The 54,549-nt window shown below is 42.5% G+C and carries 52 protein-coding genes and 1 CRISPR repeat array; of the genes, 42 read left to right on the top strand and 10 right to left on the bottom strand.

Going from position 1 to position 54,549, the window contains the following annotated elements; all coding sequences use genetic code 11:
- The first annotated feature begins 124 nt into the window (after positions 1–124).
- The 4 genes from DDE80_RS06760 to DDE80_RS06745 all read left to right on the top strand — a co-directional run bounded on the left by DDE80_RS06760 (position 125) and on the right by DDE80_RS06745 (position 5,448).
- Positions 125–1,264 (top strand): restriction endonuclease subunit S, encoded by a 1,140-nt coding sequence (locus tag DDE80_RS06760; protein ID WP_161952287.1) that lies wholly within the window; start codon positions 125–127, stop codon positions 1,262–1,264.
- A gap of 14 nt (positions 1,265–1,278) precedes the next feature.
- Positions 1,279–4,308: a type I restriction endonuclease subunit R gene (locus tag DDE80_RS06755; RefSeq protein ID WP_108306912.1), complete on the top strand. Its 3,030-nt coding sequence runs from the start codon at positions 1,279–1,281 to the stop codon at positions 4,306–4,308.
- A gap of 281 nt (positions 4,309–4,589) precedes the next feature.
- Positions 4,590–4,949, top strand: coding sequence for a hypothetical protein (locus tag DDE80_RS06750; protein WP_108306911.1), 360 nt, complete (start codon positions 4,590–4,592; stop codon positions 4,947–4,949).
- Positions 4,950–4,977: 28 nt separating this feature from the next.
- Positions 4,978–5,448 carry a glutathione peroxidase gene (locus DDE80_RS06745; RefSeq protein ID WP_108306910.1) on the top strand — a complete coding sequence of 157 codons (471 nt, stop codon included), beginning with the start codon at positions 4,978–4,980 and terminating at the stop codon, positions 5,446–5,448.
- A 46-nt stretch (positions 5,449–5,494) separates the two neighbouring features.
- On the opposite strand, the gene DDE80_RS06740 is transcribed toward DDE80_RS06745, so the two are convergent.
- On the bottom strand, positions 5,495–6,136 hold the full coding sequence (locus DDE80_RS06740; protein ID WP_108306909.1) for an HAD family hydrolase: 642 nt from the start codon (positions 6,134–6,136) through the stop codon (positions 5,495–5,497).
- Between the two features lie 66 nt (positions 6,137–6,202).
- Here DDE80_RS06740 and DDE80_RS06735 point away from each other — a divergent pair, with 66 nt between their 5' ends.
- The 6 genes from DDE80_RS06735 to DDE80_RS06705 all read left to right on the top strand — a co-directional run bounded on the left by DDE80_RS06735 (position 6,203) and on the right by DDE80_RS06705 (position 10,768).
- Complete coding sequence (locus tag DDE80_RS06735) at positions 6,203–6,502, top strand: DUF3784 domain-containing protein (protein WP_108306908.1); 300 nt, start codon at positions 6,203–6,205, stop codon at positions 6,500–6,502.
- Between the two features lie 16 nt (positions 6,503–6,518).
- Entirely contained in the window at positions 6,519–7,100 is a 582-nt protein-coding gene (gene lepB, locus DDE80_RS06730; protein ID WP_108306907.1) for a signal peptidase I, read from the top strand.
- Between the two features lie 84 nt (positions 7,101–7,184).
- On the top strand, positions 7,185–8,147 hold the full coding sequence (locus tag DDE80_RS06725) for a phosphotransferase enzyme family protein (protein WP_108306906.1): 963 nt from the start codon (positions 7,185–7,187) through the stop codon (positions 8,145–8,147).
- Positions 8,148–8,547: 400 nt separating this feature from the next.
- Positions 8,548–8,781 carry a thymidylate synthase gene (locus DDE80_RS06715; protein ID WP_108306904.1) on the top strand — a complete coding sequence of 78 codons (234 nt, stop codon included), beginning with the start codon at positions 8,548–8,550 and terminating at the stop codon, positions 8,779–8,781.
- Between the two features lie 147 nt (positions 8,782–8,928).
- A complete protein-coding gene (gene aspA, locus DDE80_RS06710) occupies positions 8,929–10,356 on the top strand; it encodes an aspartate ammonia-lyase (RefSeq protein WP_108306903.1) in 1,428 nt (475 codons plus the stop codon).
- 52 nt (positions 10,357–10,408) lie between these two features.
- A complete protein-coding gene (locus DDE80_RS06705) occupies positions 10,409–10,768 on the top strand; it encodes a hypothetical protein (RefSeq protein ID WP_108306902.1) in 360 nt (119 codons plus the stop codon).
- Between the two features lie 56 nt (positions 10,769–10,824).
- Here the strand turns inward: DDE80_RS06705 and DDE80_RS06700 are convergent, their stop codons facing one another.
- Together DDE80_RS06700 and DDE80_RS06695 are read right to left on the bottom strand one after the other, a co-directional pair.
- Positions 10,825–11,460: a DUF4158 domain-containing protein gene (locus DDE80_RS06700; RefSeq protein WP_108306901.1), complete on the bottom strand. Its 636-nt coding sequence runs from the start codon at positions 11,458–11,460 to the stop codon at positions 10,825–10,827.
- 23 nt (positions 11,461–11,483) lie between these two features.
- Positions 11,484–12,032 (bottom strand): recombinase family protein, encoded by a 549-nt coding sequence (locus tag DDE80_RS06695; protein WP_108306900.1) that lies wholly within the window; start codon positions 12,030–12,032, stop codon positions 11,484–11,486.
- A 329-nt stretch (positions 12,033–12,361) separates the two neighbouring features.
- On the opposite strand from DDE80_RS06695, the gene DDE80_RS06690 reads away from it, so the two are divergent.
- The 6 genes from DDE80_RS06690 to DDE80_RS06665 are packed head-to-tail and all read left to right on the top strand — an operon-like array spanning position 12,362 to position 16,826.
- On the top strand, positions 12,362–12,712 hold the full coding sequence (locus tag DDE80_RS06690; RefSeq protein ID WP_108306899.1) for a PadR family transcriptional regulator: 351 nt from the start codon (positions 12,362–12,364) through the stop codon (positions 12,710–12,712).
- The gene (locus tag DDE80_RS06685; RefSeq protein ID WP_108306898.1) at positions 12,699–13,469 is read left to right on the top strand and encodes a permease prefix domain 1-containing protein; all 771 of its coding nucleotides are present in this window, start codon (positions 12,699–12,701) and stop codon (positions 13,467–13,469) included. The genes DDE80_RS06690 and DDE80_RS06685 overlap by 14 nt, the downstream gene beginning before the upstream one ends.
- Before the next feature lie 13 nt (positions 13,470–13,482).
- A complete protein-coding gene (locus DDE80_RS06680) occupies positions 13,483–13,851 on the top strand; it encodes a GntR family transcriptional regulator (protein WP_108306897.1) in 369 nt (122 codons plus the stop codon).
- 15 nt (positions 13,852–13,866) lie between these two features.
- Positions 13,867–14,649: an ABC transporter permease gene (locus DDE80_RS06675; RefSeq protein ID WP_108306896.1), complete on the top strand. Its 783-nt coding sequence runs from the start codon at positions 13,867–13,869 to the stop codon at positions 14,647–14,649.
- A gap of 1 nt (position 14,650) precedes the next feature.
- On the top strand, positions 14,651–16,162 hold the full coding sequence (locus DDE80_RS06670) for a hypothetical protein (protein ID WP_108306895.1): 1,512 nt from the start codon (positions 14,651–14,653) through the stop codon (positions 16,160–16,162).
- A gap of 19 nt (positions 16,163–16,181) precedes the next feature.
- Positions 16,182–16,826: an ABC transporter ATP-binding protein gene (locus DDE80_RS06665; RefSeq protein ID WP_108306894.1), complete on the top strand. Its 645-nt coding sequence runs from the start codon at positions 16,182–16,184 to the stop codon at positions 16,824–16,826.
- 65 nt (positions 16,827–16,891) lie between these two features.
- On the opposite strand, the gene DDE80_RS06660 is transcribed toward DDE80_RS06665, so the two are convergent.
- From DDE80_RS06660 to DDE80_RS06650, 3 genes are all read right to left on the bottom strand, one after another.
- Positions 16,892–17,278: a hypothetical protein gene (locus tag DDE80_RS06660; RefSeq protein ID WP_235612293.1), complete on the bottom strand. Its 387-nt coding sequence runs from the start codon at positions 17,276–17,278 to the stop codon at positions 16,892–16,894.
- 105 nt (positions 17,279–17,383) lie between these two features.
- Positions 17,384–17,773 carry a TraB/TrbI/VirB10 family type IV secretion system protein gene (locus tag DDE80_RS06655; protein ID WP_108306893.1) on the bottom strand — a complete coding sequence of 130 codons (390 nt, stop codon included), beginning with the start codon at positions 17,771–17,773 and terminating at the stop codon, positions 17,384–17,386.
- A gap of 645 nt (positions 17,774–18,418) precedes the next feature.
- Positions 18,419–18,877: a chemotaxis protein CheX gene (locus tag DDE80_RS06650; RefSeq protein WP_108306892.1), complete on the bottom strand. Its 459-nt coding sequence runs from the start codon at positions 18,875–18,877 to the stop codon at positions 18,419–18,421.
- Between the two features lie 295 nt (positions 18,878–19,172).
- Between DDE80_RS06650 and DDE80_RS06645 the strand changes: the two genes are divergently transcribed.
- From DDE80_RS06645 to DDE80_RS06630, 4 genes are all read left to right on the top strand, one after another.
- A complete protein-coding gene (locus tag DDE80_RS06645; protein WP_161952286.1) occupies positions 19,173–19,694 on the top strand; it encodes a VanZ family protein in 522 nt (173 codons plus the stop codon).
- A gap of 125 nt (positions 19,695–19,819) precedes the next feature.
- Positions 19,820–23,443 carry a dynamin family protein gene (locus tag DDE80_RS06640; protein ID WP_235612292.1) on the top strand — a complete coding sequence of 1,208 codons (3,624 nt, stop codon included), beginning with the start codon at positions 19,820–19,822 and terminating at the stop codon, positions 23,441–23,443.
- A 111-nt stretch (positions 23,444–23,554) separates the two neighbouring features.
- The gene (locus DDE80_RS06635) at positions 23,555–25,096 is read left to right on the top strand and encodes a hypothetical protein (RefSeq protein WP_108306890.1); all 1,542 of its coding nucleotides are present in this window, start codon (positions 23,555–23,557) and stop codon (positions 25,094–25,096) included.
- 61 nt (positions 25,097–25,157) lie between these two features.
- Positions 25,158–25,358: a hypothetical protein gene (locus DDE80_RS06630; protein ID WP_108306889.1), complete on the top strand. Its 201-nt coding sequence runs from the start codon at positions 25,158–25,160 to the stop codon at positions 25,356–25,358.
- Positions 25,359–25,434: 76 nt separating this feature from the next.
- On the opposite strand, the gene DDE80_RS06625 is transcribed toward DDE80_RS06630, so the two are convergent.
- Positions 25,435–26,481, bottom strand: a complete 1,047-nt coding sequence (locus DDE80_RS06625) for a Cj0069 family protein (protein ID WP_108306888.1) — start codon at positions 26,479–26,481, stop codon at positions 25,435–25,437.
- Positions 26,482–26,667: 186 nt separating this feature from the next.
- On the opposite strand from DDE80_RS06625, the gene DDE80_RS06620 reads away from it, so the two are divergent.
- From DDE80_RS06620 to DDE80_RS06590, 6 genes are all read left to right on the top strand, one after another.
- Positions 26,668–27,888, top strand: a complete 1,221-nt coding sequence (locus DDE80_RS06620; protein WP_108306887.1) for a DNA polymerase IV — start codon at positions 26,668–26,670, stop codon at positions 27,886–27,888.
- Positions 27,889–27,893: 5 nt separating this feature from the next.
- Positions 27,894–28,829: a ribonuclease Z gene (gene rnz, locus DDE80_RS06615; protein WP_108306886.1), complete on the top strand. Its 936-nt coding sequence runs from the start codon at positions 27,894–27,896 to the stop codon at positions 28,827–28,829.
- Positions 28,830–28,853: 24 nt separating this feature from the next.
- On the top strand, positions 28,854–29,081 hold the full coding sequence (locus DDE80_RS06610; RefSeq protein ID WP_108306885.1) for an acyl-phosphate glycerol 3-phosphate acyltransferase: 228 nt from the start codon (positions 28,854–28,856) through the stop codon (positions 29,079–29,081).
- Complete coding sequence (locus tag DDE80_RS06605; RefSeq protein WP_108306884.1) at positions 29,082–30,737, top strand: Ig-like domain-containing domain; 1,656 nt, start codon at positions 29,082–29,084, stop codon at positions 30,735–30,737.
- Between the two features lie 582 nt (positions 30,738–31,319).
- Positions 31,320–31,721: an IS200/IS605 family transposase gene (tnpA, locus tag DDE80_RS06600; protein WP_108306883.1), complete on the top strand. Its 402-nt coding sequence runs from the start codon at positions 31,320–31,322 to the stop codon at positions 31,719–31,721.
- Positions 31,722–32,081: 360 nt separating this feature from the next.
- Positions 32,082–33,533, top strand: a complete 1,452-nt coding sequence (locus DDE80_RS06590; protein ID WP_108306882.1) for a transposase — start codon at positions 32,082–32,084, stop codon at positions 33,531–33,533.
- A 258-nt stretch (positions 33,534–33,791) separates the two neighbouring features.
- Here the strand turns inward: DDE80_RS06590 and proC are convergent, their stop codons facing one another.
- Entirely contained in the window at positions 33,792–34,598 is an 807-nt protein-coding gene (gene proC / locus DDE80_RS06585; protein ID WP_108306881.1) for a pyrroline-5-carboxylate reductase, read from the bottom strand.
- 101 nt (positions 34,599–34,699) lie between these two features.
- On the opposite strand from proC, the gene DDE80_RS06580 reads away from it, so the two are divergent.
- Together DDE80_RS06580 and DDE80_RS06575 are read left to right on the top strand one after the other, a co-directional pair.
- Positions 34,700–35,647: an MBL fold metallo-hydrolase gene (locus DDE80_RS06580; protein ID WP_108306880.1), complete on the top strand. Its 948-nt coding sequence runs from the start codon at positions 34,700–34,702 to the stop codon at positions 35,645–35,647.
- A complete protein-coding gene (locus DDE80_RS06575; RefSeq protein ID WP_108306879.1) occupies positions 35,648–36,376 on the top strand; it encodes an SDR family NAD(P)-dependent oxidoreductase in 729 nt (242 codons plus the stop codon).
- Positions 36,377–36,383: 7 nt separating this feature from the next.
- Here the strand turns inward: DDE80_RS06575 and DDE80_RS06570 are convergent, their stop codons facing one another.
- Complete coding sequence (locus tag DDE80_RS06570; RefSeq protein WP_108306878.1) at positions 36,384–36,851, bottom strand: hypothetical protein; 468 nt, start codon at positions 36,849–36,851, stop codon at positions 36,384–36,386.
- Positions 36,852–36,956: 105 nt separating this feature from the next.
- On the opposite strand from DDE80_RS06570, the gene DDE80_RS06565 reads away from it, so the two are divergent.
- The 7 genes from DDE80_RS06565 to DDE80_RS06535 all read left to right on the top strand — a co-directional run bounded on the left by DDE80_RS06565 (position 36,957) and on the right by DDE80_RS06535 (position 42,089).
- Positions 36,957–37,631 (top strand): N-acetylmuramoyl-L-alanine amidase, encoded by a 675-nt coding sequence (locus tag DDE80_RS06565; RefSeq protein ID WP_108306877.1) that lies wholly within the window; start codon positions 36,957–36,959, stop codon positions 37,629–37,631.
- A 130-nt stretch (positions 37,632–37,761) separates the two neighbouring features.
- Positions 37,762–39,063 (top strand): toxic anion resistance protein, encoded by a 1,302-nt coding sequence (locus DDE80_RS06560; protein ID WP_235612291.1) that lies wholly within the window; start codon positions 37,762–37,764, stop codon positions 39,061–39,063.
- Between the two features lie 57 nt (positions 39,064–39,120).
- Positions 39,121–40,020, top strand: coding sequence for an EamA family transporter RarD (gene rarD, locus DDE80_RS06555; RefSeq protein WP_108306876.1), 900 nt, complete (start codon positions 39,121–39,123; stop codon positions 40,018–40,020).
- Positions 40,021–40,106: 86 nt separating this feature from the next.
- Entirely contained in the window at positions 40,107–40,319 is a 213-nt protein-coding gene (locus DDE80_RS06550; RefSeq protein WP_108306875.1) for a helix-turn-helix domain-containing protein, read from the top strand.
- Between the two features lie 122 nt (positions 40,320–40,441).
- Positions 40,442–41,152 (top strand): cytochrome c biogenesis CcdA family protein, encoded by a 711-nt coding sequence (locus DDE80_RS06545; protein ID WP_108306874.1) that lies wholly within the window; start codon positions 40,442–40,444, stop codon positions 41,150–41,152.
- A 44-nt stretch (positions 41,153–41,196) separates the two neighbouring features.
- The gene (locus tag DDE80_RS06540; protein ID WP_108306873.1) at positions 41,197–41,568 is read left to right on the top strand and encodes a response regulator; all 372 of its coding nucleotides are present in this window, start codon (positions 41,197–41,199) and stop codon (positions 41,566–41,568) included.
- An 8-nt stretch (positions 41,569–41,576) separates the two neighbouring features.
- The gene (locus DDE80_RS06535; RefSeq protein WP_108306872.1) at positions 41,577–42,089 is read left to right on the top strand and encodes a CcdC family protein; all 513 of its coding nucleotides are present in this window, start codon (positions 41,577–41,579) and stop codon (positions 42,087–42,089) included.
- Positions 42,090–42,140: 51 nt separating this feature from the next.
- On the opposite strand, the gene DDE80_RS06530 is transcribed toward DDE80_RS06535, so the two are convergent.
- Positions 42,141–42,548 (bottom strand): DUF2621 domain-containing protein, encoded by a 408-nt coding sequence (locus DDE80_RS06530; protein WP_108306914.1) that lies wholly within the window; start codon positions 42,546–42,548, stop codon positions 42,141–42,143.
- Between the two features lie 488 nt (positions 42,549–43,036).
- Here DDE80_RS06530 and DDE80_RS06525 point away from each other — a divergent pair, with 488 nt between their 5' ends.
- The 7 genes from DDE80_RS06525 (at position 43,037) to DDE80_RS06495 (ending at position 54,248) form a co-directional block, all read left to right on the top strand.
- Positions 43,037–45,364 (top strand): CRISPR-associated helicase/endonuclease Cas3, encoded by a 2,328-nt coding sequence (locus DDE80_RS06525; protein ID WP_108306871.1) that lies wholly within the window; start codon positions 43,037–43,039, stop codon positions 45,362–45,364.
- 11 nt (positions 45,365–45,375) lie between these two features.
- The gene (gene cas5c / locus DDE80_RS06520; RefSeq protein WP_108306870.1) at positions 45,376–46,101 is read left to right on the top strand and encodes a type I-C CRISPR-associated protein Cas5c; all 726 of its coding nucleotides are present in this window, start codon (positions 45,376–45,378) and stop codon (positions 46,099–46,101) included.
- Positions 46,098–47,987, top strand: a complete 1,890-nt coding sequence (cas8c, locus tag DDE80_RS06515) for a type I-C CRISPR-associated protein Cas8c/Csd1 (protein WP_108306869.1) — start codon at positions 46,098–46,100, stop codon at positions 47,985–47,987. The genes cas5c and cas8c overlap by 4 nt, the downstream gene beginning before the upstream one ends.
- Positions 47,968–48,834, top strand: coding sequence for a type I-C CRISPR-associated protein Cas7/Csd2 (cas7c, locus tag DDE80_RS06510; RefSeq protein ID WP_108306868.1), 867 nt, complete (start codon positions 47,968–47,970; stop codon positions 48,832–48,834). The genes cas8c and cas7c overlap by 20 nt, the downstream gene beginning before the upstream one ends.
- Before the next feature lie 365 nt (positions 48,835–49,199).
- Positions 49,200–51,660: direct repeats of the CRISPR family, unit length 33 nt; unit sequence GTCGCTCCTTTCATTAGGAGCGTGGATTGAAAT.
- A gap of 167 nt (positions 51,661–51,827) precedes the next feature.
- On the top strand, positions 51,828–52,556 hold the full coding sequence (locus DDE80_RS06505; RefSeq protein ID WP_108306867.1) for a conserved phage C-terminal domain-containing protein: 729 nt from the start codon (positions 51,828–51,830) through the stop codon (positions 52,554–52,556).
- Positions 52,556–53,791, top strand: a complete 1,236-nt coding sequence (locus tag DDE80_RS06500; RefSeq protein WP_108306866.1) for a replicative DNA helicase — start codon at positions 52,556–52,558, stop codon at positions 53,789–53,791. The genes DDE80_RS06505 and DDE80_RS06500 overlap by 1 nt, the downstream gene beginning before the upstream one ends.
- On the top strand, positions 53,784–54,248 hold the full coding sequence (locus DDE80_RS06495) for a hypothetical protein (RefSeq protein WP_108306865.1): 465 nt from the start codon (positions 53,784–53,786) through the stop codon (positions 54,246–54,248). The genes DDE80_RS06500 and DDE80_RS06495 overlap by 8 nt, the downstream gene beginning before the upstream one ends.
- Positions 54,249–54,549 lie beyond the last annotated feature (301 nt).

Below are 54,549 nucleotides of genomic sequence, written 5' to 3'. Positions count from 1 at the left end.
TCCTTTGTATTGGATTTGGATGGTTTACTACCGCCCAACCAGTATAAAGGATTTTTTGTGCCTGGATTATATGACAGAAAATTCAGTTTAATATGATGCGTTGAATTATTTTAATGCGACGCTAGTGAAATTAGGTATATATATTAATAAATCAAATAATTATATTTCTAAAAATACTGCTACTATAAATAAATTTACAGTTATCCCATCAAAATCAATATTAATAGGTAAAATAGGTGAGGCATTAAAAAGGAATCACAGAAAGATTAATTTATCAGAATGTATGATAGATAATAATATGATGGCATTAGTCCCCAAAGAAAATGAATTATTCAGTTATTATCTTTTAACCACAATAGATATGTTTTGGTTTGATAATAATGGCACAATACCAAGTATAAATAGTAATAAATTAAGGAATTTTAAAATTCCTTATGTAAATAAAACACTTCAAAAAAACATTGTAGAAATATTGAATAAAAAAACTCGAAAAATCGATAAGCTAATATCATCAACCCAACAATCCATCGAGGAACTAAAAAAATACAAACAATCACTCATCACAGAAGCGGTGACAAAAGGCTTAGATCCGAATGTGGAAATGAAAGATAGTGGGATTGAGTGGATTGGAAAAATACCAAAACATTGGTCAATTAATCGTATTAAAAATAAATTTACTTTGAATAAAGGATTAACGATTACAAAAAGTGATTTAAAAGATAAAGGCATTCCTGTAATTAATTATGGTGAAATACATTCAAGGTATGGATTCAGATTTGATACCAAAATACATCCGGTAAAAAATGTAGATGAAGAATATTTAATCAAAAATGAGAACTCACTAATAAAGAAAGGTGATTTTATTTTTGCTGATACATCTGAAGATTTGGATGGCTCGGGGAACTTTACTTGTTACATAGGAGATACTCAGTGTTTTGCTGGTTCACATACGGTCATATTAAAACCAAGAAAAAATATAAACCATTTATATTTTTCATACTTGTTTGAATCACTAGCATTTAGAGCACAGATACAAGAAAAAGTACAAGGAATAAAAGTGTTTAGTATTACGCAAGGAATATTGAAGCCTTTAACATTAATTATTCCTACTGAACAAGAACAAGAACAAATCGTCTCCTACTTAGACGAACAAACATCTCGTATCGACAAGCTGAACGCTGATAAAACAAAAGTAATTGAAGAACTTGAAAGCTATAAAAAGTCTTTAATCTATGAATATGTAACAGGAAAAAAAGAAGTGTAAAGGGGGTAAGCTTTATGTTGGAGAAAAAGGAAATTCGCTTTGAGCAAGATATTGAAACTGTGCTAACAAGTGAAGGTGGTTGGCAGTCTGTTCGGTTTGCAGATACCAACTATAATCCTTCTATTGGAATGGATGCTAGTGTCTTAATTGATTTCATTCAAGAAACCCAACCACGTGCTTGGAAGCGGTATGTTTCTATTTATAACGAAGCTGCGGAAGACCGTTTTGTAAGGCGTTTTAATGAAGAAGTAACCACACATGGTTTACTACATGTGCTGCGCAAGGGAATTCGTGACCGTGGTGTTCATTTCCGTGTCATTTATTTCCGTCCCGTTTCTTCCATCAGTTACGATAACTTGAAATTATATGAAGCGAATCGCTTTCACTGCATTCGTCAATTTTATTATAGTGCAAACAATCGTAACTCGATTGACATGGTACTCGCTGTAAATGGGATACCACTTGTTGCCCTAGAGCTTAAAAACCAATATACAGGTCAAAATGTCCAACATGCAAAACTGCAATTTGAACAAAATCGTGACCCTAGAGAACTTGTTTTCCAGTTTAATACTCGTTTTCTCGTATATTTTGCAGTAGATCATTATGATGTCTTTATGACAACGAAATTAGCTAGAAACAAGACGTATTTTCTGCCATTTAATCAAGGCTCCCATGGTCCAGGAAATGTGGGTGGTGCAGGGAACCCAGCTAATCCTGAAGGTTATCCAACTGCCTATTTATGGGAAGAAGTGTTAAAGCGCAATCAACTCATGGATATTATCGAACGGTTTATGAATCTGGAAGTAAAGAAAAACATTCTTATTTTCCCACGTTACCATCAGCTAGATGTCGTGAAAAAGTTAGTTGCAGATACGAAAGAATATGGCTCTGGAAAAAATTATTTAATTCAACATTCAGCAGGGTCAGGAAAATCGAATAGTATCGCTTGGCTAGCTTATCATTTGGCTTCTTTACATAATCAAGAGAATGAGCCAATCTATAGCTCTATCATTATCGTGACAGACCGAACTGTTTTAGATAGGCAGTTACAAGATACATTACTCAGTTTTGAACATACGACTGGTCAAGTTGAAACAATCGGAGATAATAAAACGTCCCAACATTTAAAAGATGCTATAAATGATAGAAAGAAGATTATCATTACAACCTTGCAAAAATTTCCTGTCATTTACGATGAGATAGAAAGTGTGGCTGGACGAAATTTTGCCATCATTGTGGATGAAGCACATTCCTCTCAAACAGGATCAAGTGCACAAAAGTTAAAGCAAGCCTTAGCAGATAAAGAAGCATCTTTAAAGGAATACCAAGAAATCGAAGAAGCAATTGAAAACCAATCTTTAGATGATCAAGACAAATTAGTGCAAACACTACTTTCGCAAGGTCAGCATAACAATTTGAGCTTCTTTGCCTTTACAGCTACACCGAAAGAAAAAACAGTTGAAATGTTCGGTACAAAACAAAAAGATGGCAGCTATCGACCATTTCATATTTACTCCATGCGTCAAGCGATAGAAGAAGGGTTTATTTTAGATGTCTTAAACAACTATATGACCTATAAGGCTTCATATCGTATAGCAAAGGAAATAGAAGAAAATCCTGAATTACCAAAAACGGAAGCTGTGCGAGCGATTGCTAGATATCAGTCCTTCCATCCGTGGGTATTAAGGCAGAAAACAGAAATTATCATTGAACAGTTTAGAGAAGTAACGAAAAAGGCGATAAACGGACGAGCAAAAGCAATGATAGTCACATCATCCAGATTACATGCTGTCCGCTATATGAAGGAATTTAAGCAATATATTGAAGAAAAGAGTTATGAAGATTTAGATGTCCTCGTTGCTTTTTCAGGGACAGTTAATGATGATGGCGAAGAATATACGGAACCTAAACTAAATATCACAAAGTCTGGAGAACGAATTCAAGAAAATCAATTGAAAGAAACTTTCCATAGCGATGATTTTAATTTACTGATCGTTGCAGAGAAATATCAAACAGGCTTTGATGAACCATTACTTCACACGATGTTTGTCGATAAGAAATTACGTGGTGTGAAAGCAGTACAAACTTTATCACGCTTAAATCGAACCATGCCAGGTAAAAAAGATACATTTGTTTTAGACTTTGTCAATACAGAAGAAGAAATATTTGAAGCTTTCCAGCCTTTCTATGAAGCGACAACATTAAAAGAAGAGATTAATATTAACCTTATTTATGATACACAAAGTAAATTAAGAAAGTTTTATGTTTATAATGATGACGACATTAAACAAGTAATGAAAATCAATGAACAAGCAGGTAATAAACAAGACGAACGATTACTTGGCAGATTATCCAGCTTATTCAAACCAATACTGGGTCGTTATGAGGAACTAGAAGAAGATGTGCAATATGATTTTAGGGTGACATTACGTAATTTTAATAAGTGGTATAACTACATTGCACAAATTGACCGAACTTTTGATAAAGATTTACTAGAGGAAAGTATCTTTACAGGTTTCTTACTTAAGTTTATCCCCAAGGAAAAGCGTGAAAAGATAAGTATTGATGATAAAGTAAAATTAGAATATTACAAATTACAAGAAGACTTTCAGGGAGAAATATCGCTTATAGCAGAAGATGATGGAAGCGGTATGTTAGAACATCCAGGTACTGTAGATGCGACTGTTAAACCGACAGATGAACACGATACATTGGAGGAAATTATCCAAAGAATCAACGAACGTTTTCCAGAAGATTTTACGGAGGGTGACCGAGTCTTAGTAGAAACAATGCACCGTACCCTTAGAAAAAGTGCAGATGCAAAATTAGTAAATATGGCAAGGAATAATAGTGTAGAAATGTTTGAAAATAATTTGTTTAAAGAACAGTTTCAAGACTTTATTATTGAACAATATACCGAAAATCAATCTGCATATGGAAAATTATTTGATGCTGACCAATCATACTACAATACGATTTATTCATTTATTGCAAAAGATTTATACAAGTGGTTAAGGTCACAAACACCTGATAATTATGCTTAAATATCAAATTGTTAATTTAGAGTTAAAGTGGTCCATGTTTCATAAAAAGCGGGATGATTAGAGTGGAAGTTATTCAATTAAAGTGGGAAAGTCCTTTTCCTATCGAAGATTTAAGGGCACTAAACAACTATGAAACGGATTATGGCATCTATCAAATTTATGGAAATCACCTTGTCTACGGAGAAAATGTTCTTTTATAAGGTGATGAACAAGCGTAGGCAACCCGCCTACGCTTGTTGTGTGGTAGTATAAAAACAAACATCAGGGAGGAGGTGCGCAAAGTGGAAGAAGGCGTGCGTGACGGGCTTCTCGCCGTAGTAAGTTTTTGTGCTGTGCTACTTGCGGCGCAAACTTCATCCCTTAGTGAAGTGATCGGTGTAGCGCGTGATAATGTGTCCTATACCATTTTAAGTACAGTGGCGATTAATGGTTTATTATTATACGGTTATCAGCGCGGGCAAGTGTTGGCGAAATATACGCTCGTCGTATTATTTGGTATACATATGTTATCTGCTTTTGCGCTCGTTTCAGTTAGTATGTCGATGAATGTGAGTGGCAATGCTTTTGTCTTAATGACGAGTTTACTTTGTATGGCAATGACGCTCGGTTGGTACCGCACGGTGTTTTCGGAGCAGCGTTAGCGGGTAATGATAAGGAGGAGGTGATAAAATGAGTATTTATGATATTACTGTAACACGTGAAGATGGTACAGCACATACAATGGCAGACTATAAAGGCAAGGTGCTGCTTATTGTTAATACAGCAACAAAATGTGGGTTTACCCCGCAGTTTAAAGAGCTAGAAGCGCTGTATGAAACGTATCAAGATCAAGGGTTTGTAGTGCTAGGTTTTCCGTCTGATCAGTTTAAACAAGAGCTTGCGACAGGCAGTGAAGCGGCAGCCGCATGCCGTTTAGATTACGGCGTGACGTTTCCGATGCATGAGCTCGTGAAGGTCAATGGCAGCGACGCACACCCGCTGTTTCAGTATTTAACGGAACATACGAAAGGCTTTTTAGGCAGCAGTATTAAATGGAACTTTACGAAGTTTTTAGTCGGACGTGACGGCGAAATTATTGCGCGCTACGGCTCGAAGGATAAGCCGATGAGCTTTGAAGAAGATATTAAAAAAGCATTATAAACGCAAAAGTATCAGCCTGCTTCGCGCGGACTGATACTTTTTTCGTTTAGGCAATCGTTAATAATTCTTTCATCGAAGCGATGAGGTGTGTCGGTTTTTCGGCAGCGAGCTTTTCTGCGCCGTGACTACCCCAGCTAACACCACATGAGGCAACGCCAGCTGCGTGAGCCATTTGAATATCAAATGTCGCATCGCCAATCATTATCGTTTCGGCTTTTGTTAAGTTAAAGCGCTCGACTAATTGTAAAATGCCTTCAGGATGTGGCTTGTAGTGGCTCACATCGTCAGCGCCTGTAATCGCGGTAAAAAAGTGTGCGATATTTAGCGCTTGTAAGTTGCGCAGTAAAACGTGCGTGCTTTTACTAGAAACGACAAACAATGGCTTGCCGCTAGTATAAAGCGTTTGTAGAACGTTGACGACCTCAGGGAATAACGTCAGTGAACCTTGTTCAAACTGTTTATAATAGCTACGAAACGTCGTTAGTAGCGTCTCAAATGTAGTAGCATCGAGCGGCTCACTGGCCATTTCCATAAAGGAAATCTCGATGGGGATGCCCATATAGTGCGCAATTTGATCGTCGCTTGGTACGACTAAATCGAGCGCTTGGTATGCGGCTTGGGTAGCGAGCACGCTGCATTTTTTAGAATCGCCTAACGTGCCGTCAAAATCAAAAATATAGTTTTTCATAAAAATCACCTCGGGCTATAGTTTAACGCAATTTGTTTCATGTTACTATTAATAGGGGTGATTAAAATGATAGAACTACTAGTAGCCTTAGTATTTGTAGCGTTCGCCGTCGTATTACTGCGCGGTAAAGGTGCTTTTTTAATCGCAGGCTATAATACGATGAGCGAGGCCGAACGAGCGCAGTACGACGAAAAAAAGCTGACGCAATTTATGGGCAAATTTATGCTCGTGGTGGCGCTTTGTTGTGCGCTCCTTGCGCTACATATTGCATGGGTTACCTACGTCAGCATTGGGGTTATATTAGGGGGCACACTGTTTGTCGTAATTTACGTTAATACCGGTGAGCGCTTCAAGTCAATTGGTTGAAACGACAAGGTCTAGGATGCTACAATACGAATACAGTAAAAAAGATGGAGGCTATGCGCTCGTGGATCAACCGCTACCTGAAAAAAATCCGTTCTTTAGCTTAATCGCCACGGTTGTTATAACAGCGCTCATTGTACTACTCGTGAAGCAATTTGTGCTGACGCCTATTAATGTCAAAGGGATGTCGATGGAGCCTACGTATACGGACCGCGATGTCATTTTAGTCGACCGTATTTCGACAGGCTATGGCCGTTTTCAGCACGTGGTGTTTAAATCGCCTTACACCGCGGATGAATGGTATATTAAACGCCTTATCGGCTTGCCAGGCGACGTAATCGAAATGCGCGATGACGTGCTATATATTAATGGCCAGGCGTACGATGAACCGTATGTCAAACGTGCAGATAAACAGTTATATTTGCGTACGACCGAAGACTTTGCGCCTGTTACGGTGCCAGAAAACAAATATTTTGTGCTTGGGGATAATCGTATAAAAAGTAAAGATAGCCGGCACTTTGGCTTTATTGATAGCGATATTGTCGTCGGCAAATCACTCGCAACGATCTACCCATTATCACATTTACAATGGGCGCAATAAACGTTTACTTATAGAGAAGTAAACGTTTATTTTTCGTAGTGCGCGCGCTATAATAGGAAAAGAGACAAAAAGGAGCAATCGTTAATGAGAGATGACCCAATTATGGCGCCCTTTTACGAAGCGGCACGCCAGGCGCTTAGCGACTACCGGTTGCAGGCGCCTATTCGTTTACTCGAATATTCCGAAAATGCCACGTTTATCGTCGACACGACACCGCCGTATGTGCTACGCATTAATCGCCCGACGTACCATAGCGCTGCGCAAATCGAAGCCGAAATTCACTGGTTGCATGATTTACACCGCGCGTTACCGTTTGCGGTATCACGACCTATTCCTAAAGCGGACGGCGGCTATATCGGCAAGCATACGCTAAACGGCATCACCTACCATAGCACGTTATTTACGTTTGTAGCGGGGCAAGCGCCTGCAAAAGCAAGTGTGGCGGTATTTGAGCAGCTCGGCGAAATTACCGCACAGTTTCACGCCCATAGCGTCGCTCATCATGCGCGTTACGCGAGTTACAACCGCCCGCACTGGAATGAAGCGACCATTTTAGGCGAACAAGCCAAATGGGGACGCTGGCAGGACGGGAGAGGTATGACGCCACAGCGCATCGCCTACTACGAACGAGCGGTGGCCCTAATGCGCGCGCGCCTTGCACAGTACGGTAAAAGTAAAACGCGTTACGGCTTAATTCATGCGGATTTACGTCAAGCTAATTTACTGATGGAAGCGGGCGAACTCAAAATTATTGATTTTGATGATTGCGGCTTTAGTTGGTTACTGTATGATTTTGCGGCAGCGATTAGTTTTATCGAACACCAGCCGTATGTGGCGGATTTACAAGCGGGGTGGCTGAAAGGGTATCGGCGTTTTCGCGCGTTATCAACAGAGGATGAAGCTATGCTTTCGACGTTTATTTTACTGCGACGTTTGCAGCTCATTGCGTGGATTGGTAGCCGCACCAATGCGACGACCGAACAGCTCGGTGCACAGTATACGTATGATAGCGATGCGCTCGTGGCGACGTATTTACAAAAAACCTAAAGGCGCACGTAGCACCTTTAGGTTAGGCCCACCAGATTGATAGCACAAAAATCGACCAAAACGAGGTGCCAATACATAAAAAGATGGCGAGTACAATGTACAAGGTGACGCCTACGCTTTTCAGTTGCGCGCGCGCTTTAATCGCGTAATACGGCGCAAAAATAAAAAGTGCAATGCTCAGTAGGGTCAGAGCTGTTAAAACGAGGCGTATGTGATACATTGATAAAAAGGACAAGGACTGCGCGATATGTTGCCCAAAAAGGCCGAGTATTACCGCTAGTCCTAAGCTGCCTAAAAGTATGCTGTGCGTTTTCACTTACTATCACTTCCTTACCTTTACTATAAGGGAAAGGGCGCGACCCACAAACTAATATGCACGCAAAAAAGGAGAGAATTACAAATGAATGTGGCATTTGTTCATAATCAGTCAGGTGAGGAGCTGCTGACGATGCAATGCACCGACGTCGCAGGCTTGCTTGCGGCCGCTAAAGGCGAAAGCATCACGTTTCCGCGCGGCCGTTTCGTTTATGATTACCATACGCTCGATCATTATGTTGAAGATGGTGCCATTTACCAAGAGCTAGTTATCTATATGGAAGTGCTTGATTTTGTACGCGAAATGCCCGAGGTGTAACGCAAATTCTCGCTCAGATGTACAGCGTTTTTTGTCAGTGAGACAGCGGAATTGAATTGTATCAAAAGACCCAGTAAAAGTAGGTTTACAGCCGCATTTCTTTTGTTATAATGAAGTGCAATCACTTATTCAGAGGAGATAATATAAATGTTACCAACTATTCGTATCGAACGCGATTTCTTAGGCGAGCGTGAACTACCAATTGATGCTTATTACGGAATTCAAACGTTACGTGCAACAGAAAACTTCCCAATTACGGGCTATCACATTCACACTTCACTAATTCGTGCAATGGGTGTCGTGAAAAAGGCAGCGGCTATCGCTAACCGCGACGTCGGTTTACTACAGCCGCATATCGCTGAAGTTATTATTCAAGCGGCAACTGAAGTAGAACAAGGCGTATGGGACGACGCATTTATCGTTGACCCTATCCAAGGTGGCGCTGGCACGTCAATTAACATGAATGCCAACGAAGTTATCGCCAACCGCGCACTTGAGTTATTAGGAGAAGAAAAAGGCGCGTACACGATCATTAGCCCGAACTCGCACGTCAATATGTCACAATCGACAAACGATGCTTTCCCGACGGCGATTCATATCGCAATTCTACGTCAAATTGATGAGCTACTCGTAGCGATGGAGTTAATGGAAGGTACGATGCACGCTAAAGCGGAACAATTTGCAAGCGTTATCAAAATGGGACGCACGCACTTACAAGACGCTGTGCCAATCCGTTTAGGGCAAGAGTTTGAAGCATTTGCGCGCGTCATTCGCCGCGATATTTTACGCATTAGCCGTACGAAAGCGAACCTTTACGAAGTAAATATGGGCGCGACAGCTGTCGGCACAGGGCTAAACGCCTTCCCGTCTTACATTAAAAAAGTAAGCGAACAACTAAAAGCATTTACAGGCATGCCACTGGTCAGCGCAAGCCATTTAGTTGATGCGACGCAAAATACCGATGCCTACACAGAGGTTTCGGCTTCGTTAAAAATTTCGATGACGAATATGTCAAAAATTGCGAACGACTTACGCTTAATGGCATCAGGCCCACGCGCAGGTCTTGCCGAAATTAGCTTACCTGCACGCCAACCAGGTTCTTCGATTATGCCAGGTAAAGTGAACCCGGTTATGCCAGAAGTTGTCAACCAAGTGGCATTCCAAGTAATGGGTAACGACCAAACGATTACGCTTGCTTCAGAAGCAGGGCAGTTTGAGCTAAATGTAATGGAGCCGGTTATGGTGTTTAACTTACTGCAATCGTTAACGATTATGCGCAACGTCTTCACAACGTTTACAGAAAACTGCTTAAAAGGCATTACTGCGAACGAAGACCGCATGAAAGAATACGTGGAAAAGAGCGTTGGTATCATTACAGCGGTTAACCCGCACGTGGGGTACGAAGCGGCTGCAACGCTTGCGAAAGAAGCGATTGCGACAGGCACTTCTGTGCGTGAGCTATGCATCGCACGCGGCATTTTAACAAAAGAAGAGCTTGACGTTATCCTCGATCCATACGAAATGACACACCCAGGCATCGCGGGTGCAGAGCTAATGAAAAATACGACGAAATAAACAAAATACGTAGCCCTCACGTGGGGGCTACGTATTTTTTAGGAGAAAGTGCATGCGTGCGCACTTGATGTTGCGCGATGCAGCTAGTTTATTGGAATGTGCGCACTTGATGTTGCGCGATGCAGCTAGTTTATTGGAATATGCGCACTTGATGTTGCGCGATGCAGCTAGTTTATTGGAATGTGCGCACTTGATGTTGCGCGATGCAGCTAGTTTATTGGAATGTGCGCACTTGATGTTATGCAATGCGGCTATTTGGTTGAAATGTGCGCACAGGGCTACATCCTCGCTCTTTTCAGCCACACCATCAAAAGCAAAGAGCGCTTTTGTGGTAGGGGTCCCGGCAGAAAAACGCGGAAAATATACGCTAAGCAAATTTCGACATGAAAAAAGCCGATTTTCTTTACGCTAAGAGGAATCGGCTTTAAAAGCTTATCGAGAAGCCCCCACTTCAATTAGACCGCAAGGTCAATAAGTGGTGGGTAGTTCACTAGACGGAGTAATTAGTTCATTTAGTTTTAGTTTTTGCCATTCCGATAAAAAGCTAGTTAAATTATTAAATACTTTTTCTTCAGCACGTTTTCTTGTTTCCCATACAAGCCTTTCCATCGTTGTAATACTGGGGAGAATAATTTTTTGTTTGCACAATTCATCTTTAAGAGTTGTAAGAAGATACATGATATTTCCATTTTTTAAGGCAGTTTGTAAAAGTAATTTTGCTGCTTTACGATATTCGGATAAAGAAAAACTTTTGTAACCATATACCTGTTTGATTTCTTCTAAATGTTCATATTTTGTTGGTATTCGTTGTGCATACAAATCAAAAGCATTTGGATCAACATTAATTTGTCTGGCTATGTATTGTAAAACAGTCCTTGGAATCGGTTCAACATCCGTTAAGGACCAACCCGGATAACGGAGTACACATAATTGAACAGCAAATCCTAAACGATTATGATCTCTTCTATGACGTTTAATAATCTCATGGTCGAATTGAGAAAGGGTATAAAATGCACCTAATTCATGTTCACTAATATCTACAGGGATTTTAACAAACTCTTCCCGTTGATCAGCTGTAAGTAACTCTCGACCCCTTAAAGACATACGAAATCCCTTCCTTATATTTTTTATGCTTTTACATATCGATACAGCGTGGCTCTTGAAACTGAAAGCATTTCACAGATATCTGGTATTGAATAGTTTGGATTTCCCATTAATGATTTTGCTAACAATACTTTTTTATTGTCCATAGCTCTTGGTCTGCCTCCGAGCCGTCCTCGTGAACGTGCTGCAGATAATCCAGCTTGCGTTCTTTCCCGTATAATTTCACGTTCAAATTCGGCAAGTGCACCAAAAACATGAAAAATAAGCTTTCCCCCACTTGTAGAAGTATCAATATTCTCTTGTAAACTCTTAAAGCTGATGTTTTTTTCATTTAAGGAATTAACTACTTCTATCAAATGTTTTAATGAACGCCCCAGCCTGTCTAGTCTCCAAACAACCAGCGTGTCTCCCTCTCTTAAAAAACCAAGAGCATCATCTAATCCCGTTCTTGAAGATTTTGCTCCACTCGCAATGTCAGTGAAAATTCGTTCACATCCGATTTGTAGTAAAACATCCTTTTGTAGATCAAGATTCTGATCCTGAGTAGAAACTCGTGCATATCCTACTAACATTCCATCACCTCAAACAATAAATTCTCTATTATTTTCTCATAAGTCAATAAAAATAGAAATATTGAGATTTTGATTTTAAGATAAGTTATGAGACTCATTTTACTAGATTTCCAGAGCGTAAATTTTTATATATAAATAATCTCAAAAACATTCGTTTTTGAGACTGTATTTTGATTAGTATTGATAAACAATACGAACCTTCTTTTTATGTCTTGATTAAAAATAATATTTACAATTTCTTTAAATAAAAATACATTGCATTATTAGGTAATATATTTTAAGGTGATTATAAGTTGTTTATGTGTTTGACGCTCGGAGGGGAAACATAATTGGAAATTGATAAAGAATTACTAAAGGGGCATATTGACACTCTTATACTATCTCTCCTAAGTAAACAAGATATGTATGGATATGAAATTGCCAAAATAGTTAGAGAGAAAAGCAATGGATCATTCGAATTGAAGGAAGGGACCCTATATCTTTCTTTAAAGAGATTGGAAAAAAAATCATGGATTTCTTCTTATTGGAGTGATGAGCAAGGGGCAGGAGGCCGAAGGAAATATTACTTAATGACGGACGAGGGCCGCAATGGTTTTGAACTAAAAATCAAGGAATGGGAATTTGTAAAAAAACTGATAGAATCGTTTTTGGCTCAGGAGGATAAAAATGAGAATTGTTGATGAATATGTTGATAAATTATATAAACATGCCAATCCAAAACATCCGGAGACAAAAGAATTAAAGGAAGAGACCCGAACTCATCTGAATGAATCAATTAAAGAACTGATGATGGAAGGATATACTGAAAAAAATGCCTTTAAAATGGCCGTAGAACGATTTGGAGGGTTTGAGCAAGCAGAAAAAATAATTTCGTTAATGGAAATCCGACAGAAAAACTTTGCAAATGTATTACTAAAAATCGGGGTTTCCAGTTTAATTATAGTTAGTTTTGCTTTTGTGTTTTTATTGTACTTAGGGAATGTACAAGATACACATTTTGCAGATATAGGATATAAAGTCGGTGATTCTTTTGAAAAAATGAATTCAAATGAAATAGACTTTTTGTTTAATGAAGAGCCCCTTATTTTAAAGGCTTCTTTATATGATTCGGGTCCAACATTTAATCCTGAAAATCCTGATTATACTTACAAGGGGAAAAAACTTTGGTTACCCGACCTATTGAAAAGGGATATATATTACGGCACAGACGATTTTTCTGTTTCATTGGAAGTTCTAGATGTCCGTAAGATCGGTCTTTTGCTATTTATCATTGGGTTCACTATTTATTATGTTTTATTTACTATTTGGGGTTCAATTCAACTATATTATCGAAATCGATTAAAAGCGTTTTGGGTCATAGCTTTAATGTTGTTTAACGTGTTTGGTTATATGTTTTTTCTCCTTAGAATAAGGTGGCAGCTTCGGAAAAATGATTAGGTAGGTGGGGAATATGAACATTGTTTTTAACAAAAAGTCCCCTTTGTATATACAAATTTTCGAATATTTAAAATACCAAATAATAAATGGCAATCTTGCCTCTGGAGAAAAACTACCTTCTCGTAGGGAACTTGCTGAAATGTTGGGGGTAAATCTTAATACTGTTCAAAAAGCCTTCAAGGAATTAGAAAGGGAAAATTTAATTATTACTGAAATGGGAAAATCAAGTTATATACAAAGGGATATTTCATTAATTAGTAAAGTTCGTGGAAATTTTATTAATGAGTTAGTGAATAGTTTTATCTTGGAAATGGAAGTTTTAAATATTCATTATGAAGAAATAGTCACTATTCTTAAAAAAGTTATGAATCAGAAGAATTGAAAGAGGTGGATTAGATTGTTAGGCAATCAGTTACTAGTTGAAATGAAGAGAGCATTCACAATAAGGAATTTATTGATTTGGATGGGGATTATTATTCTCTTACCAGCTATAAGATTCTATACGATAAAAGAAGGATACCAGTTTTTTGAGCCTATCGAAGTTTTCCAAGAGATGGTATCCACCATTATTCCATTGCTTTTCCCTGCTATTATTATCATTATCTATTTACCTCTTTTTTTACAAGAATTAAGAAATAATTTTGTTTTGTACACTCGACCAAGAATCCCATTAAATACTTATTTATTAAGCAAAATTATAGTAAATGCATTTTTAACAGGAGGTATTGTTTTTCTATTAATATTTCTTCCATTTATTTTTGTGGTATATTTAGAACCACATCTAGGAATTATATTTTACTCTCCAAAAGATGCAAATTCTGTTATACCAATGTTTACTTTTTCTCAACTTTTAGAGTACGGTAATTTGGCATATGGATTGACTTTTTCATTGTGGGTTTCTATAAATGCGGTAATTTACTCTTCTATCGCCTTACTCTTAATGTTGGTTTTAACCAATCCTTTTGTAGCTTTGTCGGTTCCTTTTCTTTTTTACCATATTTTCAATTTTGTAACGGGCATACTCAATGCGCCGATGTTTTCGCCACTAAGCACAATTTTTCCATTTAATATTGTACAGCAGCCTTTGTGGACTATACTAGTGCCATTTTTATTCTTATTAATCATTTTCATAGGTCTCTTTGTATTCACTATGCGCAAGCAAAAAGAATGGTTGATGTAACATGAGACAAAGAAATATTCGTTTGAAAGAATACATTCAAGATGTGCTTAGTATTAAATGGATATTGGTAGGAGTAGTTTTTTACTTTTATGGTGTTTTGTTGAAAAACGAAGTTGTCAGAGATGCCTATGAAATGAGTATATCCTTCAATAATTGGGATATTACTTTACGAATGTTAAATGATATGTATCTGATTGTATTTTTTATTATTCCGGTTGTATTGTTTTTTTCAACAAAGACTATTTTAGTGGATTTTGATTACCAAATTCTGATTCGTTTAGGTTCATTTAAAAATTGGGTATATAATTCCCTTAAGCAATTTTGGAAAAAGGGAACTCCTTTATTGTTCGTATGGATTTTTATGTCCTTGTTTATGACAATCGGTTTTCCTTATTCATGGAATTGGAGTCAAGTTAGTGGAATAAAGCATTCAGCTACTCCTCTTTATGAGCTAATAAATTTTTTTACTCCACTATCGGCTTTCTTATCTCAATGTGTTTTATTAATTTTAACCATTTCGTTATTACACATAATGTTAGCAATTGTATATGTACTAACTAAAAGTAAACACTTTTTACTGTCGATCAGTGGACTTGTTTTTTTGGGAGGAGTTTTAGGATTTAAGTTATTACCAAAGAAAATTGCTTTTTTATCTCCGCCTACTTTTTTTTCACTAACAGCAGGAGTTAATACTTTCGGTTCCCCAATTGTAATCTATCTCGTAATTTTAGGGATCGGTACATTAAGTATATTATTTTTACAGATTTTGGATTTAGATAAAAAAACATATATTAATTCAATAAAGTCTTATATTCCTATTGGGTGTTATATTTTCCTATGTACAATTGGTATCATCTACTCAGCTAACTCATTAAAAGAATCTTCTGGTACAACTATTTTGGATGTATGGGTAGCGTCTTTTGTTGGTGTTAATGCTGAAAGTTTTTCGTATATACCTTTTTTCTATTATGCCATTGTGTTTTTTGGGTTTACTTATTTAGTCCAACTATTTTTAAGTACTGAAGTTGAAATGCTAGGTTACTATAAAATCATTCGATACAGAAATCTAAATAAATGGTTTTGGAATTGGATGAAAAAGCTATTGACAGTAGCAGCCTTATTTTTCTTTATACTAATGGGTCTTTCTCTGATTATAGCCGTTTTATTTGGAATGAAGCCAGACTTTCATGTAACAATCTTTTCGAATCAATTATACGAAGTACTCTACCACTTTTTCGTTAATGGCTTCTTACAGATTATGTTTTATATAATTGCTGTATTTATTGTTTCTTGGGTGAGCAAAGAGTCTATATATGGGGTACTTTTAATTAGTGTATTTATGGTGCTGCTGCTGCCGGGCATAAACGAAACAGGTTTCATTCCAGTAGGGTTAAATAGCATAGTCTACTTAATGGATTACTCACCGTACTCTTTGACATTGATTTTGATACTGGCGAACGGTATTGCTTTAGGAATCGTTAATTATCTATTCAAACAAAGTCTAAAAATATAATTCATGGGGTGATTAAAGGATGTCTATTATTACACTAAAAAACGTGAGTAAAACTTACAAAGGATTAACACTCTTTTCAAATGTTGATTTAAACATTGATAAAGGAAAAATATATGGAATTGTCGGGCCGAATGGTTCCGGCAAATCCGTTTTATTCAAGATGATATGTGGTTTTGTTTTCCCTGATGAAGGCAATATTTTTGTTGAAGGAACTGAAATCGGGAAAAGAAAAAGGTTTCCAGACAATTTTGGAATTATCATTGATCGACCAGGATATATTCCGAATAAAACCGGTTTTCAAAATTTAAAGGAATTGGCTTTAATCAAAGGGAAAATTAGTGACGAGCGAATTTCCGAAGCTATGGAGATCGTTGGATTACAACCAAATGCTAAGCAAAAAGTTAAGAACTATTCTCTTGGGATGAAGCAGAAACTAGCTATTGCCCAAGCATTTATGGAGGATCAACAAGTACTTATACTGGATGAACCGTTTAATGCTTTAGATGCAGGGAGCGTTGATCGGATTCGAAGGTTATTACTATCATTTAAGGACGAGGGGCGTACGATTTTAATTACTAGTCATAATCAGGAGGATATTCGAGTTCTTTGTGACAATGTATATCGCATTAACGATACTCAATTGGAAGTAGTAACTAACTTCTAAAAGTGAGCAACCAAAAAATCTGATGTTTTCCTTAGAACATCAGATTTTTTAGTTATATATATTCTTTAGTTACTTCTCCAACTTCCTGCTACTCGAACATTAACTGGTGTTGTAAGATCATTACTAATATGGAGTCGTACACTTGATCCACTTGGAGCAGTGCTTGGGAGTTTTCGATTATCATTATCGGTAACACTTCTTACCCATGTTCCAGTACTACCTGAACTGTTCTCCATTCTTACATCAACAGTGTAAGCACCGCCAACAGAGGATGACCTCAAGTCACCAGATGTTCCTGAATAGGTTTTAACTTGGTAACCTGTATAGTGACTTCCGTTAAACTCAGGAACGACGAAATCATAACTGGAATAAGTAGTACCAGCTTGTACTGTTCCACCAAATGCCATTAAACCGACGGCTAGACCAAGAGCAGCGAACCTTTTCTTCTTCAATTTTAATTCACACCCTTTTTGAAAAATGTAATTACAACATTTTTGTTAAAAGGCCAAAAGCGAAAAAATTATTAAATTCACTGACACTAGCGATTTAAAAATCTATTAATTACTTCTCCAAGATCCTGATACTTGAACATTAACTGGGGTTGTAACATCATTACTAAATTGAACTCGTGCACTTGTTCCACTCGGAACAGAGTTTGGTAGATTCCGGAAATCATTGTCAGTGACACTTCTTACCCATGAACCAGTACCAGAGCTTGCTTGCATTCTCGCATCAACAGTATAAGAGCCACCAACAGTACCTGAACTTAAATTACCATACGCACCAGAGTTTGCTTTCGTTTGATATCCTGTGTAACCACTTCCATTAAATGCACCAACAGTCGTGTTATATCCAGAATAAGATGTACCTGCTTGTACTGCTCCACCAAAAGCTAACAAACCGACAGTCAGACCTAAAACTGCTAACCTGTTCTTCTTCTTCTTCATCAAGAGTCACCATCCTTTTAAAATTTTGATGCTCTGTACCACTTGTACTATTGTACTGTGAGCATTACATCTCTAGTTTAGTAAAAATTAGAAGTAACCTCAATGGAGTTTACAATATTTTAATAATATTCTAACAGAATGAGAGAAACCTACTATAATTAATTGGAGGAAAGTAGTAAAATATTGGTATAAATGTAATGGATTATTACAACAATGTTACTGTTCTGTTATTTTTAATAAATACATAGCTTTTAAAAAACTCAACAAGTTCTTTAGAGTAAAGAAAATCGGCTTTTTTCATGTCGAAATTTGCTTAGCGTATATTTTCCGCGTTTTTCTGCCGGGACCCCGGTATGTCTTCCAAAGCCACTCGGAGGTGAACAGCTTGTTTTACATTTCGTGTTGTCCAGTAAAAACGCCCAGCCCCCACGCACTTTTCGCCCACGTCGAATGAAAGCAAAGAGCGCTTTCCTCGCCATGTGCTCCAAAGTTCTCGGGTCTAGTCGGTCGTTTTTACATTTCTTTAATCCAGTTACGGCTCACAACGCCTTGCCTTTTCGATTATGCCAACAGAAAGCAAAGAGCGCTTTCGTTGTCATAACCTCCAAAGGATACGGCGTTGAGCGTTCGCCTTCACTTTTTTTATTAGTCATCGTCATCGATTGTCAATAGGATAGTAATATCGCCAGCGCCTTCAATGGTAGCTGGTAATTGGAAGGCTTTCTGGAAGCCGTAAAGTTTTGTTTTACCAACCATTACAGTAGGTGGGGTAATGTCTAAAGCTAAATTGTGTTGCCCTACAAACGTACATAAATTACCTGTGATCATGTTGCCAAATTCGCCTGCGAACGACTCTAACATTTCGCCGCCGATTTCCATGCCAAACATAGTAGCAGCAATCGCGCTAAATGTGTCGGGCAGACCGTCAATAATAACGCGTCCTTTTAGGTCTCCTACGAGTCCGATTAGTACACCCATTTCCTCTTGTTGGAACGGCTCAGATGTTACCGAGGGAGGTTTCACACTGATTTCCACAGGTAAAATGGTCTTTAGGGATTGGATAGTCCCGTTTAAAATAGTTTGAATATGCATCGAAGTGCTCACTGTAACACATCCTTTTTAGACTTTATTACATATTACCATGACTCTCGGATAAAATGAAATGCAATATTGACGAAATGGTCTGTCATTTGGTATATTGTAATTGATAATGATTTTCAAATTCATGAAAAGGAGTGATTCACATGCTATCTCTATTTATAGGCGCTACGATTGTGGCTTGTGCTGGCGTAGGTAAATACGTGCTGGATCATACGACGGCTCATATTCGATAATAGTTAATGTCGCCCATTTTATTGGGCGGCTTTTTTTTGTTATGATGTGTGCAGGAGGTGGGGTAATGTTTCGCATAGCAACCCTTACATTTTATGCATCATTCATTTATTACGGCTGGTTGCTATTTACGGTAGTATTTATTCGCTATCCGATTACTCCTGAGCACCTTTATGAGTTAACACTAGCGACGCGCGATGTTAACTATGTACCTTTTCAAACGATTACAAATTATTTGCAAGGGGCGTACCAAGTGACGCTGTGGGACGCTTGGCTCAATGTGTTTGGGAATATCGTACTATTTATACCCCTCGGTGTGTATGTACATATTTTAGTTAAACGTAAACGCATTACGGCACTGCTCGTAGTAGCGACGACCTGTTTTATCGAAAGCATGCAATATGTGCTGAACATCGGCGCGACGGATATTGACGATATTATTTTAAATTTTACAGGCGGCATGCTTGGCATGTATGCGGTGGCCATTAGCTTTCGGCTCATCGGCATGCGCCGCACCTTTTATCTCGCCACGCTTCTGAGCATTGCGGGGCATATTTTATTTTATATCAATTCGTTTCCGCTCATGTAAGCACGCATCATCTAAAAAAAGGCGCAGGGAATTTCCCTCGCCTTATTTTTTGTGTCGAAAATGTGCCAAAACGTGATAGAATACAAGCTATAACTATAGTTCAACTGAAAAGGGGTTTTTTCGAAGTGGTAAAGGATTTTGATGAGCAGATTGCGCAGCTGTTAAAGCAAGCAGCGCTGCAATACCGAATTTACGAACAAAACGACGATACAGAACGCATGAATAAAACGTCTTTATTTGCGCGCAAGCTTCAGCAAAAAGAATTTGTGATTGCTTTTGCGGGGCATTTTAGCGCCGGGAAATCGAGCATGATTAACGCCTTATCTGGCGAAGATTTATTAGCATCTAGCCCCATCCCAACGAGCGCGAACATCGTCAAAGTACATAAATCAGACGAAGACTTTGCGATTGTGTATATGCATCATGATAAGCCTGTCAAATTTGGCGCGGGCTATGACTATAAAACTGTAAAAGAATTAGGAAAAGATGGCGATTTAGTTTCGCAAATTGAAATTGGGCACGCGGCTTCTACGCTACCTGAAGGCGTTACGGTAATGGACACGCCAGGCGTTGACTCAACGGACGATGCGCACCGCATGTCGACAGACTCCGCTTTGCATATTGCTGACATGGTGTTTTACACGATGGACTACAACCACGTGCAATCTGAGCTAAACTTCCAATTTACAAAGCAATTGATGAAGTACAACCCTAACGTATACTTAATCGTCAATATGATCGACAAGCACCGCGAGTCGGAGCTGAGCTTTGAGGCGTTTAAAGAAACGGTATACAACTCATTCGGGGCATGGGGTGTTGAACCTAAAGGCGTATTTTTCACATCGTTACGCGAGCTCGACCATCCGCATAATGATTACGAAAAAGTGAAAAACATCGTAATGGCCAGCATGAACAACTGGCAAGACCAGCTACTGCAAACGGCACAAGGGACATTAACGCTATTGCAACATGAGCACGACGCGTATTTACAAAACGAAAAAGCCGAAGCGTTTGAAGAATTTGCGGACGTTTTATCACAAGACGACTGGCAAGAGCGTGAAGATACGCTAGAGCAGTACGCAAAACTTGAGCAACAATTGACGCTATTTTCAACCGATGCGTTTAGCGAAACGTTAGATGAGCGCCGTAAAGACTTATTAGATAACGCTTCCTTTATGCCATCAGACTTGCGCGATAAGCTGCGCCTTTATTTAGAAAGTACGCAAGATGACTTTAAAGTAGGCGGCTTATTTACCGCGAAAAAGAAAACAGCAGAGGCGCGCGAAACGCGTAAAAATGAGCTGTATGCCATTTACCAGCAAAATGTAAGCTCACAAGTGACGGGCTTAATGAAGCAAGTGCTGAAACAAGTGCTGCGTGATACAGGTGCGCTAACAGAAGAAGAGACGCGCAATATCGATGCGATGGCGTTCGACATTCCGTTTAGCACGATTGAAGACCAAGTGCAAAAAGGTGCGCTCGTAACGGGTGAAGCGGTGCTTAACTTCTCAAATCGCGTCGCTGAAGCAACGAAGCGTTATTTCATCCGCGAAACGGATAAATGGCGTGATGCGCAACTGCCGCGTTTAGCGCAAGTGGCGGAACAAAACGCTGCACCTGTTAAACTGCGCATGCAAAATATGCAGGCGCGTGTCGATGCCATCCGTGCGATTTTAGCGATTGAAGCAAACGCCGCGTACAGCCAAAAAGAGTACCATTACACATCAAATGACATGCGTAAAAAAATGGCGGAGCAACAACAGCGCTGGGAAGAAAGCTATGCGCGTGATTTAAGCGAAATTCGCCCGTTTGAGCCGTCGATGCTACAAACGAAAGAAGCCGACGTTATCGAAGAACAAGGCGCAGCGCAACAAGTGCTCGATATGTTGCCAGCGGATAAAGTTATTTTACAAGCGACCGAAACAGCCGATGCCATCGAGCACATTGACGGCTTTGAAGAAACCGCCAATTACTTGCGCACAAAAGTCGAGCGCTTAAAGAAAAAAGACTTTACGATCGCGTTATTCGGTGCGTTTAGTGCAGGGAAATCATCGTTCTCTAACGCTTTAATGGGCGCGCGCGTACTGCCAGTATCACCAAACCCAACGACGGCAGCCATTAATAAAATTCGTCCGGTAACGCCTGAGCACCCGCACGAAACAGCCGACGTTGCGTTAAAAAATAGCGAACAAATGCTAGAGGACATTCAGGCGTCGTATGCGGCGATTGGCTTAACGGTCAACTCGCTTGAAGAAGCGTTTACGCGTGCGGATGAAGGCATTAAAGTGCCGCTTGAAGATGAGCGTTTAAACTTACACAAATCATTTATTCGTGCCTACCAAATTGGTTACCCGCTCTATAAAAATGAGCTAGGTAATGTACTGCGTGTAGAGCGCGAGGAGTTCGAAGCTTTTGTTGCGGAAGAAAGCCGCTCATGCTTCGTTGACCATATCGACTTTTACTATGATAGCCCGATTACGCGCATGGGTGTGACGCTCGTTGACACACCAGGGGCTGACTCTATTAACGCGCGTCATACTGGCGTAGCGTTTGAGTATATTCGTAATGCGGATGCCATTTTATTTATTACGTACTTTAACCATGCGTTTGCGCGTGCAGACCGCGAGTTTTTAATTCAATTAGGGCGTGTCAAAGATGCGTTTGAGCTCGATAAAATGTTCTTTATCGTTAACGCCATTGACCTTGCGTCAACAACGGACGAACAAGAAGACGTAAAAACGTATGTGCGTACTGAACTGCAACGCTTTGGTATTCGCCACCCGCGCTTGCACGGCGTTTCAAGCTTAATGGCATTAAAAGAGAAGGTCGAAAATACCGATCTTGCATCAGGTATGCCAGCGTTTGAAGAAGCATTCCAAACCTTCTTACATGAAGAGCTAAGCGCACTTGCGGTGAAGGCACTGGCCGAAGAAGTCGAGAAGACGACGCAGCGTCTCGGCGATATGATCAAACAAACGGAAGACAACTTATCGCGTAAAGATGCGCGTCTTGAAGAGCTTGCGACGCTAGAGACGCATATTGACAAAACGTATGCGACAGCACCGACAGCCATTTTAGAAAGTGATACGAAGCAAGAGTTAGACGAATTGCTGTACTACGTGTTACAGCGCGTGTACTACCGCTACCCTGACTTCTTTAAAGAGGGCTATAACCCGTCAACCTTTGCGAATCTCGGCACGCAACAAGCGCTCGAAACAGCGTTAAAAGACGTGTTGCAGAGCTTGCGTTTTGACCTTGAACAAGAACTGCGCGTGACAAACTTCCGCTTAGGGCAGTTTATCGAAAAACAACTGCAAAAAGCAGCGAAAGACTATGCGCAAAACTTAAAGCAATTAAACCCGACATTTGCCTTTTTAGGCTTTGAAGCCGACGATGCAGAGATGCTTGAGTTTGAAGGACCTTTCCCTTCACATGAGCCGTTTGTTGGCGTGAAATCGCACTTCCGCAATGCTAAAGCCTTCTTTGAGAAAAACGAAAAAGTGAAGCTTGAAGCGGCGCTCGAAGAACAAACAAAACCTGTGGCTGAAGCCTTTATGCAAGAGCAACAACAGCGCTTACTGGCGTGGGGCAATGCGTATATTGCCACGCAAGCCGAAAAATTGCGCACGCAAATCGTGACACAAGCCCATGCACAAATTGAGGCAGAGCGCGCGTTACTAAACGAAGGCACGCGCCTCGATACGTGGAAAGCGATCTATGCGAAGCTCGAAAAAACAGTGAATGCCTAACCCAAAACGCCATCTGGATTTCGTCAGATGGCGCTTTTTTTGCGTTAAAATATTCTTTTTGCGCGCTTTGTGCGATACTAGAAGTAGTCAGAATATTTGAGGAGGTTTACGATGACAGAAAACTTAACAGAACTACATGAAACAGTGCTGTATGACTATGCGGCGCTAGCGACGATTTTTAGCGAAGATGCGATGAAGGTGATCCATAAACGTTACGAAGAAGCACGTGCGACGCAGCGCTTAACGAAAAAACAGCTACATACCGATTTCTTTACGAATTTCACCGCTTTGCCTTTTTTACAGCGTCATTATTTTAAAGAGCTGGTGTATGTCGTGTCTACATTGTATGACGCAGAAGCGAGCGTTTGGCATGAGCGCGTACAAAAATTATTTGACCAAGCGCTCAAAAAAGGCTACCGTTCGCCGTATAAATTTTTACTCGCCCAAAACCGCTTTGAAGCGAAGTTTGAGGAGTATATGCAAAAGCTAGAGCCTACGACGGACGCGTTCGCCTTTGATTTATACACGTGCTTATATTTATACGTAGCGAGCACGAAAGGCTATTTTTACGATGCAGTCGATTTAAAACTCGTACAAAAACGTTATAAAGGTAATATTGAAGCGTACTTTTTAGCGCGCAAACAAATTGCTGAAGAAAAAATAGCGGCGGATTTATTCGTGCGCGATATGATCGTGCCCGACTACCCAAAAGCTACCGATGCGACGCTTTATTATTTCGGTAAGCGCATGGGGGAGGAAGGGTTATTATTATTTGACCATTTTGAGCGTTACGACGCCATTCCCGCGAGTACGGTTTGCGAGTGGCTCAAAACGAAAAAGACGCCGATTCAGCTCACGATTTTTGGCAATGCCATTCGCGGTGTGCTCTATAGCGTGCGCCTGTCACTTGCAGATTTAACGTATATCATGCATGCGACCAAAGCATTGCACCGCAAAGTGAAACCGAAACATTTGCAGCGTGCGGTGATGGACTTTGCGTGCTATAGCGCACAGCGTACGAGCTATAGCGCGTGTGAAGCACTGGAGTTTCAAGCGGAGCCTGAAGCGCTAGATACGACGCATTTTGAGGACAAAATTAATGCGCTCGAGCTGCAGCTTGCTAAATCGCGTAGCGTAGGCGCGATGGCGCAACATAAACTGCAAGAGGCAGAGGCGTTAGTCGCTTCACTCGAGAAACAGATAAAAACATTGCGCGTTGAAGCGGCAAAACCGGTCGTTAAAGAAGTGGTAAAAGAAGTCGAAGTGCCTGTCGTAAAAGAGGTGCCTGTTGTAAAAGAAGTTGAGGTCGAGGTTGAAGTCGAGGCTAAAGCGGTAGATACGGCGCGCCTTAACGAACTTAACATTTGCATCGTGGGCGGTCACCCTAACTTCCACCGCCGCATTTTAGATGAATTTCCGCATGTAACAATTTGGCAGTCACGCGATTATAAAAATACGAATACCGCGCAGCTCGATAAGCAGGACGTCATTGCCTTTATTACGAGCTATAATAACCACGGGCAGTTTAAGCGCGTGCGCAGTCATTTAGCGAAAACGAAACAAAAAGATAAGTTACTGATGATCAATCGTCAGCCCGCACCAGAAGCGTTTGCGGAGCTTGTGCTTGAGCATTATGACGGTATTTTAGCGTAAGCGGCAACTTTATGCGCCAAAAGACGTTTCCTCTATATACCAACAAAGGAGGATAATTGGCATGAAAAACTATGTTATCGGTTTACCGCTCCTGTCGACAACGCTTAAAAAAGACGAGCCGCATACGGTAGTATTTGACGATGTATCGCTTGCTAAAGGGTTATACGAATTTGAAGCGGAAGCTCGTATTTCGCTCGACCAAGAAGATATAGTAGGAAGCGAAATTACAATTCCTGTCAAAGTACAACAACAAGTGCAATAACAAAAAAACGAACGATCGTTGAAACTTCAAGACGAAGCTTCCGTATCGTTCGTTTTTGTCGTTTTTAAAGCAGGTTTTACGCTTTTAATTGCTCGCGCTCTTTAATGCAGGCGATAATTTCGTCTGCGACGCGAGGGGCTAAACTTAACTCAGATGTGAAGCCGACGCAAGAGCAGTTCATTTCGCCAAGCACGTAATCGTCACTGCCATCTGGCGCATCGCTTAAAATAAAGTCTGCTGTCCAAATAAGCGGTAGGTCGTAGTTGCCGAGCTTTTCTTTTACGGTATGCAGCTGCGATAAAAAGTCGTTAATTAAACCTTCCCATAAAATTGGTGGGTCGTAGCGGTACTGTGCACCTGAAAATAGCGTGGCGCTAAACGCATCGGCATCCGCTGCAGGTTTTTTGTGCACGACGTTGATCGGCGTATCACGCAGCATAAACAGACGGATTTCGCCTTCTTTAATGCGCGGTAAAAATGGCATATCAACGAGCATGCCGCCGTCTCCAATAATATATTGTTCGCAAAATAGCATAAATTCGCCGAGCTTCCAATACTCTACGTGATTATCGGTAGCTTCTGTACATTTGATTTTAGTAGATAGCGGCACTTCTGTTACGCCAGGTGGTACGTTTTCGGCAAGTTGAACGCGCCAAATGCCTTCGCCTGTCGAGCCGCGATTTTGTTTAAGTACGCGTTCATTTAATAGCAACGCTTTTGGAAATTGGTAGAAAAATTCGCTCATCGTGTAGTAAGCGTATGTATCTGTAGGTACGAGCGAAGTATCCGTTAATTTAACGAGCGCATCTTTAGCACCGTAACCCGTCATCGCATCAGGGTGGGGCATGCCGATGACGCCGTCTTCACAAAGGGCACGCAACATGCTGAAATACTGCGCTTCACCGTGCAAGTTACCAGGGTTAATGCGCGACACGTACGCCACTGCGTTGTCTTTAACGTAGTGATAAATTTCGTCGAGACGTGCCACATCAAAAAATACGACTTCTGCAGGGTAACCTTTATCAATTAAGGCGTTGACCATTGGCATCGTATCTTTACGGTGGCCATCGCTTCCTTTATCGCTACCGCCTTGTACTTCAAAGAAAATTACCTTTTTCTTCATCTAAAAAACCTCCTCTATTATAGTATGTGCGAAACATATAATGCTGTGTGAGTGAATCATGCCTAGCATGTGTCCGTTACATGCTACCTTCACTATACGAAGCGGTTATTAAGCTAAAAGTCGCATTTTGTTAAGTGTGTGTAAAGGTTGTATACTAAGAACAAACGTTTTTTTCGAGGTGAGCGTATGGCAGTGATTTTACATGTGGATATGAATAGTTTTTATGCTTCTGTCGAACAGGCCAAAAATCCCGCTTTGCGTGGTAAGCCACTAGCGATTGCGGGCAACCCGAAAGAGCGCAAAGGCATTATCGTCACCTGTTCGTACGAGGCGCGAGCACACGGTATTTATACGACGATGCCGCTGTTTGAAGCGCGCAAGCTATGCCGCGAACTTATCGTCTTGCCGCCTAATTTTACGATGTACCGCGCGGCGTCTAAGGCGATGTTTACGGTGCTGCGTGACATTACGCCGCAAGTAGAGCCTGTGTCGATTGATGAAGGGTATATGGATATTACAGCCTTAGCACAACATCCGCTTGACGTGGCTAAGCACATTCAGCAGCGCCTCTATAAAGAATTACAGCTGCCGTGTTCGATTGGCATTGCACCGAATAAATTTTTAGCGAAAACCGCTTCCGATATGAAAAAACCGCTCGGCATTACCGTCCTACGTAAGCGACAAGTGCCTGAAGTGTTATGGCCGCTTGCGGTGAGGGAGATGCACGGCATCGGCAAAAGTACCGCCGCTAAACTGCAAACGCTCGGCATTACGACGATCGGGGAGCTTGCGAATGCGCCGCTTGCACAAGTGCGGGGCTTGCTCGGTAAAAACGGCGTGCGCTTACATGAACGCGCGAACGGCATTGACCCTCGCACGGTAGACCCGATGGCCATTTATGATACGAAAAGCGTCGGCAACTCTAAAACATTGCCACGGGATGAAGACGACGTAGCGGTGTTGCACGCGCTACTTCAAACGTTAAGTACGCAAGTGGCGGAGCGGTTGTACGCTAAGCGTTTAGCAGGTACAACGATCGTTGTGCACATCCGTGATCACCAGTGGCGCACGACGACAAAAAGCAAGACGTTACACAATGCGACAGCGGACGCACGCGCGATTACAGAAGCGGCGATTGCTTTATTTGACGCAGGTTGGAGCGGGGAGCCGGTGCGTTTACTCGGCGTGACGATGAACCACGTCATCGATGAGCAACACGTCGTAGAGCAACTTAGCTTGTTTACGTACCACCAATACGAAAAAGAAGAACCGCTACAACAAGTGTTAACGGAGATTGAACAGAAGTTTGGCGAAGGAAGCATCGTGCGTGGCATTCGGTTGCCGCGTGAAGTGGGCGATGTCACGACGAGCTTTTCAAAAGATTTTTTAGAAGATTTAAAGGAGTGAAGCGAGTGGAATTACAATTTTTAGGAACAGGTGCAGGCATGCCTTCAAAAGCGCGTAATACGAGCGCTATTATGCTGAAATTACTCGACGAAATTGGTGAGATGTGGCTGTTTGATTGCGGCGAGGCGACACAGCACCAAATTTTGCATACGTCATTAAAGCCACGACGCGTCACTAAAATTTTTATTACACATTTGCACGGCGACCATATTTTTGGCTTGCCTGGTTTTTTAAGTTCGCGCTCGTTTCAAGGGGGCGAGGAAGGCGTAACGCTCTATGGACCTAAAGGGTTAGCTACGTGGGTAGAGCAGACGATGCGCTTAACGAGCACGCATATTACGTACCCGATGACCTTTGTGGAAGTAGCACCTGGTGTCATTTATGAAGACGATCACTTTATCGTTGAAGCAGACGAATTAGCGCACGTCGTGACGAGCTACGGCTACCGCGTGACGCAAAAGGCGTTGCCAGGTGAACTTGATATTAACAAAGCGCGCGCGCTCGGCGTACCGAACGGCCCGATGCTTGGGCAACTAAAGCGAGGCGAAGACGTTCACATTGACGGGCGTGTCATTACGAGTGCTGCTGTCGTAGGCGAACCTAAAAAAGGTTTTGTCGTGACGCTCCTTGGCGATACGCGTTACTGCGAAGCGGCGGTTAACTTAAGCCGCGGCGCCGACATTGTCGTCCATGAAGCGACGTTTGATCAGACGATGCAGTCGCTTGCGGCACAGTTTGGTCATTCGACGGTTAGCGATGCGGCGCGTGTAGCGCAAGAAGCGGGGGCACAGCACTTAATTATTAGCCATATAAGCAGCCGTTTTACGGAGCATGATGAAGCGGCGTTGCTCGCAGAAGGCGCAAGCGTTTTTCCTGCCATTGCGATGGCGCATGACTTCAAACAATTTACGCTATACAATAACGAGCTAAAATGCGTATAATGAAGTAAAAAGGGGGTTTGTTGTATGGAAAGAAAAATTCACCCAGCTTTGCTTCGCTTGTTTGTTATTTTTCCTAATATTTTAAGCTACGTTTTATTAATTGGGCTCGTGATTTTTGTAACGAGCAATTACGCCATTTTACAACAGAGCGGTGCGCTCGCGATGTGGCTTGCGATTATTGCGATTTTAGCGCCAGCTGCCTTATTTACGACGTACCGCATTCGTCAAAAAATTAAAGCGGGAGCGATGTAAGTGAAACGATGGTTACTCGTGGGCGCATTGTTAATGATGCCGCTCCACACTGAAGCCGCAAGTTATAAAGATACGTCGGCGACGCGTTATAGCCCGCCGACAAGCTATAATATGCAGGCGCAAACGATGCAACAAACGCTCACACAAGCGCTACAAAAACGTCAAACGACCGTCACGTATACGTATTACGGCAAGCTTGGCAATGTGCGCGGTCATTTGCGTGATGCTGTCGAAGCCGCACTGCGCACTGACGAATACCTTGCCTATGATTACCGCGGTTATTCTGCCGAGTGGCGCGGGCGTGATGGTAATGTACAAGTGACACTTTATTTACGCTACTCACAAACGGCAGCACAAGCCGCTTATGTCACACAAGAAGTCAAAAAGCGCCTGCCTAGTATTATCGCGGGTGCGCCTGATGCCCATGCGAAAGTGAAGGCGATTCACGATTATGTCGTGCGCACGCTAACGTATGATACGTCGCTCAATCAGGCGATCAATTCGCCGTATTATGCGCTAACGACAGGTAAAACATTATGTAATGGCTATGCGATGCTGACGTACCAACTGCTAAAAGAAGCGGGCATTCCTGTGCGCTTAATTAGCGGTAAAGCAGACGGCATTGGCCATGTATGGAACTTAGTCCAACTCGATGGCCAGTGGTATCATTTAGATACGACGTGGGATGATCCGCTGCCTGATAAAGGGCAAGTGAGCTATGACTATTATTTACTAAGCGATGCGATGATTGCGCCTGATCACCACTTCACACAAGGTGGTTTAAACGCGCACGATGCACCGTACCCAAAAGCGGTGAGTAACTACCAAGAGGTATTACTAAAACAAGGGCGCATCAGTTTTGCGCAGTCCGTAGCTATCGCCACAGCGAGCGTAGCTACACCACAAGCTTTACAGCGTGAAGTAGAAGCGCAACTCGCACGCTTTGAGCCGCATATTACGGTAACGTATAACGGTCAGGCTAGTGACGTTGCACCTGCTTTACAGCGCGCTTTAGCGAGTGCAAGTGTTGCTTCCGCGCCGCGTTACGGTATCACCGAACAACCGCGTACGCGTGGGCAACAGACGGTGTCGCTTGAAGTGGCGTATACCGACACGCTACGTGAACTGCTCCTTACGACGCCACCGCTGACAGCTGGCGATAGCCCGCGCTATGCAGTGACGGCGCTTATGACGAACGGGCAACAGTTTGATGTGACGCACGATGCCTTTGTGACGTCACAGTCGCCGCATATTACGGTACAAGACGGCCGCTTGCTCGTCAAAGGAGCGGGCGATGCGATGCTACAAGCGCAGTTTCGCGGCGCAACGACACCGATAACAGTAACGGTAGCACCGCTTAAAAAACGTCTATACTATCCGCTAAAAGGCATTGCGTCACAAGGTACATACTACAACGTACCTAATACCGCTGCGTATGACTTTACGTTTACGGAAGCGGTAGCGCACGCCAATATTTATGCGATGACCGCCTACGGTGAAGCAGTGCCTGTCGCAACGTCAATCGAAGGCACGCGTGTCACGATAGCCCCAGCGGCGACGTATCCGAGCGGCACGTTATACCTCGTGGCTGCCGACGTAACGAGCGTAAACGGCAACGCGCTGGCGGCACAAAGTTACCGCATTACGATACAATGAAGAAATAAACAGGCGTTTCCTATAACATCAGCGGTTGCAGAAGCGGTAAAGTACGCTGCGAATAATTTGCAACAAGGCTTATAGACAAAAAGCTTAATTTTTTGTTACAATAGCGAAACAGTAATAGGATACGCTTAACTCATGTCGCTTGGTACATGCGTTAAGCGTGTCAGATGAAGAGAACTCATGCCGCTTGGTGCATGCGTTCTCTTTTTTACGGGATTTTACAAGCTTGAAGTATTGGCAATAGAGGATTTGTCTAGGTTTAACAGTGATTAAAACTGTGAACGATACAAAAAACCCGACTAACAACGAGATGTTAGCCGGGCTTAAATTTCAACTCAGCGCAATAAGTTTCCCCATTACCCCTACAACCAAAATGGTTATTTCCTTACTCATGATGGTAACAAAAGTGTAGCCAAAAGGCAAAGTTACAGATTTCCCGAACGAGAAAGCCCTTGCTTTTAGGCTTGGGATGAAAGTGAGGTTAGATAAGGAACGCCTACTATGGTGTTCTAATTATCTGAATTTTTCTATGTCTTTTTGTTGTAGCTAGAGTGATTAACTGATACAATTAGTAGCATGTTAAATGAATATAGAAGAACTAAAACAACGGTATCATTAATTAATTATCATTTTGTGTTTTGTCCACGATATAGGAGAAAAATTTTTCTCGACAGTAAATTGGAAGAACGTTTCAAAATGTTGGTTCAAGAGGTTTGCGAAGAATTAGAAATTGAAATTCTCGCAATGAAATGCGATAAAGACCATGTGCATTTATTTTTAAATGCACTACCAACCTTTAGTCCAACTAACATTATGGCAAAAATAAAAGGAGTGACTTCTAAAAAGTTGAGAGAGGAATTTCATTATCTTCAACATTTGCCTAGTTTATGGACACGTTCTTATTTCGTTTCAACTGCTAGAAATGTATCAAGCGAAACCATTAGACAATATGTAGAAAATCAAAAAACGAGGGGGTAATGACTACTTTGCAAATTAAATGTAGTAATTGTGGGTTTGAACAATTCGTTAAAGACCACAAATTCAATAAGGAATATAGGAAGGACTACGAAAAAGCTAGATTAATCTTATGTGGAAGAAATGTATGTGATACTACACATATTAAAATTCCTAATGGATATGTCAGAGAGATGCTGTGGCTCGGTTCATGGTCAATAGTTAGAGAAGCATCTTTAGACGAGTACAGAAGCCTAAAAAAAGCCAGATTGCTTAGAGATTGGGTGGATAATAATGACACCAATAATAACAGGTAAAAACAATAGGAAGGATATGAAAACTATACTTCCTATTGTTTGTTCGTTTTTGAGAGGGTGAAACAGAATGGCAACGCCAAGCTATGTATTGACATTACGATTAAAAACAGCATCTTTCCAAGAAGATATTTTAAATAAGCGATTTGAAATCTCACGTAAGATGTATAACGCTTGTTTGAATGAGTTATACAAGCGTTATCGCACCATGCAGCAATCAAAAGCCTTTCAAAAAGCGAAAAAGATGAAAAAAGGCAAAGAAAGAAATGCTATTTTTCGGGAATTGAATATACAGTTTGGGTTGACCGAGTATGCTATTCACGCATTTTTAACACCGATGAATCAACGATTTAAAGGAAATATAGATTCACAAGCGGGGCAAAAAATCGGAACAAGGGTTTTTAATGCCTTTCAAAAGATGATGTTCGGTGAAGCGAAGAAAGTCTATTTTAAACGCTACGGTGAAATGCAATCCGTTGAAGGCAAATCCAATAAGACAGGTATTCGTTTCGTAAACAATACGTTGATTTGGAAAGGTCTTTCTATCCCTGTTATTGTCCGTAAACAAGATGTGTACGCCCATTTAGCACTTCAAGATAAGGTAAAGTACGTTCGCATTAAACGAGCATTTCTAAAGGGAAAATACGTGTATTACGCTCAACTTGTATTAGAAGGTATTCCCCCACAATCGTATAATTCCGAAGGTTTAAAGCAACAAGTCGGTATCGGGCGAGTAGGGATTGATATTGGTACTTCTACGGTTGCGGTTTGTTCCGAAAAACAAGCCATGCTAAAGGTGTTAGCACCTAACGTACAGACTTACGAGCCAGTTATCCAACGCATACAGCGTAAAATGGATAGAAGTAAACGAGCAACTAATCCTTTTAAATATAATGAGGACGGTACAATAAACCGTAGTAATCGGGAAAAATGGGTGTATGCCAACCGCTATGTTAAACTGCGTAATCAATACCGAGAATTGCACCGTAAAAACAGAATGGTAAGAAAACAAGACCATGAAAGCTTATCTAATCAGTTGTTATTAATGGGAGATACTTTTTTTGTGGAGAAAATGTCCTTTAAAGGACTTCAAAAACGAAGTAACAAGACAGAGAAAAATAAAAAAGGTCGTTTTAAAAAGAAAAAACGGTTTGGAAGAACACTATCCAACCGCGCCCCTTCTATGCTTTTAAGTTGCCTAGAACGGAAATTGGAATACAATGGTTTGAAATTAAACAAAGTAAATACAACGAAAGTAAGAGCGAGTCAGTACAATCATTTCGATGATACATATACGAAAAAATCATTGAGTAAACGCTGGAATGACTTTGGCGGTATCCTAATCCAACGAGATTTATATTCATCTTTCCTTTTAATGAACATGGTTCACGATAAGGATTTAGACAAAATAGACAGAGATTTATGTTTTAAAACATTCGATGTATTCCTTAAACTTCATGATGAATTAATCAGTAAACTAAGAAAAGAACCCCATACACTCAAAAGCATGGGGATAAGATAAATGATAAAAAAACGGTTTTGGCATGAGCCGATGCGAACGCTAATGATGGCAATGGTCGTCTTGTTCGTTAAAGTCTAAAGGAAATAAGATAGTGTCTTTGTGTTGTACCCAACCAGCAACATCGGTTGATGGGAGAGTAAAGAAGAAATCTTTTGTACTTTAGAACCCCACTCATTTATGGGTGGGAGTGTCAGGCCTTATGTGCTAGTAGGCGATCAATCATACTTTCAAAAAATTTGTAAAGTGCTATTACTCCTCTTAATCATATAGTTTTTCGAAAGTTTTGGAGCGGTCAGCGTTCGCTTGTGTGCTCTCTTCGATAATGCGCGCCACATCGTATTTACGCAGCACTTCAAGCGCTTCAAAGGTAGTGCCTTGAGGGCTTGTAATATTTTCGCGCAAGACGGCAGGGTCTTCGCCTGTGCGCTTTAACATTTCGGCTGCCCCTGCCATTGTAGACAGCATGAGGCGACGCGCTGTTTCGGCGTCTAAACCGAGCGCCACGCCTGCTTTTTCGTAACACTCTAAAAAGTAATAAAAATAGGCAGGACCACTGCCAGAAAGCGCGGTAACCGCATGCATTTGTTGTTCGGTAACGATTTCGACAGTGCCAATGGCTTCGAAAAGTTGGATGAAATCTTGTTGAAGCGAAGGAGAAACAGCGCGATTAAACGTTGCGCCACTTGCAGAAAGTCCGATCGTAGCTGAGGTGTTGGGCATAAGACGAGCAATCGGACGCTCACCTGCATATTTTTCGATTGTCGCCATGCTAACGCCAGCGAGTACCGATAATACGGCGGTGTGTGGTGATAAGGTATGGGTTTGTAGCACAGTAGCTACGTCTTTTGGCTTCATCGCGAGCACGACGATGTCTGCGCTTACGATGTCGGCATCGCTAGCAATTTGTACCCCGTAGCGCTCATGTAGCGTCTGTAGGCGTACGTGGTCGCTGTGGTTTTTCATGTAAAGCTGCGTTGGCGCAATGACCGCCTTATCGACTAAACCACGCACGATCGCTTCTGCCATCGCACCTGCACCTAAAAAGACAATTTTTTGATTAATCATTAAGCAAAACCTCCTCTTTCAAGTATAGAAGAAGTGAACGAGCTCGACAAGTGTCGATACAAATCGTAAAATGAATACATATTCAAAGGGGAGTGAGCAGGATGGATGTACACAAAATTGCAATACCGACACCGTATAAAATTGGCGATGTGAACGCCTTTTTAGTAAAAGGGGACGCGCTCACCATTTTTGATGTCGGGCCTAAAACAACAGAGGCCTACGAGGCATTGCAGTGGGGCATTCGCGCTGCGGGCTATACGATGAAAGATGTCGAACAAGTGGTGCTGACGCATCATCACCCTGACCACGCGGGCTGGACGGATGCTTTCCCGCACGCCGAAATTATGGGGCATGTGTACAATGATTTATGGTTGCGCCATGACGAGGATTTTTTAAATTACCACGAGGCATTTTATCGCCATAATTTATTTGAGAGCGGTGTGCCTGGTGCGGTCATCGAAAAAAACGTGCAAGTGCGCCGCGAAATGGAGTGGGTCGGAGAGTTGCCGCTCACTAAAATTTTAGCAGACGGCGACGAAGTACCCGGGCACCCTGGGTTAAAAGCAATCGAAACATTAGGCCACGCGCGCAGTCATCTTATTTTTTGGGACGAGCGCTCGCATGACGTCATTGGCGGCGACTTATTGCTTGAGCGCATTACGCCAAATCCGTTAATCGAACCGCCGTTAATTGAAGGGGAGCCGCGTGCGAAGTCGCAGCTCGAATATAACGCATCACTCGACCTGTTGCGTGCCTTGCCTGTTGCGACGATGTATACCGGGCACGGGGCTGATTTAACGGACATTGTGCCGCTCATTGATGCTCGCAAAAAACGCCAGCACGACCAAGCGCTCACACTGTATGAGCTAATGGGGCAAGACGACATCACGCCGCTTGAGGCGACGAGCCGCTTTTATCCGCGCGTGTATCAAAAACAGTTTGGGCTAACGCTATCTAAAACGATCGGTGCGCTCGACTACTTAGAAAGCCAAGGCATGATCGAAAGTACGAAGCGTGCAGGCATTTATTATTATAAAAGGGTGAAGTAAATGAAAATTTTTTTAACAGGGGCAACGAGTGGCGTCGGTATGGCGCTCGCGCAGCAACTACTCGCTGCACAGCATACGCTTTACGCGACAGGGCGAAGCGGCGTGGCACTGCGTTCGCTTGAAGCACAAGGGGCGCATGTGTTAGCAGCTGATCTTACCGAAGCCGCAGCGCGCGAACGACTGTATGCGGCGTTACCCGCTGTTGACGTCGCGATTTTTTGTGCGGGTGTCGGGCGCTTTGAAGCGTTTGTCGACCAGAGCGACGACACCATTGCTGAGATGATTAACGTCAATGTCACAGCGACGGCGCAACTCGCGCGTCATTTTGCCAAACAACAAACGAAGCAGCTTATTTTTATCGGCTCACAAGCAGGGAAAGTGGCTACGCCAAAAGCGGTCGTTTATGCCGCAACTAAACATGCCATCGTAGGGCTTGCGAACGGGCTGCGCCTTGAGCTTGCGCCGCTTGGCATTACGGTTACCGCCATTCACCCAGGGCCGATTGATACGCCGTTTTTAACGAAGGCAGATGATACGAATAGCTATCGCCAGTCGGTGCGCCGGGTGTTATTGTCGCCAGAGCGCGTGGCACGAGAAGTCGTAAAAACGCTCGGCAAACCTACGCGCGAAGTGAATTTACCGCGCATTATGGGGCTGACGAGTAAGCTATATGCGCTATGTCCGAGCGTAGTAGAGCGCCTCGGGAAATCCTTTTTCTATAAAAAATAAGCAGATTTCATTTACGAAATCTGCTTTTTTTATCGGGATTATTGCGTGCGTATTCTTCGCGTGCTTCGTCTTGTAGCGCACTTGCCACCCCTAGGCGGTCAAGCATCGGCATAATGCCTTGTTGCACTAAATAAAAGACGAGCGCTGCTGTCACACCAGTGGCCGCGTAATAAACGAGCCCTTGCCAACCTTGTTTGACGATGAGGGCATAGAGAATCATCGCAATGACCGCACCTACAATGCCGTAGCTCCACATCATGCTTTTAAACGTTACCGCAAAATGTTCGATAATAAATGACAGCGCAATGCCTGCCACTAAAAAAATGGGTACAATGAGCAGCACATTTAACGTAAATAATGCTGAAAAGCCGAGTTCGCCGTCGCCATTTAATAATGTGACGAGCGAAACGAGCGCACTGAGTAAAATGCCCGCAATCATACCACTAATAATTTTCCCTAAAATTTTCTTTCCCAACGACTTGTCACCTTCCCGCGCATATCCTACTCATTATCTTATCAGTTTCATTCTCTTGTCGCAATTCGCGCCTAGCGTGCGTATTAATAAGTAGGAGGGGATACAATGAAATGTACTATTAGTGCAGGGCATACGCGGGTGAGTCGCGGTGCTGTCGGGCTTATTGATGAGTGGGAAGAAGCGTGTCGCGTGCGCGATGAAGTGGTGCGGCTAACCGGGGCGCACCGTGTCGTAGACGATGTGACGACAACAGCAAACGACAATTTAGTATATGTGGTTAATGCGCATAATCGAACGACGCGCGCCTATGATGTCAGCATTCACTTTAATGCGTCGAGCGTCACGACGACACGTCCGATCGGTGTAGAGGTGCTGTATTATAGCGACCAAGCGCTCGCGCGGAAAATGAGTGCCGCCATTAGTGAAGCGGGAGGGTTAATTGACCGCGGCGCCAAGCAACGTCAAGAGCTATATTTTTTACGCCATACGACGCGCCCCGCGATTTTAATTGAAGTGTGCTTCGTTAACTCAAAGGAAGATGTTATGCGCTACCGCCAAAACTTTGCGGCGATCTGCCGTGCGATTGCGCGGGTGTTAGCGCCCATGCCCGCCTTAACTGAAAAAGCGTACGCTCTGTATCAAAACGAGGCGTTGCGCCGCCGCTTAGTGACAGCGGGGAGTGAAGCAGGCGCCTTTTTACCGGTGTGGCAAACGCGCACCTTAACGTACGAACAATTTTGTGAGCTCGCCACCTTGGCGTACTTCCACCCACGGCCTTAAAACGGCTGTGGGTTTTTTTGTGAAACCTCAAAGGGCTTTTGTGCGTATAGTAATAGAGAAGAAAAATATGGCATAATTTGCCCTATCATATATACTTACAGTAACACACATTTTTAGGAGGCCAAATGAAATGACACAATACGATAGCATGGGTAACCCGGTCCCACCAAAATACGATGCGATGGGCAATCCTATTCCGCCGCAGCCGCAGTATCAGCAGCCTGTACAACCGCAGCCACAGTATCAGCAACCTGTACAACCGCAACCGCAGTACGAGCAGCCTGTACAACCGCAGCCGCAGTACCAACAACCCGTACAGCAGCAAGCACAGCCGCCAATGCCGCAGTATCAGCAACAACCTGCGCCGCAATACACAGAGCCTGAAGCGCCGCAACAGTCGGTCATTGCCCGCCATAAATTAGAGCTGCGCAACGACCCAGCGGTGCATGCCATCGCGTCAAAAATTGATGAGACAAATCAAGTAGCACTGCTTGAAGTAGGGCGCGAAACAGCCGACAGCATCTCGCAATTTTCAGACCGCATGTTAAGTAAAATGCGCGCGACTAATTTAGAAGAATCGACGGCGCTACTGAACAACTTAAATAAAATTATGGATAAATTTGATCCAAAAGATTTTGAAGAAAAACCAGGCGGCTTACTAAAGCGCTTATTTAATAAAGGTAAGGAGCAAATTGAGCGCTTCTTATCAAAATACGATACGATGAACCGCGAAGTCGACGTGATTTATAAAGAAATTCAAAAATACGAAGTCGAAATGAAGCGCAATACGATTGAGCTTGAAACGATGTATGACGAAAACTTAAGCTATTTCGAAGCGCTCGGTCGCAATATCGTGGCGATTGAATTAAAATCAGAAGAATTAATGGCGCGTCGCCCAGCGCTTGAAGCGCGCATGCAGCAAGGCGAGCAACAAGCAGACTTTGAGTTGCAGTCGCTAAACAATGCCATTCAATTGCTAGAACAGCGCCGCTTCGACTTAGAAATGGCACAGCAAGTATCCTTCCAATCAGCGCCGCAAATTCGCATGATGCAGCAAGGCAACAACCAGCTGATTGCCAAAATGAACTCGGCTTTCGTCACGACGATTCCGATTTTCAAACAAGGGCTTATCCACGCAATTATGTTGCGCCGCCAAAAAATCGTCGCAGACTCGATGCAAGAGCTCGATAAGCGCACGAACGAAATGCTGCTGAAAAATGCCGAAAACATTAGCGCCAATAGCGTGCGCATTGCTGAGATGGCAGGCACATCAAGCATTAAAATCGAAACGATCGAACAAACGTGGCAAACAATTATGAATGGCATCGAAGAAACGAAGCGCATTCAACAAGATACCGCACGTGCGAGAGAAGATGGTCGTAAACGCATCGAAGAATTGCAGTTACAATATGAAAAACTCAATCATAAATAAGGTATAATAACTTCTATGGCGTTTTTGCCATAGAAGTTTTTTTCGGGAGGAACGCTAATGAGCGAAATGAAAAAAGGCATCATCTTTGCGCTATTCGCGTACTTATTTTGGGGTTCATTCCCACTGTTTTGGAAAATGCTGACGCATGTGCCAAGCACCGAAATTTTAGCGGCACGTATTGTATTTGCCTTTATTTTTACGACGCTATTTATCGTGGTGCGCGGGCAAAGCAAGCAGCTATGGCAAGATGTGGTGGCGCTGTGGCAGAACCAGCGCGCATTTTGGCAATTATGTGCGGCATCGGTATTTATTTCAGCCAATTGGTTTACGTATATTTGGGCGGTGAACAATAACCAAATCGTCCAGACGAGCCTCGGCTATTACATTAATCCGATTTTGTCGATTTTATTCGGCGTCATTTTCTTTAAAGAAAAGCTCGCGCCGCTGCAAAAAGTGGCGACGGGTATCGCTTTTTTAGCGGTGGTCTTGCTGGCGCTGTATTACCGCGAAATGCCGTGGATTGCGCTCGTACTAGCGTTTAGTTTTGGCATTTACGGCGTGTTAAAAAAGGGCATCAAACTCGATGCGACGCGCGGCTTAGTCATTGAAACCTTTTTTATCGTGCCGCTCGCTGTAGGGTATTACGCCTACTTATTTAGCCAACAGGAAGCGGTGTTTTTACATTATGATGCTAAGACGGACGTTTTACTCATGTTGGGTGGTATTTTAACGGCCATTCCGCTCATTTTATTTGCGGCAGGGGCCCAACGCATCCCCCTTTATACGATTGGTTTTATCCAATATGTATCACCGACCATTACCTTACTACTTGGCATCTTTTTATACAACGAGCCATTTGCGAACGCACAACTTGCGGCGTTTAGCCTTGTATGGCTTGCGATTGCGCTGTTTTTATTTAGCGTCTATAGCGAAGTGAAAAAACGTCGTGTCCTTTAAGGATGCGACGTTTTTTAGTAAAATGTTATCTTTTTCAACAATATGGGTATAGATAGTACAAATGTAATTGAAAGAGGTAGAGAGTTATGGGAATCATTATCCGATTAGACCGAGTATTAGCTGAACGTAAAATGCAGTTGACGGAGCTTTCTAAGCGCGTAGACGTGTCGATTGTCAATTTATCTAAATTAAAAACAGGTAAAGTGCGTGCCGTGCGCTTCTCCACATTAGAAGCCATTTGCCGCGAACTCGACTGTCAGCCAGGGGATATTTTAGAGTACGTACCAGACGAAAAATAATACTTCACACATACTTCTCCAATTTGCCTAAAATTGTTCACAAGCAGAATAACAGCAAACTTAGCGGAATTTTGCTAAACTTAGAGACGATAACTTAGGTAGATAGGAGAAGATGTCACGCTATGAGTACGGATTTGAACGTTTTTTTAGCATTTGGCGCAGGCTTTTTAAGCTTTATTTCGCCATGTACATTGCCGCTGTATCCGGCATTTTTGTCGTACATTACAGGCATGTCCTTTGACGATTTGAAGTCAGAACGTGGTATGTTGCAAAAAAATGCAATTTTACATACGCTTTTCTTCTTATTAGGATTTTCGCTTATTTTTATTGCGATTGGTTTTGGTACATCGTTCGCACGCGACTTTTTAGTCAATTATCAAGAAATTTTACGTCAAGTAGGCGCAATTTTAATCGTGGTATTCGGCTTAATGATCGTCGGATTATTACAAATTGATTTCCTAATGAAGGACCATAAAATTCAATTTAAAAATCGCCCCGCTGGTTTTTTAGGCTCAACTTTAATTGGTGTCGCGTTTGCGGCAGGGTGGACGCCTTGTACAGGGCCGATTTTAATGTCGATTATTTTACTTGCGGGCAGCAACCCTGATTCGGGCATGTTTTACATGATTGCTTATTTCTTAGGTTTTGCGGTGCCGTTCTTCTTACTATCATTCTTTATTACACGCATGAATTGGATTCGTCAACATAGTCAAAAAATCGTTAAAATTGGCGGTTATATTATGATTGTTGTCGGCGTGTTATTGTTCTTTGATGGCCTTGCGTACATCACGCGTTTACTGCAACCAATTTTTAATGACTTTACTGGCTTCTAATCTGTTAGAATAGAGAAAGAAGTGAGTGAAAGGGTTGAAGGGTTATGCCAACAGTTTTGGTAGTAGATGACGCATTATTTATGCGCGTTACCATCGCTAACATGTTTAAAGAGTGGGGTTATGAAGTGATTGGTCAAGCGTCGAATGGCAAAGAAGCCGTCGAGCAATATGACAAACTTATGCCTGACCTTGTAACGATGGACGTAACGATGCCTGTCATGAGCGGCATTGATGCGGTCAAAGAAATTATTCAAATTGATGATGAGGCGCGCATTATTATGGTGACGGCGCTCGGGCAGCAGCGTTTAATTCGTGAAGCGATTGAGCACGGCGCAAAAGACTTTATTACAAAGCCATTTGAGCCCGAATTTTTGCGCATGGTTGCCGATAAACTGGTAGAAGATATAGAAGGGTAGGAAGCAACATGCCAGCATTTTTACAACAAATCCCTTCGCAATACCTCATTATCGGCTCAACGGTGATGGCGGTAGTGATGGGGATATTTGTGACGGTGATGCGGTTGCGCGCCGCAAATCGACCAGTTAGTGCAAAAAAAATTATTATTCCGCCAATCGCGATGTCGAGCGGTGCACTGATGTTTATCTCGCCGTATTTTCGCGTGCCACTGCCACAAATTCTTGAAGCGGCCATTGTCGGCGCTTTGTTTTCGATCGTGTTAATTGCCACATCGAAGTTTGAAGTGCGCGGCAACGATATTTTTATGAAGCGCTCAAAAGCTTTTTTCTTTATTTTAGTGGCGCTACTACTCATTCGTTTAGTGGCGAAAAGTGTGCTCAGTTCAACGATTGATGTCGGCGAACTCGGCGGCATGTTTTGGATTTTAGCATTCTTTATGATTTTACCGTGGCGCGTGGCGATGCTCGTGCAGTATAAGCGTCTCGAAAAAGTAGTAAAAACAAATGGTGTTGCCTCTTAAGGGCAGCACTTTTTTTGTGCAAAAAAAATACGCAGCCGCGTAGGCTACGTACTAAAATAAATGCTCATACGGCGCGATATCAATTTGCATTTCCTCAAGTTTTTTACGCAAAAATTTATGGTCGCGCTTGGGCGTTGCTTGAATATAGCCGCGAATAATTAAATCCTCATCGATGCGCTTAGCCTTTTCGGTTAGCGCGAGCTCACCAATTTTCCCTGCGATTTTTTCCTTCGCTACTTGACGAAACAGCTCAGGCACCGGGCTAACGAGCTCATATAATAACGCTTTCGATTGATCGTCCCATAAGTGAAGCGATTTTTCGATATAATGATCTTGCCAATCGAGCGTTGATTTGCCGTCACCTTTTGGCAATGATTTTAAAAACTTGCGGAACATAAAGAAGCCGCCAATGCCCATAAACGTAATGAGCACAAACACCCAAAACAGTATGAACCACATAAACCAGCCGTCTAAATTCACTTGCTCACCTCATTTAACATTGTAGTTCTATTATACGTGGATTGGCTCAAAAAAGCATCTAGGTTTGTTTTTCCTATTTAGTGTTCGGGCAGGTAAATGTGCAAGAAGTGCGCATTAGATTAGCTCTATGCAGGTAAGCGAGTGAGAAGTGCGCCCAAGAGTAGTTCTATGCAGGTAAATGTGCAAGAGGTGCGCAAAAGACTAGTTCTATGCAGGTAAGTGAGTGAGAAGTGCGCCCAAGAGTAGTTCTATGCAGGTAAATGTGCAAGAAGTGCGCATTAGATTAGCTCTATGCAGGTAAGCGAGTGAGAAATGCGCCCAAGAGTAGTTCTATGCAGGTAAATGTGCAAGAGGTGCGCAAAAGACTAGTTCTATGCAGGTAAGTGAGTAAAACATGCGCACTTAGATATAATTTGATTAAATATTGTTTTAAAAGTAAAATAAAGGTATTATGATGGAGGGATGATATGTTTATTGCACATATTCGGTCGAGTGACCATGAGATACAAGATGTACAGACGCACCTTAATGAAGTAGCGGCATTAGCAAGGCAATACGGAACAGCTACAGGCTTAGGTGCGCACGCTGAATTAGCAGGGCTCCTACATGATATGGGTAAATATACACAAGCATTCACAGATTATATTGAGCAAGCTGTTTATCATCAAAAGGTAAGTGCTACAAAAATTGATCACTCTACGGCTGGTGCAAAATATTTATATGAGCGTCATTATAAGACACATCCTTACGTTGCAGAAATTATCGGCATGGCTGTTTTATCACATCATGCGGGCTTACAAAACTTTATTCAACTTGATTTAGCACCGTCAGACTACATCCGACGTGTCGTAACGAAAGAACTGCCGTATTATGCTGAGGTAAAATCGAACTTTGAAGCAGTAGCAGGCAATATCGCACGTGTTGATGCGCTATTTTCGGAAGCCGTTGAAGAATTTAAACGATTGCAGGAAAAAATAGTGCAGACGATGCCTGTAAACCAACGAGTGGTGGGCTTAAATTATGCCCAAAAACTTATTTTTAGTTTTTTATTGGATGCGGACCGTACTAATACACGTTGTTTTGAAGAACAGACCACGCCAAATCAACAACAACCTGCATTTGAACCGTATTACGCTAACTTGATGGAAACCGTAAACGGATGGCAAAAAAGTACAACGCCGATTAATCAATTACGCACAGAAATGTCCGAAAATTGCGACCGTTTAGCGGAGCAACCTTCTGCAATATATACCTTGTCCATTCCAACGGGTGGTGGTAAAACATTTGCGAGTTTACGCTATGCGCTTAAACATGCAAGCCTTTATGGCAAAAAACGCATCATTTACGTCGTACCTTATACGACCATACTTGAGCAAAATGCTAAAGCTGTTGCTGCTATTATAGCGGCGCCAGAAGCGGTACTAGAGCACCATGCTAATGTTGTTGATGCACCTGATGGTGAAGAAGACTATTATGACAGTGCGCTACATAAAAAATTGCAGTTGGGGCGCGATAATTGGGATTATCCGATTATTTTTACAACAATGGTACAGTTTTTGGATGCATTTTTTCAAAAAGGTACACGTAAAACGCGTCGTCTACATAATTTAACGGATGCCGTTATCATTTTTGATGAGGTGCAGTCTGTGCCGTATTTCCATTTTGCGCTGTTTAATAGTGCCGTAAACTTTTTACATCATATTGGCAATAGCAGCATTGTACTTTGTACCGCAACGCAACCGACCGTCGGTGAGATGGCTTACGGCATTACGCTAAAACCAGGGGCAGAGATGGTACCAAACCTTGCGCAAATTGCTAAGGCTTTCGAACGTGTGACACTTCATAATGAAGTAACTACACAAGGGATGGACGCAGAGCAACTTGCGGATAAGGCGGAGGCTATTATGGCAGATCGTCAATCATTACTCATTATTTTAAATACCAAAACAGCGGTGCGCCAACTTTTTGAAGCGCTCGATAAGAGGCAAATCGCAAAAGTTTATCATTTGAGTACTGCCATGTGCCCTGCACATCGCAGCAAAATTTTAGAAGAAATTAACGACAAATTAGGTAAGGAGCGTATGATTTGTGTGAGTTCGCAACTTATTGAAGCGGGTGTAGATATTAGTTTTGAAGCAGTCATGCGTTCATTAGCGGGGTTAGATGCCATTGCACAGGCGGCAGGGCGATGTAACCGCAATGCCGAACGTGAACGAGGCGATGTGTATATCGTTAAAGCCAAAGCAGAAAACCTCAGCCGCTTACCAGAAATTCGCATTGGGGCAGAAGTAATGGCTGAATATATTTTGCCGCATACGACAGATTTTTTACATCCTGACACGATTGCTAGGTATTTTACGGCTTTTGATGCACAAGCTAAGCGTGAAATTTCGCAAACGCCACGTAATTTGGATACACCATTAATTCAGTTAATTGATGGCAGTATAAAAAATGAGCGCAGCACCTATATGGTCAATAGTTTTAAAACGCTTGAACAACATTTTGAAGCCATTTCGTCACCGACCACATCTGTGTTAGTGCCTTACAAAGAAGGTAAGCAGTTAATTGCACAATTAAACGAAGATATGCCGCTTGAACAATTAAATGAAGTGCTTAAAAAAGCACAACAGTATGCGATTACGATTTATCGGTATGAGTTGGATGCACTCATAAAAGAAGGTTTACTGCAACCGCTGTATCAAGATCATATAGTTGCCATACATGAAAATGGTTATAACGACAAATATGGTTTAAGTATAAGTGGGGAAGGTAGTTTTAGTAATTATCAATTTTAGGAGGTGTACCATTGCGTAATCAAATTGAATTTGTTGTATACGGAAAATACGCGTTATTTACAGACCCTGTAACACGGATTGGTGGCGAAAAATTCACCTACCAAATCCCTACGTATGAAGCGCTAAAAGGTATTGTAGAATCGATTTACTGGAAGCCGACTATCACATGGATTATTGATGAGGTGCGCGTGATGGAGCCGATTCAAACAGAGGTAAAAGGTATGCGCCCTGCAAAATACCAGGATGCCTCAAATGACTTGGCGTACTATACGTATTTGCGCGCGCCGAAGTATCAAGTACGCGCGCATTTTGAATTTAACGAACAACGACCTGATCTTGCGTATGACCGCAATGAACATAAGCATCATAATATTGCAAAGCGTTCAGTGGAGCGCGGGGGACGCCGTGACATTTATTTAGGTACACGTGAGTGCCAAGGCTATGTAGAAGCGTGTGTTTTTGGTAGCGGTCAAAGCTTTTATGATGGCTATGGCGACATTGCTTTTGGCCCGATGTTTCATGGTTTTACTTACCCAGATGAAGCCGAAAACAGCGAGTGGCAAGCAAGAATTTGGTCGCCAACTATGAAGGATGGCGTCATTACGTTTGTGCGTCCTGAAGCGTGCGAAGTGGTGCGCCCGCTTGGTAAAGGTAACGCAAAATCTTTTGTAAAAGGGCAAAATTTTAAAACCGTAGACGAAGAATATGAAGAACTGTTTGGGGAGGCGGAGTTATGAGTTGGATGTCGCAACTTGCGCAAGTGTATGACAACAATGCACATCGTGTTGGACAGTTTGAAGAAGTGCGTAAACAGCGCTTTACGTTACTACCTGTTGCTCATATGACACAAAGCGCCCAAATCGAAATCGTACTTTCGCCAAGTGGTGAATTTATTGCGGCTAAAGTGTTAGAAAAAGACCAAGCACGCACCATTGTGCCGATGACGCTAGGTTCTGCTAACCGTTCAGGTGCAGCCATACGTCCGCATTATTTACATGACAAAGTATTTTATGTCGCAGGCGATTATTTGGCTTATGGCGGTGAGGAAAAGCGAGCAGACTACTTCAAAACGTACCGTGAACAGCTCAAGGGCTGGGCAACAGCGCATCATGCACCACAAGAAGTGCAAGCGATTTATACGTATATTGCCAAAGCGCAAGTTGTGCAAGATTTAGTAGAAGCGGGAGTTTTCCCTGTTGATACAGATGGTATGGTGCTAACTAAATGGACGGGTGACGATAAACCAGCGATTTATAAAGTAGCAGCAGGTAATATTCTTGATAGTTTTATAAGGTTTAATGTGCAAATGCCGCATTACCAAGCAGTGTGGGAAAACACAGCACTGTATGACAATTATATCGCATATTTTAATGAGGTAGCAGAGAGTGAACGAGGTACGTGCTATGTAACCGCGCAAACAGATGCCATTTTAACGACGCAACATGGTTCGCGCATACGTAATGCAGGTGATTTATCTAAGCTTATTTCATCAAATGATGATAAAGGTTTTACGTATCGCGGACGTTTTAAAGAAGCCGATGAAGCGGTGCAAATTGGTTATGAGGTGTCACAAAAATCACATCACGCCTTGCGCTGGCTTATTCAACGCCAAGGTACGTATGTGGATAGTCGCTACTTTGTCGCTTTTGGCGTAGAGCAACCATCAACGATTGATCCGTTTGCCTCGGGTGAATTTGGTATGAGTGACTTTGAAACGACAACACTACAACCTGCACAAACGAAAGAAGTGATAGCTAAAACGCTAGCTGCAAATTTACACGGCATTGGCCCTCTTTTACCAGAAGATAAGCAAGAGCAAATTATTATTATGGCAGTGGATGCAGCCACATCAGGACGATTAGCCATTGTGTATTATCAACAAACGAACCCTAAGCAATATGTAGCGGCGCTTAGTCATTGGTATACCACGTGCCGCTGGCTACAAGTTACACAAGATAAAGAAACAAAGCAAATGAAGCGGGGGATTTATACACCTTCAACGTATCGTATTGTGGAAGCGGTTTATGGTAGTAAGGCAGACCCTCGTATAAAAAAGGAACTATATACAAGGCTTTTGCCATGTATTATCGAAAAAAAGCCGATACCAAAAGATGTTGTGCGCCTAATTTTTAATCGCGTAAAAAACCCATCAAGCTTTAAAGGCTTAATGGAGTCTTGGGAGGCAACGGTCAACATCGCCTGCGCCTTAATTACCAAACAATATGAGAGTGAGGGATATACTGTGGCAATTCAAGAAGACAATAATAACCGTGACTATTTATTTGGTCGTCTACTCGGTGTAGCGGAAGTAATGGAACGTAGTGCGCTCAAGGAGCGAGGCGAAAATCGCTCGACCAATGCGACACGCTATTTTAACGCATTTAGCCAGCGCCCTGCACGTACATGGCATGTGATTCGTAAACAACTCAACCCGTATTTTGAGCGTCAAGGAGCTAAAGCTACGCGTTATGCGAAGATTATTCAAGAGCTAGAGGCGCGTCTCACAATAGAGCAAATGACAGATGCGCCGTTAGGTCCCGTATTTTTACTCGGCTATAGTAGTCAAGTGCAAGCGATGTATACGAAAAAGGAGGAAGTAACAAATGACAACACTAACGAATAAAATTGATTTTGCGGTAGTCGTAACCGTAGATAAAGCTAACCCTAATGGTGATCCACTCAATGGCAATCGCCCGCGTCAAGACTTTAACGGGCACGGTGAAATTTCGGATGTTGCGATCAAACGTAAGTTGCGTAATCGCCTGCAAGATGATAATCAAGCCATTTTAGTGCAGTCAGATGAGCGTCGCAACGATGCCTTTCGTAGTGTGCGTGACCGTGTAGCGAGTGTACCCGAACTCGAAAAAATCTTAAAAAATGCGAAAGGCGATGTAGCTTTAGCTGAAAAAATCGCTTGTGATACGTGGTTTGATGTACGTGCATTTGGTCAAGTTTTTGCCTTTAAAGGTGATAAATTAAGTCTTGGTGTGCGTGGTCCTGTATCTATCCACTCTGCCACAAGTGTTGAGCCTGTTGATATTACAAGTATGCAAATTACAAAAAGTGTTAACTCAACAACAAATGCGAAAGACCCTAGTCAAAAAACGTCAGACACCATGGGTATGAAACATCGTGTTGATTTTGGTGTGTATGTATTTTATGGCAGCATCAACCCACAACTCGCAGAACGTACGGGCTTTAGTAAAGAAGATGCGGAGGCTATTAAAGAAGCGCTACGCACATTATTTGCGAACGATGCCTCATCAGCACGTCCTGACGGCAGTATGGAAGTTAATAAACTCATTTGGTGGGAACATAATAGCAAATTAGGTCAATATTCATCAGCTAAAGTGCACCGAACAGTTAACGTAACGCGTGTGAAAGATGACTTCCCACCATCAATCGAAAATTATGAAATTACCGTAGCACCGCTTGATAATTTAGCGGTACAAGTTTATGACGGATTATAAGGAAGACGATTACTTACGGTTGTCAGGCTTACAACACTTTGCTTTCTTGGGCGCTGCTGAAGGGAGTACGCTGCATAAATTGACAGAGAATCCGTTTGTAGGTGAGAAGCGAGGTAGACAGATCAATTATTCATTCTGATACAAACTCGTTACGTTTTACCGCCTAGGCAATCATTACGAAAAGGTTGAAGTAGAGAAGCCGTTGATTTTTTAGAAGCGGCGAACCCCAAGCGCCCATGTTTTTCCCGGGAGGTTCGCACAGTTATTACGCTCTTTTTCTAGACATTTCTCTCAACGCGCTTCTAAACATGTAGCTCCAAGCACAATATCTAGTGTTACACCTTAGCAAAATACTATATTTTGCGGTCGCTCCTTCCATTAGGAGCGTGGATTGAAATTCTACTTCAATCGCTTCCTTTGCTCCAATATGACGGTCGCTCCTTCCATTAGGAGCGTGGATTGAAATATATCGAACAAGCTTGGGAAGAAAATGTCTTGACGTCGCTCCTTCCATTAGGAGCGTGGATTGAAATATGGATCAATTAAAAGAGTTGCAAGCGCAACAAAGTCGCTCCTTTCATTAGGAGCGTGGATTGAAATACATGAACAGATTTTATTTTCGAGAAAACTCTAGTCGCTCCTTTCATTAGGAGCGTGGATTGAAATCCGTTTATACAGATGGTTATATCTAATGCGTTAGCGTCGCTCCTTTCATTAGGAGCGTGGATTGAAATTCCAACTTAAAACTAAAATCAAACATCGAAGAATGTCGCTCCTTTCATTAGGAGCGTGGATTGAAATAGCTGATGCTGCCGCAATTGAAATTTTGAAAAACCGTCGCTCCTTTCATTAGGAGCGTGGATTGAAATGTAATATGGGTGTCAGTGGTTTATTAAAAGGTGGGTCGCTCCTTTCATTAGGAGCGTGGATTGAAATAACGGAGAAGTCATCAGCGCTACAACATCGTGGTCGTCGCTCCTTTCATTAGGAGCGTGGATTGAAATCAAACGTACCAACCAGTAGCAGGTACGTATTTGGTCGCTCCTTTCATTAGGAGCGTGGATTGAAATAATCGCTTCACGCTTATATGTTTTACCGTCTGTCGTCGCTCCTTTCATTAGGAGCGTGGATTGAAATGATGAATTGCATAGCAAACTTAACACTCTCTAGCGTCGCTCCTTTCATTAGGAGCGTGGATTGAAATCCGTTTATACAGATGGTTATATCTAATGCGTTAGCGTCGCTCCTTTCATTAGGAGCGTGGATTGAAATCCGTTTATACAGATGGTTATATCTAATGCGTTAGCGTCGCTCCTTTCATTAGGAGCGTGGATTGAAATTAAGCGTTTGGCTGATTTTTTTAACATTGACAGTGTCGCTCCTTTCATTAGGAGCGTGGATTGAAATTAATGCTGCAGGTCTTTCAACGCCTAACACTGTAGCGTCGCTCCTTTCATTAGGAGCGTGGATTGAAATTTTAACTATTCGTGTGCGTGGCACGCTTGCACTGTCGCTCCTTTCATTAGGAGCGTGGATTGAAATTTGGGCGCTGCTGTGCTGACAGTAGAAGGGAGTAGTCGCTCCTTTCATTAGGAGCGTGGATTGAAATAAGGGCTAAGTCCATAAATAATCGTAAAAGATTAGGTCGCTCCTTTCATTAGGAGCGTGGATTGAAATAATCGATTGGATGGCCTCAGGTAAGCAACCTAATGTCGCTCCTTTCATTAGGAGCGTGGATTGAAATAATCGATTGGATGGCCTCAGGTAAGCAACCTAATGTCGCTCCTTTCATTAGGAGCGTGGATTGAAATAAGGGCTAAGTCCATAAATAATCGTAAAAGATTAGGTCGCTCCTTTCATTAGGAGCGTGGATTGAAATTACAAGTGTCATCGTTTCACCTCCTACCAAAAATGTCGCTCCTTTCATTAGGAGCGTGGATTGAAATAGGGATGCGTACTTATTTTTGTGGTAGTCATTAAGGTCGCTCCTTTCATTAGGAGCGTGGATTGAAATTGGTACGGTGTAGCTGCGGTTAAACAGCCCCACAAGTCGCTCCTTTCATTAGGAGCGTGGATTGAAATACCTATAACAAATACCTCATACAGCATTAATGCCTGTCGCTCCTTTCATTAGGAGCGTGGATTGAAATATGAAGGTATGGTTATTGATCGCTAGTAATTACACGTCGCTCCTTTCATTAGGAGCGTGGATTGAAATCGTACAATTGTCACAAGTAGTGTAGATGCCGTTGTCGCTCCTTTCATTAGGAGCGTGGATTGAAATGAGTTAACGAGAGAGCAAGATGTGGCGTACGAAGATGTCGCTCCTTTCATTAGGAGCGTGGATTGAAATACCGTTACCATACTTACCCAGTATAGTATCTCTGTCGCTCCTTTCATTAGGAGCGTGGATTGAAATGATAAGGATATGCCGTTCACAAACATGACAAAAGACGAAGGTCGCTCCTTTAATTAGGAGCGTGGATTGAAATATTAAACTCTTCGCAAAGTGGTACGAGCGGGAGAGTCGCTCCTTTCATTAGGAGCGTGGATTGAAATCATTACGCCTTACCTCCATCGTGATTGCCGTTAGGTCGCTCCTTTCATTAGGAGCGTGGATTGAAATGGTGGAAGATGCGTGAAAAGGAGTGTTTGAGAATGTCGCTCCTTTCATTAGGAGCGTGGATTGAAATTTGGGCGCTGCTGTGCTGACAGTAGAAGGGAGTAGTCGCTCCTTTCATTAGGAGCGTGGATTGAAATGCAGCTTATCACACAGCAAAGCGAGTCGATCGCGTCGCTCCTTTCATTAGGAGCGTGGATTGAAATTTTGCGTGTCGTTGCGTTTAATTGCATCGTCATTGTCGCTCCTTTCATTGTCACCCTAAAAACGTCGCTCTTTGCGAATAAAATAAATGTCGTGCTAAAAAATTTTAGCTCCGCTTGTCGCTTTTTAGTAGGTTCTTTACGTATTGAATAGTGAAGGGGGAGATAGTATGAAATTATTAACCGAAGAAGCACCACTATTAGTTTTGCCGCAATTAGCAGAGAGGGTGGGGCTCAACGAAGCGATTGTGTTGCAGCAGCTGCATTATCGTTCGCGTCTCGGCGTAGAAGAGCGGAGCGGCAGGCGCTGGGTGAAAGGATCGTATGAAGTGTGGCAACAGGAGTTTCCGTTTTGGTCACTCACTACGGTGCGGCGCACGTTAATGAAACTTGAAGATAAGGGGTATATTCAGGCGACACAAGCGTTCAATCGCTCACGCAATGACCACACCAAGTGGTACACATTGTGCTACACAGAGCTAGTCAAAGTGACCGGTTCAAAATGGATGTTACGTTACGACCATATTGAGCACAAGGGCTTGGTCAAGTTGGACGGAACAATAAGTAAAGATATAAAAGATATAAAGAAATATTATATCGCGCTAACGCGAGATGTGATTCTTTTTTTGAATGATAAAGCGGATAAAACCTTCAACCCCGAGAGCAGGAAAAGCCAGCGCCTCGTGACAGAAGTGGCGATGCAGGGTTACACGTATGATGACTTTATTGCGGTCATTGAAGCCAAAGTCAAGACGTGGCAAAATACGCCGTATGCGCGCTATTTACGTCCAAGTACGTTATTTGGCTTGCGCTTTGAAAGTTATTTAAAAAAAGCGAAGCCTGCAAAAAAAGTTGCGGTGCACGAGGTCGTACTTGATTTTGAAGAAGGAGAAGGCTGATGGAACAAGTCGTACTTGCGGAGAAAAGTTTACTTGGCACGATGCTGGCGGATAACACGTATATTGCCGACACATTGCTTCGACCAGCGCATTTTGCGACGCACCAACACCGCTTCATTTTCACGCAAATGCAGCACTTACAAAAAAACGGGCAACACGTGGACTATATTACATTGTTGACGACCGCAGAGCCGCAAGCACTTGGTGGCGCTAATTATTTGCAAGAGCTGACATACTGCGCCAATCCCGAAAAATTTGCCCATTACCAAAAAGCATTATTAGCACACTGGCGCTACGGGCAAAAGCATAAAATTTTACAACAAGCGCAAACGATGGACTGGGAAGTGGAGGCAATTTTTCAAGCGCTTGAAGCGATTAGTTTGCACCAAGAGCCGATGTGTTTACCCATTCAACCTGACCTTGAAGCGCTGAAAAACTTACCGTTTGAGCCGCGTGTGTCGCGTGGTGTGATGACGGGGCTTGCAGGTTTTGACCGTGCGCTTAACGGTTTTCAGCCGAAAGAGTTAACGCTCATTGCGGCGCGTCCTTCGATGGGGAAAACTGACGTCATGAACCATTTTGCCCTCACAGCCGCTCAGCGCGGGCACACGGTGCTTGTGTTTTCGCTTGAAATGGCACGTGAGACGATCATCGAGCGCCAAATTGCGGCAGAAGGCAATTATAACCGCTTAAAAATGCGTGATCCGTACCGCTATTTTACAGAAGGGCAAAAGGCGAGTTGGGGCGATACGCTCAACAAGATGATGGCGTATGATTTATACATTAACGACCGCGCTGGGCTAACAGTCGCCGAAATTCAAGCGCAAGCGCGTCATATTATTCGCCGCAGTACAAAGCGCCCGATTATTTTTATTGACTACATTCAGCTCATTCGTACTCCGGAAGCTTTTGCGACCACAGCGCAAACGATGGGCGCCATTAGCTGGGGGTTAAAGCAATTAGCGAAAGAGCTCGATTGCCCTGTTGTTGTGCTGTCTCAGCTATCACGCAGCGTCGAACAGCGCCAGGACAAACGCCCCGTGCTCAGTGATTTGCGTGATTCAGGCAACCTCGAACAAGATGCCGATGTGGTGGTGTTTTTATACCGCGACAGCTATTACGAACAAACGAAAGACGAAACGCTAGAGCTTCACATTGCCAAGCATCGCAATGGTCCGACGGGTAAAGTAGAAGTGCACTACCAACGCGCGACTGGGGTGATTCGCGGTGATTAACGTGAGCGAAGCCTTTAGGTTATTAGTCGAAGCCATCACCGATACAAACGACGGCTTTTACCGCGTAGTGTACGCCATCTACCGCGAGCTGCAGTGCGGCACCTTGCACCCTGATGCGCCGTTTTTCGAGGCAAGCGTAGCGCTTGATCATCCAGAAGTAGCCGCGTTAATGGCAAGTGACGTGCTCGCCATCCGCCCCGTGCAGTTGTACGCTGTAAAGAGCGAAGCGGGTTACGCCTTTTATTTGGCGCATGACGCGTTAAGTGTCAAGCACCTACATAGCAGCAGATTTCACGACACTACAACAATTATTAATGCGAAGCGCTTGCTGTATACGTCATTTACGCTCGCCGCAACAGGCGAAACTATTAGTCCTTACGATTTTCGTCACCGCGTGCCACAGCTGCCGTATTATTTAGGAAGGGCGGAAGAGGGGCAGTATGTACTTTACCGTTAAGGCGCAACTAAAAAGCGAAGGCCAAGAAAAACATGGCGTTCGCTTTTTTTAGAAGTATAAAGGCTGTTTCTGTCAATCAACGGAAAGTAAAGAGCACTTTCTGTGGCTGCTTTCCAACTGCGTTGAAGGGGATCACGATTTAGTGAACTACCCACCACTTATTGACCTTGCGGTCTAATTGAAGTGGGGGCTTCTCGACTTATCGTTGCTTTTACTAGCCAACGAAAACTGACCGAGCTAACCCTCTTGTTCCAAGAGTTTTTGTTTCTATGCTAATGCCAATAGGCGAATGCCTTCATTT

This window comes from Metalysinibacillus jejuensis (assembly GCF_003057615.1).
Taxonomy (GTDB): Bacteria; Bacillota; Bacilli; order Bacillales_A; family Planococcaceae; genus Metalysinibacillus; species Metalysinibacillus jejuensis.
This window is presented reverse-complemented; position numbering and strand designations above follow the sequence as displayed.

Excerpts from the sequence above, each read along its gene's own strand:
- DDE80_RS06755 (WP_108306912.1), top strand. The coding sequence starts at position 1,279 with ATGTTGGAGAAAAAGGAAATTCGCTTTGAGCAAGATATTGAAACTGTG.
- DDE80_RS06745 (WP_108306910.1), top strand. The coding sequence starts at position 4,978 with ATGAGTATTTATGATATTACTGTAACACGTGAAGATGGTACAGCACAT.
- DDE80_RS06740 (WP_108306909.1), bottom strand. The coding sequence starts at position 6,136 with ATGAAAAACTATATTTTTGATTTTGACGGCACGTTAGGCGATTCTAAA.
- DDE80_RS06735 (WP_108306908.1), top strand. The coding sequence starts at position 6,203 with ATGATAGAACTACTAGTAGCCTTAGTATTTGTAGCGTTCGCCGTCGTA.
- lepB (WP_108306907.1), top strand. The coding sequence starts at position 6,519 with ATGCTACAATACGAATACAGTAAAAAAGATGGAGGCTATGCGCTCGTG.
- DDE80_RS06725 (WP_108306906.1), top strand. The coding sequence starts at position 7,185 with ATGAGAGATGACCCAATTATGGCGCCCTTTTACGAAGCGGCACGCCAG.
- DDE80_RS06715 (WP_108306904.1), top strand. The coding sequence starts at position 8,548 with ATGAATGTGGCATTTGTTCATAATCAGTCAGGTGAGGAGCTGCTGACG.
- aspA (WP_108306903.1), top strand. The coding sequence starts at position 8,929 with ATGTTACCAACTATTCGTATCGAACGCGATTTCTTAGGCGAGCGTGAA.
- DDE80_RS06705 (WP_108306902.1), top strand. The coding sequence starts at position 10,409 with ATGCGTGCGCACTTGATGTTGCGCGATGCAGCTAGTTTATTGGAATGT.
- DDE80_RS06700 (WP_108306901.1), bottom strand. The coding sequence starts at position 11,460 with ATGTCTTTAAGGGGTCGAGAGTTACTTACAGCTGATCAACGGGAAGAG.
- DDE80_RS06695 (WP_108306900.1), bottom strand. The coding sequence starts at position 12,032 with ATGTTAGTAGGATATGCACGAGTTTCTACTCAGGATCAGAATCTTGAT.
- DDE80_RS06685 (WP_108306898.1), top strand. The coding sequence starts at position 12,699 with ATGAGAATTGTTGATGAATATGTTGATAAATTATATAAACATGCCAAT.
- DDE80_RS06680 (WP_108306897.1), top strand. The coding sequence starts at position 13,483 with ATGAACATTGTTTTTAACAAAAAGTCCCCTTTGTATATACAAATTTTC.
- DDE80_RS06670 (WP_108306895.1), top strand. The coding sequence starts at position 14,651 with ATGAGACAAAGAAATATTCGTTTGAAAGAATACATTCAAGATGTGCTT.
- DDE80_RS06665 (WP_108306894.1), top strand. The coding sequence starts at position 16,182 with ATGTCTATTATTACACTAAAAAACGTGAGTAAAACTTACAAAGGATTA.
- DDE80_RS06655 (WP_108306893.1), bottom strand. The coding sequence starts at position 17,773 with ATGAAGAAGAAGAAGAACAGGTTAGCAGTTTTAGGTCTGACTGTCGGT.
- DDE80_RS06645 (WP_161952286.1), top strand. The coding sequence starts at position 19,173 with ATGTTTCGCATAGCAACCCTTACATTTTATGCATCATTCATTTATTAC.
- DDE80_RS06635 (WP_108306890.1), top strand. The coding sequence starts at position 23,555 with ATGACAGAAAACTTAACAGAACTACATGAAACAGTGCTGTATGACTAT.
- DDE80_RS06630 (WP_108306889.1), top strand. The coding sequence starts at position 25,158 with ATGAAAAACTATGTTATCGGTTTACCGCTCCTGTCGACAACGCTTAAA.
- DDE80_RS06625 (WP_108306888.1), bottom strand. The coding sequence starts at position 26,481 with ATGAAGAAAAAGGTAATTTTCTTTGAAGTACAAGGCGGTAGCGATAAA.
- DDE80_RS06620 (WP_108306887.1), top strand. The coding sequence starts at position 26,668 with ATGGCAGTGATTTTACATGTGGATATGAATAGTTTTTATGCTTCTGTC.
- DDE80_RS06610 (WP_108306885.1), top strand. The coding sequence starts at position 28,854 with ATGGAAAGAAAAATTCACCCAGCTTTGCTTCGCTTGTTTGTTATTTTT.
- tnpA (WP_108306883.1), top strand. The coding sequence starts at position 31,320 with ATGTTAAATGAATATAGAAGAACTAAAACAACGGTATCATTAATTAAT.
- DDE80_RS06590 (WP_108306882.1), top strand. The coding sequence starts at position 32,082 with ATGGCAACGCCAAGCTATGTATTGACATTACGATTAAAAACAGCATCT.
- proC (WP_108306881.1), bottom strand. The coding sequence starts at position 34,598 with ATGATTAATCAAAAAATTGTCTTTTTAGGTGCAGGTGCGATGGCAGAA.
- DDE80_RS06580 (WP_108306880.1), top strand. The coding sequence starts at position 34,700 with ATGGATGTACACAAAATTGCAATACCGACACCGTATAAAATTGGCGAT.
- DDE80_RS06575 (WP_108306879.1), top strand. The coding sequence starts at position 35,648 with ATGAAAATTTTTTTAACAGGGGCAACGAGTGGCGTCGGTATGGCGCTC.
- DDE80_RS06565 (WP_108306877.1), top strand. The coding sequence starts at position 36,957 with ATGAAATGTACTATTAGTGCAGGGCATACGCGGGTGAGTCGCGGTGCT.
- DDE80_RS06560 (WP_235612291.1), top strand. The coding sequence starts at position 37,762 with ATGACACAATACGATAGCATGGGTAACCCGGTCCCACCAAAATACGAT.
- rarD (WP_108306876.1), top strand. The coding sequence starts at position 39,121 with ATGAGCGAAATGAAAAAAGGCATCATCTTTGCGCTATTCGCGTACTTA.
- DDE80_RS06550 (WP_108306875.1), top strand. The coding sequence starts at position 40,107 with ATGGGAATCATTATCCGATTAGACCGAGTATTAGCTGAACGTAAAATG.
- DDE80_RS06545 (WP_108306874.1), top strand. The coding sequence starts at position 40,442 with ATGAGTACGGATTTGAACGTTTTTTTAGCATTTGGCGCAGGCTTTTTA.
- DDE80_RS06540 (WP_108306873.1), top strand. The coding sequence starts at position 41,197 with ATGCCAACAGTTTTGGTAGTAGATGACGCATTATTTATGCGCGTTACC.
- DDE80_RS06535 (WP_108306872.1), top strand. The coding sequence starts at position 41,577 with ATGCCAGCATTTTTACAACAAATCCCTTCGCAATACCTCATTATCGGC.
- DDE80_RS06530 (WP_108306914.1), bottom strand. The coding sequence starts at position 42,548 with ATGTGGTTCATACTGTTTTGGGTGTTTGTGCTCATTACGTTTATGGGC.
- DDE80_RS06525 (WP_108306871.1), top strand. The coding sequence starts at position 43,037 with ATGTTTATTGCACATATTCGGTCGAGTGACCATGAGATACAAGATGTA.
- cas8c (WP_108306869.1), top strand. The coding sequence starts at position 46,098 with ATGAGTTGGATGTCGCAACTTGCGCAAGTGTATGACAACAATGCACAT.
- cas7c (WP_108306868.1), top strand. The coding sequence starts at position 47,968 with ATGACAACACTAACGAATAAAATTGATTTTGCGGTAGTCGTAACCGTA.
- DDE80_RS06505 (WP_108306867.1), top strand. The coding sequence starts at position 51,828 with ATGAAATTATTAACCGAAGAAGCACCACTATTAGTTTTGCCGCAATTA.
- DDE80_RS06500 (WP_108306866.1), top strand. The coding sequence starts at position 52,556 with ATGGAACAAGTCGTACTTGCGGAGAAAAGTTTACTTGGCACGATGCTG.